Below are 50,655 nucleotides of genomic sequence, written 5' to 3' on the forward strand. Positions count from 1 at the left end.
GGAGCCGCTGAATCAGCGAATAGCGCCCAAAGTGGTTATCAAGTGAACAGTATTGCGCTTAAACCCGTGCCCCCGCCGATCATCGTGTCGATTTGCAAGCCGGTGAACGCGAGCCCGATGATTCACGCTGCCGCGAATGCGGCGCAGCTTGCGTGCTCGGCGTATTGCCAGACGCGGCGCAAGGATCTCGTCGAGGCGCTTTGACCGGGACAGCGTGGCAGATTGATTTCGTGTGGTGAAAAAGCGGTTCGTCTCGCGCCAACCCGGTTCGCTATGGGCGCGGCTCGGACGGGCCATCAGTAGGATGGATGGCTTTTTTCAACCGCGAGGGGGATTCGGAATGTTGCTGCCGCGTTCATTCAACCTGACCGCAGGCGTTGCCTGCGCACTGCTGCTCGCATCTGCGAATGCGTTTTCGCAACCTTGTGCAACGGCTGACGACCGCGCGAGCTTGCTGCAATTCAGCACCCACGACGACGATGTGCGCGCCGAACGTCACAGGGAGGAACAGCTGCGCTCAGAACGTTTGCGTGAAGAGCGCCTGCGCGAGGGGGAGTCATCGCGGCATTGCGGCGGTCCCGTTCAACGGGCCACCTCGACGCAGGGATGGTGAAGCGCATCTACCGCGCGGCACGCATTGATGACGCGGCTATGCTGCCGGCTCGGGCCGCTTGTCTGGTCGAGCAGCACCTCGATCGAATGTGCGTCGAGATTCGGCTGCAACCCGAGCAGCAACGCAATGGTGCCTGTCACGTTCGCCGCCGCGAACGACGAGCCCGACACGAAGTCGTAATGTCCGCCCGGCGTGAGCGTCAGGATGTCACGGCCCGGCGCATACAGCACGTTCGAGCCTGCATCGGCTGGCGCGCTGCCCGCAGCGTGAGCCGAATCGACGGCGATCACGCCCCTCACGCCGACCGGAAACGCCTTGAGGTCGCCGTCCGGCAGCACGGCCCCGACCACGATCACACCTTTTTTCACCGACAGTTCGATCAGTTGACTCAGCAGCGGGTCCGCCGGCCCGCCCAGACTCAGATTGATGATCTGTGCGTGCGCCTCGAGCGCCGACTGGATCGCTTCGGCGAGTGTGAACGAATTGCACCGCGAAGTCCCGCTGCGATTGTCCGCTTGCCAGCAGGCCTTGACCGCGATCACTTTCGCGTGCGGCGCGACGCCTTCGATGCCGGCGCTGCCGTCCGGGCCGCCGGCGCGATCCGCCGCGATGACGCCCGCGACCGCGGTGCCGTGCTGATCGCGATTGAATTGCTGCCAGTCCTCGTCGACGAAATTGCGGGTCCCGGCAATGCGGCCGTGCAGATCGGGGTGGGTGGTGTCGACGCCGGTGTCGATCACCGCGACGCGCACCGAATCGCCGCGTGTGACCTTTTGCGCGGCGTCCGCGCCGATCTCACGAAAACCCTGCTGCAAGTCGGTATAGCCGCTGCCATGCGGCGCCTCGCCGAGCAGATCGAAGGTCTGTAACGGCTGCGCGAGACGCACGCGAGGATCGGCAGCGAGCCGCGCGAGCACTTCATCGCGCCGCGCGCCGTCGGCGATTTCCAGCATCGCGCAATGCACCTTCAGCGACGGGATCGGCCACGCCGACACCTCGTGCAAGCCGTATTGCCGCGCGAGCGCGGCGACCTGAGCCCGCGCGCTGCCGCCCGGCGAATAGCCGCCAGCAGCGCCGTAGCCGGCGGCAGTCGAGCCGGCTCGCAGCATGAGCGTTTCCGGAGGATTGGCGACAGCCAGCACGATCATTCGCTCTGGACGCGCTTTCATCTGTTGCGTCGCGACAGCGGGGTCGGGCGTCGCGGGCACGAGCGCGCACGCGGACACCGCGAAGGCGGCGCACAGGGACAGCCAGCAAAGGCACGCGCGCCGCACCATGGCGGCCCATGTGCCACTGACGCCGCGGTTCACTGCCGAACCCGCGCCGAACGGAAAATGCGGGACATAGCGGTCCTTGGGCGTCATGGCAACTCGATTCATGATGTAAATAGCCGTAGGTGCGCGTTGCCGGGTGAAAAGTTACGCCGCCGCTCAGAAATGCCAGATGACATCGGCGATCCAGCGATTGCTCGCGCCCGGCCCAAGCTTCGTCTTGGCTTCATTGTTCGTCGCGATGTACGACACGTCAAATTGCCACGCGCGAAACTGATAAGTCAGCCCGACGTTGCCGTAGACGTACCCAAGGTCGATCACCGAGTGCAGATCGTAGTAGCCGATGCCGGCCGTCGCGGTCCACCCGTGCACGAGCGGCAGGCGACCCACCAGGTCATATGAAACAGCGCGCGAAATCGGCGTCGGCCCAAAGCCGGTGTCCGGCGAGAGCGCGACCGAGGCGAACACAGAGTCGCGCCAGCCGGCGGTTAGCACCAGTTCGTCGTAGTTGAGGCGCGAGGACTGCGATCCCTGTAGGAACTGGTAGTGCGAAAGCATGGCCTGGGCGCTCCAGTCGCCGGCCAATCGCCAACCGTATCCACCGTTGGCGACGACTTCCGCACCGTTGGTCGGGCTGCGAGCGGACCGGAGTGACGCCACGGACGCGCCCGCAAAGAAGCCGTTGCCCGGATACCAGTTGGCCCCCGCACTGACCGACGGCTGCCCGTTTCCGATGTCCATGCCGCGGGTGACCTTGTTGGTGGTGATGCCCGCCTCGAACTGCCAGTCGTCGCTTGTGGCAGTGGCGGGTGCGGATAAAACTGCAAGCGTGACGAGCGCAGTGCAGCATCGAAGCATGCCGGGCAAGCAGGCTGCCACGCGGCAACGCGGGGACGAAGGACGCTGCAACTCCATATTGTTCGTTCACGTTCCGGTAGATCGGGGACTGTGACCGTGGTCAAGCCATCTGAACGACCCGGCGCGGCGCCGCGCCGCTGCCAGGATCGTGCCAATCCTAACCGATAAACGTGACCGGACAAATTTGCTCGCGATCTGCCGGAGTGAAATTGGAAATATGCCCGTAAGTGACGTCGACCGTGAGCAAAGTTGCGAACGACCGAAGAAATTTGTCGGCAAGCCACGATGCGCGATACGAGCGCCGCAACCACGCCGACGCGAGCAATAGAAGCCTGGTCAGGATGCACGGATTCTCGTGTCAGTGCATCCTGACCGCTTTGTAAGGGTGTGCCGACGCGTGCGCCGCGATGCGCCGTGGCTGCGAGGGTTCAGCGATATGCGCATGCCCGCCACGCGACGGGGCGCGTGGGCAAGACGCCGGACCGCCGGCGCGGCAGCGCATCCGGTTTCGCTCCCGGAGGCACTTACCGGAACCGGGACCGAGAACGATCCAACCCGTCCGTATGAACGATTCATTGACATCAGGCCGACCAGGAGAAGACATGCGATTCGCTCTAGTGACCGAGGACCCCATATTGACCCGCGATCTGGCCGGCTGTCTTGCCGGTGATTCGATTGCCGTCGAATCGTTTGACGGCGAGTTGCCGCTCGTGCGTGCAATGCGCGCCTCCACGTACGACCTCGTGTTGATCGACGCGAAGAACGGATCATTGCTGCTCGATTCGTTGCTGTCGTGGCGCCATTGCAACGCGGCTGCGTGCACGCCCGCGATCGTTCTCACGCCGTTTCCGGACTGGACCGCCATGCTCGGGTGGATCAACGCGGGCGCCACGGACGTGGCGTATCGCTTCGATCTGGAACAGGTGCGTCTGCGCGCGCATGTTGTGCTTCAGCGTGAAAATCATCGGGCGGGTGCGGACACCGTCACGCTGGGCGGCTATGTGTTGAGAAGAGATCTCGGCGTGCTGACCCTCGACGGCGTCGAGATTCCGCTCACGCCGCGCGAATTCACGATGGCGTGGCTGTTCTTTTCGAATCCAGGCAAGTTCGTGACCCGCGCGCAGATCGCTGGCGGCGTGTGGGGCTCATGCGAGGACGTGGCCGCGCGCTCCATCGAGCAACACATCTACAAGCTGCGCAAGAAGCTGCGTTTGTCGCCCGGAAACGGCCTGAATCTGAAAACCGTTTATGCGCTCGGCTACAAGCTGGACAGCGTTGCGTCGATTGGCGAAGCAGGCAACGCGCTGGCGCGCGTTGAGCAATTCGCCTAGACCACTGCCTCGAGTTCCAGGGCCTTCTCGCGATCCAGCGCTTCGCCGTCGCGACGGAAAAACACCCATGAAGACGCGGGGATTCCAGTAAGCGACTCGAGCGCGGCCGCTTTCACTTTCAGTTGCTGCATATCGATCACCGGCGCACGCTTGAAGCAGATGAGAATGTTGTTGTCCTCGCACGGCAACCGCAGAACCGCATCGAATAGCTCGGACAGCCATTGCAGGTTCTGCCGCGTCACCGCCGCCAGGTCCGGGCCGAAGATGTTGATCGTCATCATGCCGTCCGTCGCGAGGCTGTCGAAACAGGCCCGGTAGAATGCGCTGCCTTGCCCCACCGGCCCATCGTGTTCGCTTAGATAAAGGTCCACCTGCAAGATGTCGATCGATGCCCGGTGCTCTTGCGCGCTGACATAGTCCATCGCGTCCGCTTCGATGAGACCGAGGCGCTCGCCCTCGGGCGGCATGCAGAACATCTCGCGGCACGCGTCGATGACCGCGGGGTTGATGTCGACGACTTCGACACGCGCGAGCGGAAAGCGGGCGTGACAGAAGCGGGTCAACGCTCCGGCGCCCAGTCCCAGTTGCACGATGAGGCGCGGCTTTTCATAGAAGCGTTCGGCGAAGAGCATCCACGACATCATCTTTTGCGCATACTCCATCCAGAGAAACGTTGGATGATCGAGCACCATACACCCGAACGTCGAATCCCACTCGTCGCCGTTGTGCATGTACAGCAGCCCGTCCCGCTTCGAAAAAGTGAGCGGCGGCCAGCGTCCTTCGTGACTGGCGTCAACATCTTGCAGGTTGTCGTGTTTGAGCATGTCGTTCGCGATAGAAATGTCAGGGGCGCACTGCTTGGGTGTTCATCATAAGCAGCACGATCGGGCGCGTTGACATGGCACCGAAACGAGGGGGCGTTAGGCGAACGTTTTCTACACCGGTTGCGCTGCCACGAGCTGGGGGGGGAACATACCTATTCGGTTCGTCGCCAGGCGGATCGATATCGCTTTCGTTTTCTAACACCACCTTGCGTTTTTCGGCTAGTCGCCCTGCGGCGCCGGCCGGTTCGGGGGAATCATTTTTGAGCGACATGCTCCGGCTGCCGCAGTTGATGCCAGCTCGCGAGGATCGCGGCGATGTGGCGCGCGTATAGGTCCCGCTCGGCAGGGGTCTCCGAATGGTAGGCCCCAATCGCGGCCCAGGTGTTGCCGTATTTGTCCATCTTGCCGCGCAAATGCCAGGCCGCGATATACACGTTCTTGCACGGCTGCATCAGCGCATCGCGATCGATGTGGTAGCGCGCCAGGTCGCGCAGGTGAATGGAGTTGATCTGCATGACGCCGTAGTCGAGCGAGCCGTTTGCGTTCAGATGCGTCGCGTTGGGCCGGTTATGCGACTCCTGCCATGCGATCGCCCGCAGCACCATTGGATTGACGCGCTGGTACGCCCCTGCGTCGTCGAAGCAGTCGGCCCATGCGGGCTGCGCGGCGAGCGCGAGCGCAAGGTCGACGGCGATTGCGACCAGCGCGCGGCGCGTAAGCGGCGGACGATGACGGAAGGCGTGGTGCATGACGGTCTCCTCGAATGCGTGCCGGTGCGTACCAGTGAACGGCGCGATTGTGATCGCCCTCCATCTGGATTTCGAAGCGACGGCGCGAAAACATGAGGTCGCGTGCGAACCATGTTGCGCGAGGACGCGCGGGCCCGACGTATGTCCCAGTATTTGCGCCGCCAGGAAGGACGTTGGCGAGGAGCGATGATGAAGGCCGCGCGTGACGTTCATTCGCGCAAGGGTTCAGCTTTTCGCAAGGCGCTTGCGACGCGGTGCCTTGCGAATCGTCCAATACGGCATCGAGCGCCTCCGCCGAACCGTCGCCGTCAGCGCGCGGCCACGCGGCGGGGCCGTACTACGCCGCTTAAACAGACGACGCTCCATTGCGAGGGCTTATGACGATCAACCGTCTTTCGCGTTTCTTCCCCGCAACTCGTTCCAGCGCGGACACGGCCACGCCGCCGACGGCAGGCGTCAGTCCGAGGCCGGTTGCGCGCAGCCTGACCGCGCCCGGTGCGCTATTGCTGCCGCAGCGTCCGGCAAATGCCGCGGCAGCAGGCGGGAAGACATCCATGCCGCCACGCGCCGCGAATCCGCAAGCACGTGCGGCAGGCGAGCCGGGCCGGCACAACATCGATTGGCTCACGCGGCGCCATTTGCTTGTGGACAGCGGCGTCTCCAGGACGGACTCGATTGGCAATCCAGAATAGTAAGCGTGTCCGCGCATCAGCAGCGGAATCCATCATTGCGCAGCCGTCATTGTGGATTCGTGGCTCGCGTGTCGTAAGGCAACTGTTGCAAACGCGACACGATGCTTCCAGTCGCTCTATAGGCCGTGATTTTTTCGCATGACGCCGCGCAAGCTGGTTCACGACTGTATGGCGTTGAATGGCGCGCAATTCACGAGAGTTGCCGGAAGATGCTTTGCCTCGCGAACTGGATTCTGGCTCGTCGCATGAAAATATCCACGCAATACGCATCCACCGCGCGCTCCCGATGCACTAACGGAGAGAGAGACCTCGCCCGATACGATCAATGCTGATGGCGCAATGCAATGGGTCTTGAATTACGCCGCTACAGCCATTGACTAAAACCACGACGACCAGACGGGCGAGGGGACAAAAAGTTGTGCTTGGGGAAACGCCGCCGTCTCCGCTGGACGGGTGACGGCAGGAATCGAGAAGCGTGGATGCCTTTTTGGGGATGCGAACCGCGGTGAACAATAACCTGTTATTTGCCATTGCAACCGACGACCGGCTGCTTCGACGGACTGTTTCTGAAACCTTTACCGGAGAAGGAGTCGTCATCGAGCCGTTCCCGAGTGAACTCGATTTGCTGCGCGCAATGCGTGCGAACCGTTATGACCTGGTGCTGATCGACGCCAGGACCGATCCGACGCCAACCAGTGCGTTGCTGTCGTGGCGCGACTGCAACGCCGACGTGTGCACGCCGGTGATCGTACTGACGCACCATTCGAGCTGGTCGGGACTGTTGCGCTGGATCGACGCGGGGGCGACCGACGTCGTGAATCGCTTCGACATCGAGCAGATCCGCTTTCGCGTCCATCTGGCGTTGCAGCGGCGCTTTTCCGATACCGTCACGCATCAGATCCAGATCGGCCGTTACGTGCTTCAGCGGGATCTCGGTCTCGCGACGATCGACGGCGTCGAGATTCCGCTGACAGCGCGCGAGTTCTCGATCGCCTGGATGTTCTTTTCGAACCCCGGAAAATTTCTTAGCCGCGCGCAAATCGCTGCTAGCGTTTGGGGTGCGACGGAGCAGATCGCCGCGCGCACGCTGGAGCAGCACATCTATAAGCTGCGCAAGAAACTGCAGCTATCGCGCACCGCCGAGCTGAATCTCAAGACCGTGTATGCGCTCGGCTACAAGCTCGATGTCGCTCAGGCGGCGCAGTCCTGCTTCGACGCCGACGCGCGAGCGGGATTCGATACGCTGCCGGTGAGTTTGGGGCAGGGCGCTACGCGGCGCGGTGGCGACGGTACGTTGTCCGATCGCGCTTGCGATTCATCGGCGCAGTTCGTCGTGACGGTGGCGTAGCAGCCCTCCGCTTGCGCGGCGACCCGCCCGTCGAGGCAGTCGGCGCTGGCGGGCCATCGCGTCACGACGCATGACGCGAACGGCCCGCGCTCACGCGCTCAGGCGGCGTCCTCGTCCTCCTCGCGTGCCTCAGCCCGGCGTTCCTGCTGATCCTGGAAGATCTGCATCATCACCTGCGTGCCGAAGGCCTGGATCGCCGCATCCAGATCGGCCGGGCTGCCTCCCTGGTCGTCTTTCTTGTCCTTGTTCTTCGTGTCCTTGTCGTCCGTCTTGTGGGTCGAGGGACTGCTGGTCGTGCTGTGACTATGGCTGACTTGCGTCATTTCATTCTCCATTGAAAAGAAGGTTCATGCGCGGATCCATACGTAGTCGCCACGGGCGAGGTTTTCGAACATGTCGTCGCGAGCGACGAAGATGTTGTCCCGCCAGTAGCGGCCGTGCTCGACATAGTGCTCGATCAGCTCGAGCATCCATTGCCCTGTGATTTCCTCGCTCAAGGCCACGCGCGCGATCAGGACGATCGCGCCGGTATCCGCCTCCAGGCCGAGTTGCGCCTGGTCCTGCGCATAGACGGCGAGATTCGCCTCCAGCAACAGGCGAAACACGCGCAACGTGCGCCCCGCCGTGACGATGCCGAACTGGAACGTCATGTACAGCGCGTCGGGGTCTTCCTCGAAATGGTCGATCGCCGCGTCGAAGCCGTCGATCTCCAGCACACCGCGCTCCAGCACGGCATCCGGCGCAGGCATGTCGCGCAGTTCGCAAATCTCGCGGATCAGTTCATCACGTCTTTCGATACTCATCGCTATCGCCGAATCGCTTCACGAACACAGGTCTGTAGGTGGATGGCCCACGCGGCAGAGCAAAAAAAAACCGGTTGGGAACCGCGGACGGTTCCCAACCGGCGCACCATGCGCGGCCGGATGGCGCGCCGGAGCGCTTAGCCTACGATATCCTTCGCGGCCTTCGGGCCCATCGTCGCAAGCTTCGCGGTCGTGTTGGCCTTGTTGATTTCGTTTTCTTCAGCCATTGCCTTGTAGATGTCGGCGATGGAGCTGCCAGTTGCGCCTGCGTCGGTCGGGATCTTGCTCGACATGTTGAATCTCCTAAAAGAATTGAACAGTGGTACTGCGCTAAAGTGTCCCGCTTCATGCGGAACGCTGGGAAAATGTGCGGCCCTTGCGGATTGCGCACGGTTTGCCTGCATCGCGGCACACCTCATGTGTGTGTCGCGGTGCAAGTGTTACTGCTCGATTGCGCCGCGGCACAACTGCGCCGCGGCGCGAAATCCATCGACAACCACACGTCCTGCCTGAGCTTCCGTGCTTGCCGCCTCCGTTGAACGCGAGGCGACGGTGTTGGCTATCGCGTCGAGTGCGTCTGCCACTTCCCGCACTTCACCGTGACGATGCGTCTGCGCCACTGCCTGCGGCAAGTCGTCGAGCACGTCGATCAGTTTGTCGGTCATCGCTTCGTACATGCTGGTCATCCTCAATGAAGGGTGGTATTGCTGGGCAGCTCGGCCACGAAGTTCTTCGTGCCGTCGCTCGATTCCACGTATTTCACGCCGTCCGCCGACAAGGCCGAATCGATGTCACCGGCTACATTCAGGTCGTCGGTGCTCGTCACTTCCACGTCGATGCGCGCGACGAGCGGCTGCATATCGCTGCGAAACCGTTCGACCACCTCGCGCACTTCGCCGGGATGGCGTGCGCTGCCGGTTACCTCGAGGCGGCCCGTACCGGCATAACTCACGTGCAGGTTGGCTTCATGCAGCGATTCCGCGAGCGACCCGGCGATCTCGTCACCGGACCGGACGCTCCAGTTCAGGCGATTACCTGCCAATGCCTGAAGCGCGGCGCGCGTTCTGCGGGCCTCGGCGGCGTTCGCTGCGATGCCCGTGACGAGAAACCCGTCCCCCTGCCGCGCGACGGCCAGATCCGGCTGATGCAGCTGCGCCAGCGCCTGTTGCACATCGGCGAGCGTGGCGCGCGCTTGCGGCCGGTCGGCGGCCAGCGTCGTCTTGCCGGCCGGCAACACCACCGCGGCTGCGCCCATCGAACCGATCAGCAAGGCGGCGACGCCGGCATGCACCCATGGCGAACGGCGCGAACGCATAACGATCGGTGTGGAGGGCGGGCCGGCCGGAAACACGCCGTCGCTCGTTTCGCCGTCGTATTTGCGCCCTTCGGGTTGCGCCGCCAGCATCGACTCCATCAGTTGCAAATCGGACGGCCAGCGCGTGTCGGCAGGGCCCGCGCACAGCACGACTTCACCGAAACGTCGCGGCATGAAGTCGTCCATCGCGATGCCGGCTTCGCCGGGCACAGCGATCGTCAAGTTGTCTTGCGCATCGATTGCCAACTGCATAGTGCACTCGCTCCAGTCGTTGATCAGGATGTCCGCATCAGGTTTGGCGCCGATCGACATCGTTGTTGTACTCAACTCTATTTGAGCGCCGGCATGGAAGCCGGTCAGTATGCGAATTTCTTTGGACATGAACGAAACCTCTTCGATTGTGATTGACGGGATGGCGCCCGCCGTCACCATCCGCGTCCGCGGCGGATCAGGGCAGCAAGCGCGGACATGCCCATCGCGCGGCCCGCGCGGGTGCGGCTGCGCCCGAGGTTGAGCAGCGCGATGGGCAACAGCAGATTCATCGATTCCTCCGCGGCGGAGAGCGGGCGTTGAGCGGCCCCGCTCACTCCGCTTTGTATGTTGCTTTGTGGGTTGTTTTGCATATCGCGTCCGGCGCGCGTGGATGCCGACACGAGCCGGTCGCGTATCTGGGCGAGCGTAGTGCGCGAGGTGCGCTCGCCATCCGGCATCTGCAGGAATTCGCGGACGATCGCAAGGACGGCATACGTTGGGCTGGCACGCGTGGGCGCTTTGCCCCCAACGGACGGTTCCTGCTTGCGCGCCGCGGTTTGCACGCCAATCAGCGCGGCCTCGGCCTGATCGCCAGGCGAGCGTGCTGGTCCTTGACTGACCGCGCGTGAGTGCTTCAACAGCGCCGTCTCGTCGCGCGCCGTGCGCTGCGCAAAACGCATCGGCAGCGCGCGCGCAGGCAGATCGTGCGTGTCGTCGGAATCTGTCCGTTTGCCGTTCGGCTCCGCGCCGGCGGAATGCTCGTCCTGACCGAAGCCATGCTGATTGCCGCGCGGCTCGCGCGCATCGACCCGCATCACGTCGGTCTGACTGCGTCGCAGATGCTGGTCGAGCATCATCAGCAGTTCCTCGCTCTCGGCCGCGGGGTCGTTCGCGTCCGGACTCTCGGCGCTGCGGCGCTTCCTCAGCGACGGGCGCTTGGCACGCGTCAGCGCATGCCCGTGACGGTGATGCGGCACGGCCAGCGCCGCCTGCTGCTGGGCGACAGATTCGGCATCCGAAGAAAGATCGGCGGGCGGCGTGTAGCCGCCGCCTATGCGTGGAATGCTCATGTGAACATCACCTGCACGAGGTTGCGCGCGAAGTTCTGGATCGCGGCCGCGCCCCATGGCGCGGCGATCACGATGACGACCGTGACGACCACCAGTTTCACGCTCTGCGAAATGCTGGAATCCTGCAGTGACGTGACGGCTTGCAGGAACGCGATGAGCAGGCCGGTCACGGCCGCCACCGCCACCGGCGGCAACGACACGAGCAGGCACAGGGTGAGCGCCTGCGTGGTGAAATGAGTGATCGCGTCGTATTCCACGGCGTTACCTGTAGGTGGAGATGAGACCGTGGATCAGCGTCGACCAGCCGTCCATCGAAACGAACAGCAGTAGCTTGAACGGAATGGCCACATTGGTCGGATTGACCTGCGACAGCCCGAGTGCCATCAGCACGTTGGCGATGACGAGGTCGATCACGATGAAGGCGAGATACAGCAGGAAGCCCATCTTGAAGGCCGCGGTCAGTTCGCTCAGCGTGAAGGCGGGCGCGAGCACGATGAGATCGTCCTGCTTGAGTTCGGCGGCGCGCTCGGGCGGCCAGATTTCGCGGGCCGAGCGCAGGAAGAAGGCCTTCTCGCGCTCCGACGCATGACGTTTCAGAAACACGCGAAACGGTTCGCGCGCGGCGTCGAGAAGCGGCATCACCTGCATGCCCGAGCCTGCATCGCTGGATATCTGCGCGCGATGCATGGCTTCCATGCCGACCGGGGCCATGATGAAGCACGAGACCATGATGGCGACGCCGTTGAGCACCGAGGTGGGCGGCACCTGCTGCAGACCCAGCGCGTTGCGCAGCAGCCCGAGCACGACCACGATCTTCGTGTAGGACGTGACCACCATCGCGGCGAATGGCAGGACGGCCAGCGCGAGTGCCGCGACGAGCAGCGAGGCGATTTCAGGTGTGCCGTTCATCGGAGTTCGCAATGTGCTGGATGAGGAGGCCGAGGTTGTCCCCGACCGCGACGAGTTCGCCGAGCGCGAGCGTCTGCCCGTGCGCGACGAGACGGATTTCCGCATCGGCGAGCTTGAGCGGCAGCGTCAGGATGTAGCCGGGCCGCAGCGCGGCGATTTGCCCGAGCGGCAGATTGACGGTTACCACCTCGATATGCACGGGAAGTTCGACCTCGTTCAGATCGACGGTGCGCTCCGCGGCGGCGGTCTCGCCGGTGGACCCGGCAGCACTCTCAAGGGAAAGATCGGGATCGTGGTTCATCGTCTCAGGGAACGTCTCAAGGATCATGTGGTGGCCGTCGATGCGGGCCTGCGCGCAGGCGGCGCGGCCATTCGCTGCGCCCCATAGCACGGTCGCGTGTTCGAGCGGTGCGCTTTGTGCATAGCCGCTTGCGCGCGGCCATCCGAGCAGGACGTCGCCCGCGCGCAGCGAGCCCAGCAGCGCCGTCGTGCAACGACGGGTACGCAAGCGGATGCGGGTTGGCACGGCGATGGCGGCAAGCGCGTCGGGCAGCGCGACCGAAGCCGCGCGCGTGCCGGTCATGCGGCGCTCCAGCGCGGCCGCGAGAGGCGCGGGGGCTTCGAGCAGCACCGCCGCGTGGGCGGGGTTGTCCGCCAGTCCGTATTCAAAGTGGAGCGCGCCGGCGGCGTTCTGGCTATCGGTCTGTTCGGCATCGAGCGAAATGTCCAGCACCGAGGGCTGCGCGACACCGTGACCGGCAAGCGTGTCGAGCGGCGCTGCGAGCCACAGATTGCCGAGCGCCGCGCGACGGTCCGGGTCCGGCTCCAGGGCAATCGCCTCGAGCGCGGCGTGACGGCTCACATCGACGCAAACGCACAGCTCGCCATGCGCGCTGCCGATGCGCAGGCGCGCCGTGCGGTGAGAGGACAAGGATTGCGCCGCTGCCGGTTTCACGCCGAGGCCACCGCGCGCATCGAACAGCGCGCGCGACACGCCGGCGAGCGCCGGTGTATAGCAGCGCAACCGATCGCCGATGCTGGTGCAGCCATGAGGCATTGACATGATCTCGAACCCTTCAGATAACTGTAACTTCCACTGCGACTCGACCGCCGAGACGTGCTTCGAGGCGGGTCCTGAGCTCGTTGCTGTTGTCACAGATTAGCTGCCGCGCCCGCGCGTCCCGGCTATCGAAACGAAGAGATAGACCCCAGCCCGAAAGACTCAAATGCAGCTCGGTGCGCGGCAGAATGGCCGGGTCAAGTTCGACGGCGACGTCCCACTGGCCTGCACGTTCGACGGCGGGGTTAGTGCAAAATCCGGCCACGCGCTCCGCGAGATGCTCGGCGAGAAGATCGCCCTCCGCCGCCCTCGCACAGCGGCGGATCATCTGCATGCCGAATGACGGTTCCGCCACGGCGTGCTGCGCGTCTTGCGTGGCTTCATGCACAGATTTGCCTTGCGCGCCGCGCACGCCAGCCTTGCGCGCCGGACCTTGTGCGTGCGCCGCGGAAGTGGACGCGCGGCGATTCTCGCGAAGGGCAAGTAATGCGCCGTTCAGCGCAAGCGACGGCGGCAGCGGAGGCACGGCGGGCAGCAGGGGCAAAGGCGCATCCGTGGCGCTGATGCCCTCGGCTGCTTCCTGGTGTTGAGCGTCGCCGCCGGAGTTGTCGTCGCCGCCCTGCGCATCGTCGTCAGGCGCGGGTTCGCCGGGCGATTCCTGCTCCTGCTTTTCATCGCGCCGGGCCTCGCCGGCCTGCTGCCGCGCGGTCTCGTATAAGGTTTCGAAGCGTTGCGCGCCGGCGCCGCTCTCGCTGGTTTTGCCGCTCGTGCCCGAGGTGTGCGGCGCAGTCGGCGGCGTGATGCTGACTTCGCGCGTGGAGCGGATGCGTGTCATCGCGTGGCCTCCGCTCAGAAGGCGACGCGGCCGACAGGCTGAAGATCGACTCCATCGCCCAGTTCCTGGAACGAATAGACCTGCAGCCACTTCATCCGCTGCTCGATCATGCGGCGGAAGTAACGGCGAATGTCCATCGACGTGACGATCGCGAGGTTGGGCTGCGGCTCTGTGCCGACCAGTTCCTCGAGCGCATCGAGCAACTGTTCGATCTGTTGCGGTTCGAGCGTGAGGAAGTTGCCGGCGGGCGTCTGCTTGATCGATTGACGGATGGTCTGCTCGACCTCCACGTCCAGCACGATCGCCGGCAACTGCCCGGTGCCGCCCGTCGCCCGATGCCCGATGAAGCGGCCGAGATCGCCGCGCACGTATTCGGTGAGCAGCAGCAGGTCTTTTTCCTTGGCGCCCCAGTTCACCAGGCTTTCGAGAATCGCCCGCAAGTTGCGGATCGGCACGTGTTCTTCGAGCAGCCGCTTGAGTACATCGGCGATGCGCAGCACCGGCACCACCTTCTGCACCTCGGCGACTAGCCCCGGATACTCGGTGCCGACGCGTTCGAGAATCCACTGCGTTTCCTGCAAGCCGAGAAACAGATGTGCGTGTTCGCGCACCGCGTCGCCCACCGCATCGGCAAGAGCCTGTTCGCGGCCGCTGCGTGCAGGCGCGAGTTCGACCGGCGGCTGCGGCACGTCGTGCAGCAGTAGCTGATAGGAGGCGTCCGGCACAGCGTCCGCCGTCCATACGGCGGTGCGCGGGAACGGCAGGCCCAGTTCATTGACGAGCGCGCGGCGCGCCGCATCGAATGCGCGATTCAGTTCCGCCGTGTCGAGCTTCGCCGCGAGTTGTGGCGCGAGGCGCACCGAGAGCGGCGCGGCGAACGAAGGCGGATGCGCGCCGATGGTCGGCGGGTGTCCCTTGTGGCCGTCGGTGCGTAGCGAGGGGAGCTCCGGGCCGGCGTGCGGCGCTTTGTCCTTCAATTGCTTGCGCAGCACGTGGCCGGCGCCGAACAGTGCGACCGCGAGCACGACGAACAGCGCTGAGGGAAAGCCCGGCACCAATGCGAAACCGCCCAGCAGCGCGGCGGCGCTATACAGCGCTCGCGAACTGGTGGAAAGCTGGCGCACGATCTCGGTGCCGAGCGAACTCGGCTTGCTGTGCTCGTCGGCGACGCGGGTGATGAGAATGCCCGCCGCCACCGAAATCAGCAGCGAGGGAATCTGCGAGACCATCGCGTCGCCGATCGACAGCACGGAGAAGCGGTTGGCCGCTTCGCCCGCTGTCATGCCGTGGTAGCTCACGCCGATCACGATGCCCGCGAGAATGTTGACGAGCGTGATGACGAGGCCCGCGATCGCGTCGCCCTTGACGAACTTCATCGCGCCGTCCATGCCGCCGTGCAACTGGCTTTCGATCGCCAGCATGCCGCGGCGCTTTTGCGCATCTTCGGCAGTCATGTTGCCGGCGCGCACGTCGGCGTCGATGCTCATCTGCTTGCCCGGCATCGCGTCGAGCGTGAAGCGCGCGCCGACTTCGGCAACTCGCTCCGAGCCCTTCGCAATCACGATGAATTGCACCGTCGCGATGATCAGGAACACTACCAGGCCGACCACGAGATTGCCGCCCACCACCAGCTCGCCGAAGCTTTCGATGATGTGCCCGGCCTCCGCATGCAGCAGGATCGACTTGGTCGACGCGATGTTCAGCGATAGCCGGAACAGCGTAGTGAACAGCAGCAGCGACGGAAACGAATACAGCGCCGTCGCGTACGGTATGTACATCGTCACCATCAGCAGCACGACGCTGATCGTAATGTTGAGCCCGAGCAGCGCGTCGATCAGAAACGGCGGTAGCGGCAGGATCATCAGCGAGATCACAGCGACGATCAGCGATGCGATCGCCACCTCGCCGCCGAACTCATTGAGGCGGAGCGTCTTCAACATGGTCTTCTCCATCGGATGTCAGGGGGTTGCCTCGGTGCCGCCGCGCCGTCCGCCGATGCCTTCCACCCAGGCGAGCACCGCGGCGACCGCGTCGAACAGCGGCTCGGGAACCGCGTCGTCGAGCGCCACGCGGTAAAGCGCCCGCGCCAGCGGCGGATTGCGTGCGATTGGTATGCCGTGGCGGGTCGCTGCCTCGCGGATCACGCGTGCTTCCGCGTCCACGCCCTTGGCGATCACGCGCGGCAAGCCGGATTCGGAGGGGTCATAGCGCAGCGCGACTGCGTAGTGGGTCGGGTTCACCACGACCACATTTGCGTTCTTGATCGGCTGCTGCCGATCGGAGGAAGCGGCCTCGCGTGCGATCTTGCGGCGCTCGTTCTTGATGTGCGGATCGCCTTCTGAATTCTTGTGCTCGCGTTTGACTTCGTCCTTGCTCATGCGGTGATCGCGAATGAACAGCCAATGCTGCACGCCATAGTCCGCGGCACCGATCACGAGATAGAGCGCGCCCGAGATGCCGAACACCCGGCACAGCGTGCCCCAGGCAATGCTGTCGATGCTTCCGATCGGCTCGTACACCACGCCGACCATTAGCGGGACGAGCAGCACGAGCGTTTTCCACAACACCGCCGTGATCACGACCGCCTTGATGACAGTCTTGGTGAGATCGATCAGCGAGCGCACCGAGAAAATGCGCTTCAGGCCGGACGCGGGATTGATCGCGTCGAACTTCGGTTCGAGCGGCTTGAGCGAAATCTGCAATCCGACTTGCGCCGCGATCGCGGCGATGCCGACGAGAGCCGCGCCGAGCGCAATCGGAAAGATCAGCATCAACGCGTGCAGGCCGGCTTCGACGAGCAGGTCGTGCAGCGGCGCATCGGGCGTCTGCAAGTGGGCCACGTCGAGGCCACTGCGCAATACGAGGCGCAGTTGCTCCGCCATGCGCGGCCCGCCGACGCCGAAGCCGACCGCAGCGGCGAGCAGGATCGCCGCGAACGGGAGGTCCGTGCTCTTCACTGTCTCGCCGTCGCGGCGCGCGTCGCGCAGCTTTTTGTCGGTGGGCTGTTCGGTCTTCTCGTCAGACATCGCGAAGCCTTCTGTGGTTTGCGGCTAATTGCGGTTGATTGCGGCGGATTGTCATGGGCACGCGCCGCCCTGGCCCTCGCGCGCGGCGAAGCAATGTGTCCGGCGCCGAACCGGGCGCCGGCGGGTCGATGTGCGGCCCGCTGGCGAAGCACGCTTTTCGTTCGGCGCGCTCGCAGTTCGTCGTTACTCGCGTTCACGGGAGCCGCCTCGCGTTACGGTTCGCACACCGCCGGCCACAGCGTTGTCATCCGCCATCTCGGCAGACGCGCAGACATACGGCGTTTTGATCACCAAAGGAGTGCTCCATGTCCCTGACGAAATGCAGTAACCGGCTCGTGTCGGCATTGATCGAGGCGCTGATGTTCGGCGCGAAACATGGCCATATCGAGCAGTCGGAGCGGCTGCTCGCCGCGCTCCACGTGCTGCGTCCGAACTTCGTCGAACTGCATGCCTACGACGCGTGGATGATGATTCGCCGGCGCGACTTCGCCGAGGCCGTGCGCCTCTTGCGCCCGCTCGAGCAGCAGGCGCTGCGCGGCTCGTTCGGTCCTTACGTGGCGGCGCTGCTCGCGGTGTCGCTGTGCGGGCTCGACGATCCAGCGTGGCGCGTCTACGCCAACGAGGTTGCGAGCCGCAATGAAGACCCCGATTCCGTCGAGCTCGTGATGACGCTGATGGGCAAGCAGAGTGCAGCCGCGGCGCCGGGCGCCGAGGTGCAGATCGACCGCGGCGAGTTTCAGAAACTGATGCAGCATCGTCATCTGCGCGCCTAGTGCAAGGAGCATCGCGATGAACGTAACGATCCCACCCATCCCGCCGCTCGACGCCGCGTCCGCAGTGCGGCCCGACGAAGCCATCGGCCGTGCCGGGACCGGCGGCGCGTCGGGCTCCGGCGCGCTGCCCGAGCCTGCCTCGAGCCTCGTCGACCTGTTTCGCAGCAAGCTCGACGCCGCGCGTCTCGCACCGCCGAGCGCCTCGCACACGCATGGCCCGTCGGCGTTGTCCGAAGTCGTGACGCAGCAAGACCAGGCGGTTGCGAACTTGCGTGGCGAAGTGGACCGCTTTGCCGGCGAGGTGCCGACGATGACCATGCAGGAAGTGGCGGCACAGTCGATCAGGATGCAGCTTCAGGTGTCCGAGATGGTCGGCAAGATGTACGTCGGTGAGGCGGTCGCGCAGGGCACCAAGGGCTCCGTACAGACGCTGATGAAGAACCAGTAGTTGGCGTACGAACGACAGGACGGACTAAATGGCTTCCTATTTGAAACTGGCGCGCACGGTCGTGCTGCTGTGCTGCGTGACGGCGTTGATGACCGGCTGCAGCAAGCAGCTGTTCGCGCAACTGTCGGAGAGCGACGCGAACGACATGCTGGCCGTGCTGCTCGACGCGCGAGTGGACGTCTCCAAGCACAGCGACGACGGCGGCAAGACCTGGAGCGTGGCGGTCGAAAGCGACCAGTTCGCCCGCGCGATGGACGTGCTGCGCGCGCATGGCTTGCCTCATCAGCGCTTCCAGAATCTGGGAGACATGTTCAAGAAGGACGGACTGATCTCCACGCCGACGGAGGAGCGTGTGCGCTTTATCTACGGCGTGTCGCAGCAACTCTCCGAGGTGCTGTCGCGAATCGACGGGGTGGCGTATGCGAACGTTCAGATCGTGCTGCCGAATAACGATCCCCTCGCCGCGACGGTCAAGCCGTCGTCGGCCGCGGTGTTCATCAAATACCTGCCGGGCACCGATGTGTCGACGCTCACACCGAATCTGAAGAACCTGGTCGTGCATGCAGTCGAAGGGCTGACCTACGACAACGTTAGCGTGACGATGGTGCCGGGCACGGCGGCGCCCGAGCCGCCGCCGCCGGTTGCACCGAGTGTGCCGCAGGAGTGGTTGTGGGCCGGTGGAATCGCCGGGGCCGCCGCGCTGGTCGCCGCGCTCGCGTATCTCGCACGCCGGTTTGGCGCGAGGCTGAAGGGCGTGGGCACGCGCTTGCGTGGGCGCGCGGGTGGGGCGGCGACATGAGCGTGGGTCACGCACAGGCATCGGCGGCGGTAATGGCGAGCGGCGCCGACGTGCCGGACCCGCAGCGCCAGCTCCGGTGGCTGAATTCGTACGAAGCGCGCATTGCCGACGCTACGGCCAGGTTCAGCGAGCGGCAATGCCGGCGTTGGGGCGTGCCGTTCACCGGCAGCGCGCGCGACGCCTGGTATGCGGCGCGCGACTTATGGCTCGGCACGCCGATGCCGGTCAGCGCCTATGCGTCGCGCGCGAACCGGCTTGCGTTGCTCGACGCCGCGTCGCTGCGTCCGGTGCTGGCTGCGCGCGCGATCTATCCGTCACGCGGAACGCTGCGCCGGATCGTGTCGGGCGCGCGGCGGCGCGCGCTCGCCGATGCGCTTGGGGACCATGCGCTGGCCGCGCTCATGCAGTTTGGCGTGAACGCATCGATGGCTAATGCGCCGCTTCCCGCCGATCTGTCCGTCGATGCGCTGGTGTGCGCCGGACGCACGCTGTTCGAACGCGCCGACGCCTGGCCGCTCGCGCCGGCGCGCAGACTGATCGGCTTGACGCTGGACGATGACGCCGGGGAGACCGATCCCGCCGCTCGTGCTCGTCCACCCGAAGCGGCGACGTCCGATGCCGGGCCCGAAGCAGAGGACGAATCCGAAGCGTTTCTGTACGCAGCCTGCACGTTGTTTCCGGAGCTGACATGGTTATTTGGCTAAGAGCCCAGCAGGGCGGCATCGGCATTGAGAGCGATGTCTTGCGAGCAGCGGAACTGGCGCAGTTGATCGAACTGGATCGCGCGTCCGGCCACTTCGAACGGCGTGCCGAAGAACTGCTCGCGAGCGCGCGGCGAGAGGCTGAAAAGATACAGCGCACGGCCGATGCAGAGGCCGAACGCACGCTGCGTGCCGCCCAGACGAAATATGACAACGCCGCGCGCCTGGGTTACGAGGCCGGACGCCGTCGCGCGATTCGGGAAGCGCATGAAGCGATGCTGCACGGCGCGGCGTCCGAGCGCGACCTGCTGGTGGCGTTGCGCGAGCGGATTGCCGACATCGTCATGCGCACCGTCACGCGGGTGCTTGGCGAAGCCGATCGCGACGCGTTGTTTGCGCAGATCGCGGTGGGGCTGTCGCGCAGCCTCGAGGGCACATCCTTTCTCACCGTACGCGTCGCCGAATGCGACATCGATGAAGCGGCGCGCGCGTTTCGGCGCGTGTGCGACGAGCATCGCTGGCCGGTGAATCCCGAGGTGGTGAGCGACGCCGCGGCGGAGCCCGGCAGTTGCGTGTGCGAATGGGACCACGGCCTGATCGAAGCCGGACTGCCGATGCAGTTGCGCGCGATCGCGAGCGCCATTCGCCGTGTGACGCGCACCGACACGGAGCAGCAGACTGCTGCCGCCGTGAACATCGCCGCCGCCGAACTGCTCGACGATGCTCCGCCGCTTGACGGTCAGCATTTCGATGCCCCGCAGTTCGACAACCAGGCCATCGGAGCGCCGCAATGAACGAAGTCACCGCTTTCATCGACGCGCTGACCCAGGAGCTCGCCATGTCCGACGGGACGACGCGTCATGGCAAAGTGGTCGAGGCCGTCGGCACGTTGCTGAAAGTTGGCGGGCTCGACGCCACGCTCGGCGAGCAATGCGAGTTGCGCGACGCGCGCGGCGTGCTGCTGCAACGCGCGGAAGTGGTCGGTTTCACGCGTCAGTTCGCGCTGCTCGCGCCGTTCGGCAGCGTCGCCGGCTTGTCGCGCACGACGCGCGTTACCGGGCTCGGGCGTCCGTTGTCGGTGCCGGTCGGCGAGATGCTGCTCGGACGCGTGCTGGATGGCCTTGGCGAACCGATCGACGGCCTTGGGCCGTTGCACTGCGACGCGCCGCGCCCCGTGATGGCCGCCGCGCCCGACCCGCTGAAGCGACGCATGGTCGACACGCCGCTGCATACCGGCGTGCGGGTCATCGATGGGCTCATGACGGTGGGCGAAGGCCAGCGCGTCGGCATCTTCGCGCCGGCGGGTGTCGGCAAGAGCACGTTGCTCGGCATGCTTGCGCGCGGCGCGGCGTGCGACGTCAACGTGATCGTGCTGATCGGCGAGCGCGGCCGCGAGGTGCGTGAGTTCATCGAACTGATTCTGGGGGAGGCAGGCATGGCCCGCAGCGTGGTAGTGTGCGCGACGTCCGACCGCTCGTCGATCGAGCGCGCCAAGGCGGCCTATGTGGGCACCGCGATCGCCGAGTACTTCCGCGATTGCGGCTTGCGCGTGCTACTGATGATGGACTCGCTGACGCGCTTCGCGCGCGCCCAGCGGGAGATCGGTCTGTCGGCGGGCGAGCCGCCGACGCGGCGCGGTTTTCCGCCATCGATTTTCGCCGAACTGCCGCGGCTGCTGGAGCGCGCCGGCATGGGGGAGGAAGGCTCGATTACCGCTTTCTACACCGTGCTCGCCGAGGACGAGGAGGGCAACGATCCGATCAGCGAGGAAGTGCGCGGCATTCTCGACGGACACCTCGTGCTGTCGCGTGCGATCGCGGCGCGCAACCGCTATCCGGCCATCGACGTATTGCACAGCCTGAGCCGCGTGATGACGCTGGTCGCAAGCCCCGGGCATTGCAGCGGCGCGGGGCACGTGCGCAAGCTGCTCGCCCGTTACGATGAGGTCGAACTGCTGCTGCAGATGGGCGAATATCAGCAGGGCGCCGATCCGCTCTCCGACGAAGCGATCTCCCAGCACGAGGCCATCGAATCGTTCCTCGGCCAGAGCACCGAGGAACTGACCGAAGGTGAGGACAGCCACGCGTTCGTCTCCGGCTTCGCACAGTCATGAGGGCGATTGTGATTCGCAAGTGGCGCACCATCGTCGCCGCCAAGGTCCGGCGCTGCGAGCGCATCGAGGCCGATCTGGCACGGGAACACGAGGCGCTCGCCGAGCGCGAGGCCCAGTTCGACGACGCCGCGCACGCACATGTCGAGGCGCAGCAAAAGCGCGCGGAGCACGAAGCGCGCATCGTCGCCTTGCTCGACGGCGACGCGCGCGTCGCGACGTCCGACTATCTGTGTCACGACGCGTGGCGCGCGCCGCTGAAGGAAGCGCTGGAAGCCGCGCGCGCGGCGGAGCAAAAGCGCCGCACGGCTCTGGATCGTCAGCGGCAGAAGGTGGCCGAGGTGCAGGCGGCGCTCGCACGCGCGCAAGCCGCGGTGGACGAATGTCGCCGCAAGCTCGATACCTTGCTGCGGGCCGCCGCCACGGCCGTCGAACTCGCCGCCGACGAGGAAGCCGCGGAAAACCTGCTGGCGCGCCGTTACGCGAGGTAGCCGATGACACATGATTTTCACGCGTGGGCCGAGGCCCTGCTCGGCTTCTTCGAGGCGTATCACAACTTCATCGTCATGCTGATGCTCACGGGCATTCGCATCATGGTGACGTTCATCCTGCTGCCCGCCACCAGCGACACCGTGTTGCCCGGCACCGCGCGCAACGGCGTGGTGTACGTGCTGACGATGTTCGTCGCGGCGGGCCAGGTTCCGCAGGCGTTCGACTCGCTCAACAGCGCGGCGCTGCTGGTGCTGGCCTGCAAGGAAGCGTTTCTCGGTTTCGCGTTCGGCTATTGTGCGGCGCCGGTGTTCTGGATCGCGCAGTCCCTCGGCACCCTGATCGACGACCTCGCGGGTTTCAACAATGTGCAGATGACCAACCCGCTGCGGGGTGATCAGAGCACGCCGGTTTCGACGCTGCTGCTGCAACTCGTCGTGACGCTCTTCTATATCGGCGGCGGCATGCTGTTCGTGCTGGGCGCGCTCTTCGAGTCCTTCAAATGGTGGCCGCCGTATGTGCTGTATCCGTCGCTCTCCAATACGGCGGAGACGTTTCTGATCCAGCGCACCGACACTATCTGGACGGCGCTGGCCAAGCTCGGCACGCCGGTGATGCTGGTGCTGATACTGGTCGATCTCGGCCTCGGCATTGTCGCGCGCGCGGCTGACAAGCTCGAACCCAGCTCGCTCAGTCAACCGCTGCGCGGCGTGATCGGCGTGCTGATGCTGATCGCGCTCGTCGCGGTGTTCGCTTCACAGGTTGTCGGCGATGTGCAGCTTGGTGGTCTGTCGGCGGCATTGGCGAACGGCATGCTGTCGAAGCCGGCGCACTGAACATTGTTGTGAAGTCTCCTGCGAATTGTTGAGTTTTGTTGAGCACGATGTCTCTACCATGGTTTCCGTGCCCGGCGAATTGTCGGGACCACAGGTTCTCAGGGCGGATCGAATGGTCCGCCACATCGGTCACTCCTGGGGTGGAACCATTATGTTTTCGACAATCTATTTCGCGCTGTCGTCGGGGCTCGCGCAGAAGAACCGTTTGCCGGCGTATGCGGCCGCCATGCTCGACGGCGCATCGGAACGCGGCTATTGCCTCGTCGACGACGTGCTCGAACGCCCGTCGCACAAGCTGGATGACGCGGACGTCGCGCGTCTGGTCGCGGTAGCCGATGCATCGCTTCTACTCGGCTACGATCAGGATGCCGAAGAGATGTACCGGCGCGCTCAGAAGACGATCGTTGGCGACGATGATCGCCTGCGCATCATGTCGTGCCGCAACACCGGCTGGCAATTGATGATGCGTGACCGCTACGCGGCCACCGCCAAGTGTTTTGCGCGGATCGTCCAGGACGAGGCGGCGAGTCCCGCCGAAGTACTCGAAGCATTGATCGCCTCGGCCATGGTGCAACATCAGGTGGGACGTCAACGCGATGCGGACGACGCGCTCCTGCAAGCCGCCGAACTGGCCGACATGCATGAGGAACCCGGCTGGCGGCTCGTGATCGCGCTGCTCGCCCGCGAATTCGACGTCCAGTTGCGCATTCGCACGGCGACTACGCTGAGCGACCACGCGTTCTGGAGCTCTGCGCACGTGACGCGCGCGCAGAGTGCGAGCGACCGCGCCGACGTGACGCGCAAGCTCACCGAGACAACGGTCCTGATGTCGCCGATGCCGGCGCTTCTCGCGCAGCGCCACGAGTATCTGGAACAGCTCGCGGCGCTGGCGCGCGGCGAGCGTATTGCCGCCGCGCCGCTCTTCGACGCGGTCAGCCGGCCGCAGCATTTTCGCGGCGCCGGCCAGGCGTTCCTCGCGAAGCTGGACATCGTGCTCGCCGGACTCGCTGGCGGCCTCGACGATGTCGCCGATTCGGTGCTTGCCAAGATCAGCCGCTCCGAAGCGGATATCGGCACGCGTCGCTGCAATTTCGACTACCTGTATTGCGTATCCAAGATCGCGGTATGGCGCGGCAACCCAACCGAGGCGCTCAAGCTTTACGCCAGCTATGCGTCCGAAGCGTTGCGCTGCCTGCGCAGCGAGACGCCTGGCCTCGGCGCGATTCAATCGCCGGCGAGCCGCGCGCTGCCCGCGGACGACGTTTCGGCGCGCCTGCCCGCGAAGTATCGCCGCGCATATCGCTACATCATCGAGAATCTCGATCGCGCCGATCTGAATACCCGCGAAATCGCCTCGCAGATCGACGTCACCGAGCGCGCGCTTCAAATAGCCTTCAAGCGTTCGATCGGAATGTCGCCGGGCGGGCTGATCCGCAAGCTGCGGCTCGAAGGCATTCGTAACGACCTGTTGAACGACGAGCGCATGCAAGGCTCGATCTTCGATACGGCAAGCCGCTGGGGCGTGAAGAGCCGTTCCGCGCTCGCGAAGGGTTATCGCCGCGAGTTCAAGGAATCGCCGTCAGAGACGATGCATCGTTAAGCGGAGCCGCCATGAAAGCTATCGTTCCCGTCCGCCGCGGCGCGGCTGTCCGTGTGCGCACGCTGTGCGCGGCCCTCGTCGCAGCCGGCGCGCTGGCGTCGCCGTTGCCGGCTCATGCAGAACGTGTCGCGTGGCAGGGCACGCGCTTCGAATACGTCGCCGATCATAAAGACCTCAAGGACGTGCTGCGCGACTTCGGCGCGAGCCAGCACGTGATGACGTGGATCTCGCCGCATGTCGAAGGCACCGTGTCCGGTCGCTTCAACGCGGCGCCGCAGCGCTTTCTGGATCAGATGGCGGAGTCGTTCGGCGTGCTGTGGTACTACGACGGCTCCGTGTTGCGCATCTACGGCGCCAACGAAGCCCGCAGCGCGACGCTAGGTCTGTCCAACGCCGGCACCGAAGACTTGCGGCGCGCGCTCGCACGCCTGGAGATCGACGATCCGCGTTTCCCGGTGCGCTACGACAGCGTGTCCGGCACGGCGGTGGTATCCGGACCGCCGCGCTTCGTCGAACTGGTGACCGACGTGGCGCATCTGATCGATCACAAATCCGTGTCCGGCGCGAAGGTCGTCGTGCAACGCTTTCCGCTGCATTACGCATGGGCGACCGATCGGACCATCACGATCAACGGCCGCGGCGTGACCGTGCGAGGCGTTGCGTCATTGCTACGCACACTGTACGGCCAGGGTGTTCCCGGCGGCGACGCCAGCGGCGACGCACCGCCGGCAAGGCGCGATGCATACCGGGTGCCGAGCGTGCGCGAGATGCAGGACGACGGCATGACGACGGGTGCGATCCGAACGCAAGGCGGCTCGCGCCCGCCGCCGTTACCGACGCTGCCTGGCCTCGGTGGGAGCAAGTCGTATGCGGGCTCGGGCGATAGCGCGGTGGCGCCGCCCGTCGGGAATATCGCGGATGCCGGCATGGGGCCTGGCTCCGAGCGCGATGGCACGGGTTCGGTGTCGTCCACGGCGGGCCGCGCCAGAGAGAGTGCCGCCGCGAGCGGTGCGCCGACCATCGAGGCGGATTCGCGCAGCAATTCGATTCTGGTGCGCGACCGTGCCGAGAACATGGCCGCGTTCGGCACGCTCATCGAATCGCTCGACACGCAGCCGGGCATTCTCGAAATCGACGCGAGTATCATCGAGATCACGGATAACGCGTTGCAGGAGCTGGGAGTGGATTGGCGGCTGCATTCCGGTCACGTCGATTTCGAAACCGGCAACGGCCAGCAATCGCAGACGGGCAACCCCGGTTCGCTCAATCCGCAGGGATTCGGCAACCCGCTCGACGCGACCACCGCCGGCGTGCTGGCGACGCCGGCTGGCGGTGTGCTGACCGCGGTGATTGGCGGCGCAGGACGCTATCTGCTGACCCGCATCAGCGCGATGCAGCAGACCGACCAGGCGCGCATCACGGCGAGTCCGAAGGTCGAGACGCTCGACAATGTCGAGGCGCTCATGGACAACAAGCAGACGTTTTATGTGCAGGTGTCGGGTTACCAGTCGGCGGATCTGTATAGCGTGTCAGCCGGGGTGTCGCTGCGCGTGCTGCCCTCGATCGTGAGCGCAGGAAATGGCGAACAGATCCGCATGGACGTGCATATCGAGGACGGCAGGCTGACCGATCAGCAAGTCGGACAGTTGCCGGTGGTCAGCAACAGCACGATCGACACGCAGGCGCTCATCAAGGAAGGCGACAGTCTGCTGATCGCTGGCTATTCGGTGGATCAGGACGATCACACTGAAACGGCGGTGCCGCTGCTTTCGAAGATACCGGTGATCGGCAACCTGTTCCGCTATCGCAAACATCAGGGGCAGCGGTTCCAGCGGCTGTTTCTGCTGACGCCGCGCGTGTTGTCGGCGGCTGCAGGTGGGAGTCCGGGCGGGGCGCCGGGTGGTGCCGATGCGGTGCCTGGCGGTAACGGAGATGGTGCGGGCTTTGTACCGCCGCCGCCCTCGGGCGCGATGAATCTTCCGCGGCAGCAGGGTGTAGCCCGTATCGCGCAACTCGTTGGTTTGCCGCCGCCGCAAACGGGCGGCGCGGGCGGCGTTGGCGGCAACGTCAGCACGGTTTCGGGCGACAAGCCTTGAGACGGTGCGTTTGGCGTCTGTAATCGTGTACGACAGCGCAGTCGCTTTTTTTTTTGCGGAAAAGACCGCACACGCCAAAACGATCGTCGCCACTGACCGCTTTCGTTCCGAACAGATCGTGCAAAAATCACGATCCGGCGCGGACCAACGGCAGCCTCGGCAAGAGCCGCTAACCGAAGCCTTGGGGAGCACCACATAACCAGTAGTAACGCCGCCAGTCGTGCATGGCGCCGCCAAACGTGTCTTTCGGTTCCCCCAAATGAATACAGCCCGCACACGTGCGGGCTGTATTCCGATTACTGCTGCAAGGTTACCGCTAGAGCAAGAAAGCCAGAGTCTGAAGCCTCGCTGTCCTCAGGCAACGCGTCGCTGGTTGTCCGCAAGATAGCTGAGCAGCAGCGTATCGAGTACGCCCGGAGGCGGTCCCGCCTGCTGGGTCTTTTCATCCTTGTCCTTGTCCTTGGCGTTATCCTGCTTCTCCTTGGAGTCGGATCTGGTTTCGGTTTTCTCGTCCTGCTTGTGCCCTTCGGCGCTGCCGTTCTTCGGTGTTTCACCTTCCGCTGAACGGGTTTCATGCGAGCCTTCCACGCCGCGATGCCCGCCGCGCCGGCCGGAGCCGCCAGAGGCGGAGGCCATCGCCATGAGCGCCATCGCGTCGCCGCCCGTCGTGGTTGCGGTCTCGGCACTGCCGCCACCCAGCAGCTTGTCGCCCACTTTCTGCGCGCCCTGGCCGACTTCCATCTCGCTGACCGACTTGATGACCTTGCCTACGCCGCCGTGCATCGCGGCTGCGATCGTGTTGTCGAGCTTTTCGCTGCCGATATGCGCCGCGGCGAGCGTCGAGGCTGCGACGGTCGTCCCCAGGCCCTCGGGCGTGAGGTCGGCGGCGGCTTCGAGCGCATCCTCCCCGACCTGTGCCAGGTCGTTCATCATGCCCTTGAAATTGCCGTGCGCGAGATCCTTCACCGCGTTGACGGAACCGGATACGACGCCCTCGACGGAGGACACGAGGTCTTGGGCAGCGGCGTCGACGCCCTCGTTGACGTCTTTCTTGACCGTCTCGACTCCCTTTTCGACGCTATTCAATACCTTGTCGAAACCCTTGCCGAGATGCAATCCCTGCAAACCTTCGAGCGTGGCTTCCGCGCTTGCGGTGGCCGCGTCCGTCGCAGCCTTGCCGACGTCATCGGCCGTCTTCAGCAGGTCTTGCATGGCAAGCTTCATATTGCCCTGCATGAGTGCCTCGGTCATTGCCAGTGTGTCCTGCAGCACCTTCTTGAGATCCTTTTCCAGCACATGGGCCACATGCTCGACGCCGTGCGCGACCGATTTCGCGGCCTTCTCGATGTCGTGGCCAATATGCTGGAACGCATGCTTGATTTTCGAAAATATACTCATGGTGTGCTCCTCAATGCGCGCGGCCCACGCAAGGCGGGGCCGATCGGATGGCCTGCCAGCGGGGCCGCGCGACGATGTGGGTGGAATTGCCTCAATTCGTCGACGTTTTCTCGTTCATCGCCTTGTTGAGCATCGGCAGCAATTGCGAAAGCAGCTTGAGCAGTTCGTTGGTGAGCGTGCTCGGATCGGCCGCGCCGTTCGTGCCGTTGTTCGACCCGTCCGTGCCGTCTGTGCCGTTCGTGCTGGTGTCGCTCGGGTCGCTCGTGCTGTTCGGATCGGTGTCGCCGTTGTTCGAACCGTCGGTTTGCGACGACCCCTGGAGCTGTTGCAGCATTTGGATCACTTCGGAAAGCAAATCCTGAATCTGCGAGGCCTGATCGCCACCCTTGTTCGCACCGCCGCCGCCGGCCTGGCCGCCGCCTTGGGCGCCCTGGATCTGTTGCAGCAGCTTGAGAATATCGTCGACCATGCTCGCAGTCTGCTTGTCGAGCCCCTGGCCGCTTTGCGACGACTGCTGCAGCATTTGCAGGATCTGCTGCAACAGCGACATGATCTGGCTTTGCACGTCGGTCGAGTCGTTGCCCGGATCGACGTTGTTGTCGGTCGACGGACCTTGCGTCGAGTTCGCACCTTGCGTCGAGTTATCGCCGCCACCGCCACCGCCACCGCCGCCGGCAGACGGGTTGCCGCCTTGCGAGCTGCCGTTCACCTTCTGTTCGATGATCGCGAGGATCATTTCGAGCAGCTTCTCGATATCGTTGTTGCCGAGCTTGCCGCCGCCTTGCAGGTCCGATTCCAGTTGCTGCAGATCGGCCTGGATGGCGCTGCTGCCGGAGTCATTGGTAATCTTGCTCATGAATAGCCTCTTACAGTAAACGATGAGAGAAGCGCAGCGGCTTTTGAACACGCTGCGCATTTGAAATCCGATTGGCCGCGCGACGGTCGCAGCATGGCGATCGTCCCGTAACAAAGCGTAAGAGACTGGCTTGATTGTGTTGTTTCGTAAAACGAAACATCAGGCGTGACGGCGAATCGGCGGGAAATGGGGCGGGGAGAGAGCAGACGAAGCAGGAAGACGATGCGGCGCCGCGCGAAACGCGCGGCGCCGCCCTTACCGGCGAACCGGAAAAACCGGCAAACAACTAACGATCAGGAACGATCGGGCTCCGGCGGCGTGACCGGCCGCTCCGCGCGCAGCACGCTCAGCTGACGCGGATGGGACACCTCGGTGACGCGCTGCAGCGTTGCAAGGAAGCTCGGTCCAAGCGTGCGCGACGCGCCGTTTGTTTCCAGCGAGTACAGGAAGCGGTTATCCCAACTGTCGTCTGCCTCGAGCAGGGTGGCGATCTGCGCATTGCGCTCGTTGATCTGCGCGAGGTCGCCCTTGCCTGGCTTCGCGCCAGGTGGTACCACCGCGTCGCGCAGCTCGCGCAGAATGTTGATCTTGCTCGCCGCTTCAGGCTTCAGCCAGACACGTTCCGCAAAGAGCTGGTTGCCGCGTAGCGCGTCCTGATCCACTCGCGCGAGGTAGTCGTCGATCGGCTCGGGTTGCGCGGCGCCCGCGGGCTGCTTGTTGTAAGTGTCGTCCCACGTTGCGCGGCGGCTGTCGACGTAACGCTTGAACTTCTTCACGCTCGTGAAGGTGGTGTCGCGATAGCTGAGCGATGCGTCGATGTGGCCATCTTCCTCGGCGATGCGCCATGTGGAACCCGTCTCCGATTGAAGCACCGTGGTGCCGAAGCCGACAATCGAGACATTGGGCAGCACGACCGATTTCACGTGGCCCGTCTCGTCGGCGAAATTGCCTTGCGGCGCGAGGCCGGCGACGAGCGTAGCCGATGCTCCCGCCATGTGCGCGCTACTGCTGCCCGCGAACTCGGCTTTCAACGGACCGGTTTCCTGACGGCGCGTGCGCGTGAACCAGGTCTTCGTGCCGCCCGCCTGCACCGACGGGCCGATCTTGTATCCATCGTGTTCGTAGCGGACACCGGTCGATGCGTTGACCGTCGTCGAAAGCGATTGCGCCTTGGAGTCGAGCCAGTTCACCGACACGTCCGGATCCTTGTAGAACGAGTGAGCAATGGCGTCCCACATCGACCCCGCGTCGTGCGGCAGACCGCGGTTCGGCCCGCTCGCGGTTGCCTCGTCGATCACGCCGAGCATCTTCGCTCGCCACGGGTCGGGCTCGCCCGCGGGCTGCTGCCCGGCCGGCAGCGTGCCGGTCGGCTGAAGCCGCGCGCGCACCATCACGCCCTTCGGCTGCGACGCGTCGAAAACGGCCGGCAAGACTTGCGCCGAGCCGATCGCCTGGAAGCTCTTGTGGAACAGATTGACGCCGCCTGCCGCGCTCGCGCCCGCATGCGACGCCCAGCGTCGATCGCTGCCAATGAACAGTTGCCCGTGATTCGCCGACGAACCGCCGTTGATCATCGCGTGGCGGCCGTGGATTAACTTGATGTCGGGTCCGGCGAGCACGAACGGCAGCTTGCTCGCGCCCGGCAAGTTGAGCAGTTCGGCCACGCCGGTGTTGATGCCGAACTGTCCGCCGTCTGACAGGCGCACGTCGTAGGTCATGCGCGGTTCGGTGATGACACGCCTGAAGTTTTCAAGCACGGTCTGCGGCGTGGAGCGGTCGGGCGTTGCCTCGCCGTTGCGCTCGAGCGTCGTCAGGTTTTTCAGCGCGGCTTTGAATTGCGCAGCTTGCGACGCGGCGGGCGCGGTCTGCGTTTCTACTGCCGTGATTTCATCGGTTTCGTCCAGCTGTTCGGATGCCTGTTGCGTCGTCGGCTGAGGCGTTGCGTCGCGCGGCTCACTGGCTTCGAGGCGGTCGATCCAGCTTTCCAGCGTCGCGGTCGTGAGCCGCGAGCCGGTGCGCGATTTCAGCGCGGCATATTCCGGACTGAGCTTGACTTCCGTTTCGCTGACGCCGGTCAGTGCCGCGGCGCGTGCGGCGATCGCATGCCGCATGTGCTTCGGCACGCTGGTCTTGTCACGCCAGCCCTTGTGTGCCACGCGCTGATACCACGCTTCGAGCGTCGCGGCTTGCACGGCGTCGGCAATGCGCGAATCGGGCGGCCCGTCGCCGTGCGTTTGCGCGCGCTCCGCGAGCGCGCCGCCCAGTTGCCAGATCACATCCGCCTTGAGCAAATCGTCCTCGGGGTGGCGCAGGCTCGCGCCGCCGGTGCCAAGCGCAAGCGCGGACATCGGCGACTTGTTGAAGCCGAACATACGCCGCAGGTTCGCGAGCGTGCCCGGTTGGCTGGCACGCCGTGCGTAGCGCGACAGCTTGAAGAGTCGGTTCTGCGCATGCGCGAGCAGCGTACCGGGCCCTTCATGCGTGAAGCCGCAGCGCCACGTGAAATACGCGGACTTCAGGTGCCGCTCGGGTTCAGCCGTCGGATCATCGGCAAGCTGCACCGCGGCCAGCAGTGCCTTGGCCGGCACGCTGATATCGCCGTTCATGAGCTGCGACGGCGGCACGTTCGTGATGCCGGTCGGACGTTGATGTTCGGGGAGCGCGGCCAACGCGAGGCCGACGACTTCATCCATGCTCTGCGGCGGCGGGTGGCCTACGGGCAGCGCGGCAATCAACGTGTTGGCCGCGCGCAACGCGAGCTTCGTGGCGTCTTCGCGCATGGCGTGCTTGACCGGGTCCGCGTCGGCGCCGACGTCACCGCTCAACGTACGCAGCGTGCCGTAACCCAGCGACGATACCGCGAGCCGGTGCGCCAGTTCGAACGCGCCGCCTTTCACTTCGAGCAGCGGACCCGTGCCGCGCAAGTCCTGAAGCGCTTTGCTTGCGCGGTCGACATCGGCACCGAACGCCTGGTTCATGCGGCGCAGCACGATTTCCTGACGGGCCGCTGCCTTCAACTGGGTGTCCATGTCCCTGCCTTCGGGGGCGCCGAGACAGGTTTCCAGTTCGCTCGCGAGATCCGTCGTGGGTTTCTGCGGACCGAGCCCCGACCGATTGAAGAGCAGCGCCGCGACCGCCGCCGCACCGCCTTCGCTGACGACCCGCTCGGCGGGCGCGGTCTTATCGGTTCCCGCGAGCGTCAGTGCGACGTTGTGCTTGTGCCTCGCGACGGCCGCGGGCGGCGTCGCATTTTTATCGGGCTTGTGACGCTGATCTTCTGTCACGCCGATCTTCGCGCGTGCGGTCGTGGGACGCGCGGTCGTGACGGAGCCCAACAGCGAGTTCGAGACCGTCACCGGTCGGGGCGCGAGCGTGCGCTTAAGGTTCGACCAGAAACCGTCGCGACGGCGGCTTGCCGTGGGCCGCGTCGTTTGCGGCCCCGTTGCAGCAGAAGACGACGTGCCGGCGGTGACGTCGCCAGTCGTCACGGGCTCGTGCGTGTAGCCCGCACTGGATACTTTAGGAGGAGTCATGGGCGTTGAGATGAAGTGGACCATGGGAAGCAGGCCGCTGCGGCTTGCGCGGAGCCCAAGTGGCGCGCGAAAGCGGGCGTGCCGGGGTATCGACAGGGTAGCCGCGAGAGGCGGCGCCCCGGCTGCCGTTGCAGCGAAACACGGTGCGCGCCGGCGAACTCACTGGACTATCGCGGGGAAGATCGAAGGTTTCGTTCCGGTCGATAAGGTTTCGCCGGTTGGCCGCTCATGTCATGCGCAGTCCCGATAATCAACGGCATCGGAGGAGGAAAAATGCGGCTTACCAACATGTTGCGGAATGCGACGTCGATGCTGCGGGGAGCGCCACGCTCGTCGACGACAGTTGCCCCGGCCGCGAGTCCCATCGGGTCGACGGGGGCGGGCGTGCAACCGTCGTCGCCGGGCGCGCGGGCGGGCGCCAAGGCGAGCTTCGCGGCTACACGGGAGCGCTTCAAAAGCCTACTTGGATTGAGCCGTCCGCCGTACGCGACACCCAAGGTGCCGACGGATCGCCGGGCGCTCGTGGAAACCGAGTGGCGCATACCGTTCGTGCGCGCGAACAGGTTCGGCCGCTCTTTTCCTGCACACGCCGTGCGGATTGCGCCGCAGAAACCGGCTCGCCCACTCGATCCGTCTGGCGACTGGGGCGACGCGAGCAAGGCGGGCCCGGCGCCGGGTACGAGCGCCTCCGCCCAGCGGCGCGCGGTGAAGGCGCAGCGCATGCTGGCCAAGACGATCGGCAAGTTCACGGCGAAGCGCGCGGACCAGTCGGCGAATGCCGACGCGGCGCACGCAAATCGACCCCCGCGCGATGCGGCCGAACTCGAGCATTGGCTGGATCATCGCGAAGGGCTGGATAGCTGGGTGCGGGAGTACTTCGGCGCCCCTGGGCTTGCCGATCCAGTCACCACCCTATCCGCATTGCTGGCCCAGGCGGTGCAGTCAACCGAGTCCGTCCACGCCGCGACGGGCGACGCCATAGAGCAAGCCGGTCCGTCCGCAACGGACAGCACCCACCGATTCGCGCCTTCGCTGATGCTCGGCTACGCCGTGCTCTCCGCGCTCGGCTCGAACGAACCGGCGCGCGCGGCGGCAGCATTGCAGGCGTTACCGGAAGTGGTGAGCATTGAAGGCATCGCGCTGCGGGCAGCGGCGTTCGACCCGACCGCCGCGCGCCCCCCCGTCGCGACGACGGAACAGCAGCCACCGCTGAATCACGACCCTGTCCGGGTGAGCCATGCGGGCGGAACGTCCGCAGAGGAAATCACGTCGGAAGACGCAGGCGGAACTACACACGACCACGGCAACGTGCGCACGACCGATGCGGAAGATCACACTTCGTCTCACGCGCCGGTCAATCGGGCGCACGAAGACGCGTGGCGCATTGCCCGCTCGCTCGCGAATACTCCCCTAGGGTTCGACGTACTGAAGAGGCTCATCCATAGCGGCGCATCGGGCACCGACAATGCGGCCGCGTTCGCGGTGCTGCAAGCGTGGCATGCGTTGCCAGAGCCGCCAGCCGATCTCGATACGGCGCTTGCCGCCGCGCACGCCACGGTTGACGACAAAGGCAACCTCGCTCCACGCGTGCTGCGTGCGCTGTCGGGTTCGAGCACGCCGCGCGATGCCGCGGCGCTGTTCGCGTGGCGCCAGGAGTTCCGCAGCGATGCGCCTGGCAGCCCGTTGAAGCAGGCGCAAACCCGGCTGAATCGTTTCGTGACGCGGGGGATGTTGCGGCTCGACAAGGCCAACTGGTTTTTTCAGCGCATGTTCGGCATGAAGAAGTCCGCGTTGCGCAGCATGATGCTCGGCACGTCAAGCGCGGCGCTCGCGTCGTACACGAAAGAGGCAACCCGTTACGCCGACGCGCTCAAGGCTGCCAGCGCGACGTTGGCCGCCTCGCTGCGCAACCCGCGTCTCGCGCTCGGCGCGCCGGACGGTCCCGAGGCGCGAGCGCGCGAAGCCGCGGCAGCGGCGCTGGAGGCGATTGCCGCGCGACCTGCGGCACACATCGGCGATCTCAAATTGGACGAGGCAACCAGGGCCGCGCTGGAAAATCGCGAGCCGGTTCCGAACGTCGCGCAACGCGACGACGCCCCTCCACTGCTCGACCTCGGCGCGTTGCGCGACTGCGCGAAGCGCTTTCAGGTGCATCGCTGGCAAGACGTGAAAGCCGCGCTCGCTCACGCCGAGAAAGTCGGCGAGGCCAAGCCGCTCAAGCCCGAGCGATTGGGCCGCGAAGAAGTCAGAACCGTGCTACGTCAGTTGATCACCGATCTGCAGCAATCGACCCAGGTCGCCTTCGCGGACGGTGCGCGCTACGGCTTCAGCACGCGCGGTCTTTCGGTGTCGGCCACCAAGGGCCTGCATCACCACTTGCCGTTCGGAGGCGAACTCACGCTTGGGCATTACCGCGGCCGCCGGGCCCTCGTGACCCTGCAGCGCAATAACGTCGGCTTCGATATCTTCATCGGCACGGAACATATCAAGCGCTCGCAGCTCAAGGTGGGCGCCCGCATCGGCTACGCCAGACGTCTCGACTGGCTCTGCGGCTTGCGCCTGGGCGGCTCGCTGCGCATCGCGCCGGTCGATCGCGAGTTGCGCGAGCCGCGCGGCGTGATGATCCGCGTCGCCCGCGAGCGTCTGACCGACGAGAACCTCGACTGGGTCGCGATGAAGTACGACGATCCGCGCACCACCGAAACCGTGCTCGACATGGTCGACTTTCTGTTCGAGGAAGCGCGCGAACCGGTGCGCGAAAAGGGCGCCGAAACCTCGCTGTTCGAGCGTCTTGCCGCGCGCATCGGCGAGCGCACCGATATTTCGATCGGCTGGCAGGACGGTAAGACAAAGGCATCGCGCCAGGGCATTCAGGCAACGGGGGGCGCGTCGGTGTCCGGTCCTCAGTCGAAGGCACGCGGCGCCTTCGGGCTTGACGGCACGGTGACCGTGGACCTGAACAGCCGTAACGACGCGGCCGTCAACGAGGCAACCGGTTCGCTCCGCTACGACCGCCGCACCGTGACCTCGAGCGTGCGCGTGTCCACGCAGGGCACGGTCGGTGTCGGCCCCGCCTGGCACAAGGGCGACCTGACGGGCGGGCTGCCGGGCGCGTCGCCGCTCGGGATCGGCGGCGCGTTGCCGGAGCGGCTCGTTGCCGCGCGCGTGATGCTGCCGGAGCGCGAAGGGCGGCTCCTCAATCGCGGCTGCTACGCGGACCAGCAGTTCGCGTCGTTCAACGCCTTCGCCGCAGCGGTCAACAGCTCGCGCGAAGAATGGATCGAGATGTACCGGAACAATCACAACTGCGACTATCCGTCGGCGGTCGTCAAGCTGAACGCCGACCTCGCGATGCTGCAGAGCCATCAGCGCTCCAATCACACGTTCCTCGTGCGGCGCCGCCTGAAGCCGGAACACGCGCGGCGTGGCGACGTCTATCGCGCGCTCGAACGCATGCATGATGCCGCCGCGCAAACCGCGGGCGGCAAGGGCGAGGACTGGTCGCGACCGCTCGACGCCATGTTGCGCGAGCGCGCGTCGTGGCTGCCGGAGCGGATCGCGGTCAACGAAGTGGCGGGACGTGTGCACAGCACACCCGGCGTGATTACGCCGATCGGCGGCGTCGCTTCCGCAAGCGTGCTCGCGCAGCGTGAACTGCTGCGCTCGAAAGGGTGAAGTGTAGAAGGGCCGGATATCGATGAGTCTGCACCGGTTTCGTCGAGGTTGCGCCGGCGTTTCATCGGGTTTCGTTAGGGGATGCCATGTTTCGCTGCAACCGCGGAGGAGGGCGCCGGGTGGCGCCTAGCATGCTTTCGCGCACCACCCTGAAACTCTCTTGGAGAAAGACATGACTCGCATCAATTCGGCTCACACGTCAGCGACCGATCACAACTCGGAGGCCAGCTCGTCCGGCACCGGCGAATCCGCCGCGCGCCGCGGCGGCACATCACGCAAGCGCGGCGCAACGTCGCTAGGCGGCACGGGGAGCCCGCAGCCGTCGGCGCCCAAGCGCGCCGCAACCGGCGGTGGCGAGAGCGCCAATCCGCCGGTGCGGGCCGGTGCGGACAAGCTGCTGCGCGCTCACACCCGCTTTTTCGACGACAACAGCGTGTCGGTGCGAGGTTTCGACGTGTCTCCCGCAAGGCCTGGCGCAGCGGGGCAGAAGCGCGCGGTTTCGCAGGCTCTGCGCAGCACGCCTGAACTGTCCGCCATGCTGACCGCCACCGTCGACACCATGGCACAGCACCCGCTGGAGAATGCGCACGCGAGCCGCAACGCCACCGGCGACTGGATGTCTGATTCGCACTTCCACCCGACGAACTACGTGCAGCAGGGTATGGTGCCGCGCGAGATGTTGAAGATGATGGACGAGGTCGGCATCCACCGCAGCGTGATGTCGCCGATTCCGACCGACGTGATGCCGTGCGGCAGCCATGACGAGCACACTCACGCGCCGAACCACAACAACATTCCCGCCGAGTCGTACTACGTGCAGCAGAAGTACACCAACATCCAGCCGCATGAGTTGACGCAGGATGTAGAGAAGGAAATCACGCAGGGCGCGCACTTGATGCTGAACCAGCAGGTGGATGCCGACACCGCGTTGTTCATGCAGATCGCGCAGCTCTCTCATGCCGAGCGCGATCGCCTGGATCCGATGGTGACCGGCCTGCACCTGGGTTCACCGCTGAGTCCGCAAGCGCTGCTCCTGAAGCTCGCGACGCACCCGGGCATGTTTACCGGCGTGGGCGAAGTGACGATCCACAAGGAACTGGTGCAGCAGCAATACGAGGGATCGCGCCAGGCGAATCTCACCAACAACGTGCAGTCATTCAAGCATCTGGTGGCGACGGCCGGCGTGATCGGCATGCCGGTGGTGTTGCATTGCGACGTCGATTCGACGGCGAACCAGCGAGCCAATGGCATCGGCCAGCCGCAGTACCTGGACGACCTCAAGAAGCTGTTTGCGTCGCCGGAGACCAGCAAGACCACGCTGATCTGGGCGCATTGCGGAGGTATCGGACGCTTCGTGCGCAAGCCGATCGACCACGCGAACAATCTGCGCACGATTCTCTCCGACCCGAAGATGAGCCACATCCACATCGACATTTCGTGGTCGCGCGTGGCGCGTCAGATCGTCATGAAGACGCAGCCCGACGGCACCGAAGTGCCGGATCACGAATCCGTGCATGCGTGGGCGGCGCTCATCAACGAGTTTCCAGACCGTTTCCTGTTCGGCTCGGACGCGCTCAATCCGCAGGTCAAGGACACGTGGGCGGAAACCGGCAACATGTATAAGCCGCTGCTCGACAAACTGACGCCGGAAGCGCGCGTCGCGGTGAAGACAGGCAACTACGATCGCGTGATCACGGAGGCGCGTCCGAAGGTGCGTGCTTTCGAACAGCACGTGCTGACCCGCGATTTCGTGGAAAAGGGCTTGCGTTCGTCGGGCGACGGTCGGGTCAATGACGGTCCGCACATCAACCCGGATGCCTTGCGCGCCGCGCGTGACGAGGCGTATGCGAACGCGGGTGTCGATCTCACCGGGCGCCCGCTGGACGCCGAGGTGCACTGAGCGTTGTCTGGCTGCCGGCGCTCGCGCCGGCCAACGTGTGTGGAAAAAGCGCCCCGCGAGGCGCTTTTTCTCGTCTTGAGGTCTGCAACGATGAATGAAGCGGCGAGATTCAGCCTGCAGTCGTGTGCAGCGGCGCTTGCTCCGGCTCGCGAGCGGCGAGCGCTTCCAGTGCGCTTCGGTAGGCCGCCTGCAGTTCGAGGAGCGCGACCTTGCCGTGGGCAGTTGTCGGGTTCAGCAGTCGTTTCTTGAGGTTGTAGCGTTGCATCACGAGCTCAAGCGTCGCGTGCTCCTGCGGCACACCAAGCACCGTGTGCCACGGGCGCGCCGCGCTTGCATTGCCGGTGTGATCGGAGAGCTGCGTCGGTTGGCCCTGAGCCGCAGCTCCGCTTGCGGCGTAAGCCGCATGATAGGCATGCTCGGCGGGCCCGTAGTGATACGCGGGGGGCGTGTGCCAAGGGGCCGACGACGGCCAGACAGGCGGCGGCATCGCGTTCATGCGGCCGCTGTGCGTCGACACGAAGAACGGCCGCGACGCGCTCGGATAGAGGCCGAAGCTTAGCGTGCGAAAGCGTCCGTTGAAATGAAAACCGATGTGCATCTGTTTGCCGACGGGACCGTCGCCGGAGCCGTATGTGAAGCCGAACCGGTTGTTCGCGCCGACTACCCGGCTGTGATAGGACGGCATGCTCCAGCTTGGCTGCGGTTGCCAGTGCTGCGGTTGCGTGTAGGCGGCGTATCCGTGAGGCGAAAACGCGGATGCCGTTGCGGGATGCGTATGCTGGGCCGTCCAGTTCCAGTTCGAATAATAGGGCGCGTGGTAGGGTGCCGCCCATGGTTGCATGTGGGGTGCGTACGCATGGGACGCGTAAGACGCATAGCTCGGTCCCGGATTCGGAACGAAATACGGGACCGCATACGGATGGGCGGGGGCGCCGTGGCCGTTCTGCGGCTCATGTGAGCCGGCGCTGGTTTGCTCGGGCGCGGCATGCGTGGTCGCCGCGGTCTCCGGTCTTGTCGCGCTCGTCTCGCTTGCGATGCCGGTCTCGTTCGGCGGATTGCTTGCGCTGCCGGCCGCCGACGCCGTTGCCGGGGTCTCCACCGCAGTGTCCCCCTGCGGTGGAACCGCCGGCCGCTCCTGCACATCACGCGCGTACGTGACGCTGAAGCGCGCGGCGGGCGGTGTTTCCTGGTCCTCCTGAAAGCGGCGCGAAAAGGCGGCGACGCGATCGGTGATGTCGCTGTGCGACAGCGTGCGCCGCAACGTGCGCGGCGCGGGCGCACCCGGGGTTCTCCTCTGCAACGAAGACGCGCTTCCCGGCCCTTCCTGCAAGCCGGCGCTCAAGGCGCGCGAAGGCCGATTGCCTCGCCCGGCGGCGTGGTCCCGTGCCGGCTGGGCGTCCGGTCTATCGACGGTGGAAATGCTGGGCGAGGAAGTGATTCGATCGGGCATCGGATGCTCCTTGTGCCGCGAATGCGCACATTCGTGATGTGATGAGCGGCCGGTCTGCGGCTCGCGCGGATATCGGAGCGTAGACCCGCGCGGCCCGCGCGCCAGGCGCGCGCGGCGACACCATGGCGCCGCAAACGAAGCGCCGCGCTGACTTCGCTGCCGGCGCACCGGTTTCGCCTTCGTCCCGCACGAGCGAGGGCGGTCCTGGCTAACGTCGCGCTATCCATAGACATGCAATTCCAGCCGGATACGGCAAAGTGAGGCCCGATGACTGTAACGATCCAACCACGCGCGCAAGCGCTTGTCGACACGATTCGCGAGCGCATTGCGGAGGCGCGGCGCATGCCGGGACTGGCGGCGCGGCACGAAGCCATCTTCGATATCGTGCCCGCGATGAAGGCGCAAATCGACGAGTTGCTGGCCGACGACGCGCTCGTCGCGGACCAGGCCATGCAGTCGCTGCGCGAAGCCTTCGAAGCGTTCAAACACGATCACGCGATTCCGCGTCTGCCGTACTCGCCGCAAATAGACGCCCGCTATCCGTATCGCGACGAGTTGTCGAATCCCGTTTACATCGTCGCGTTGCGCTCGAAGCAGGGGCCGAATGCGACAGCAGACTCGCATCTCGCCGCGGTGCAGCGCTATATCGATCCGGGTCTGCATGACCGCGCGCGCGCCGATGCCTATGCAAGCGCCATGTACTGCCGCACGATCGGCCCCGCTGACCTGCGCGATGCGCGCGAGCACACGCTCATTGGCGAGCGCGGCGCGTTCGCGGCGCGGGCGATCCGCGCGGGCGAATGTCTCGGCGTCTATGGCGGCCGGCTCATGAGCGCGGCGATGTTTTTTTCCTGCGTGGAGGAATCGTTCGTGCTGAGCGCGAATTCGGACAATGCCGTCGCTTTTATCGATGGCGAGAACATTCTGGCGATGGCGAACACGTCCCTCGCGTACGACGCCGAAGGCGCGCCGGTTGCCCAGGCCGATGACGACGGCTACAACATGGAGGCGCTGACGTTCGATGCGTCGTCACGCTGCGGCCGGCACTTCTCGATCCGCGCGTTCTTTGCCCGACGCGAGATCGAACCGGGCGCCGAACTGAGGTGGAACTATCGCTATTCGCCGGAAATCGTCGAGCACGTGTTTGGTGGTGCACGCCGGCAAGCGCAGCAGGCACGCGCGAACGAGTTCTGTTCGGGCTGAGCGGCGCGGGCATGCGCGTTCGTCAATGGACGTGTTGCTGTTGCTCGCAGCGCCCCATTCCGGCGCCTGGGACGATATGAGCGCACGCGCCGAAGTCTGCGTGTGGGAAATGATGCGTCAATTGCAACAGTCGCGCTTCGCCGACTGATCAGCGATTGCGTCCTTGATGGCGACGCACAGGCGGAAGGCGACGATTTGCGCGTTGCCGGCGGCCCGCTCGATGGCGTCGGTCGGCTCGAGTTCGAGCGCGTGTTCGTATTCGCGCAACGCGGCGATGTCGTCGCCCGATGTTCCGAGGCATTGCGCCGTGCCGGTCAGCCGGCGAGCGATCGTCAGCGCGTCCGCATAGCGGCGTTCGGACAGACACAGGTCGAGTTGCGCGCAGTAGTCGCGAATCTGCCCGAAGTGCTTTTCGAGCAGCGCGACAAACTGTTCCGGCGGACAAGTGAGTGCGAGCCGGGGCACATCGCCGTCGACGTCGCGCGGGTCGCCTGCACGGGTCGAGCGCTTCAGAGATTTCATGTATCGAAGGGTATTCAGCAATTCATCATAGTTGACAGGCTGCGGATCGCAGTCGGTGAGACCCGCGGCAATCGACGTAACGATACATCGATTGGCGGAGCCGCGCAGCACGCGTGAAGCATGAACGTTCGCATCGAGGGCCAGGTTTTCGGCCTCTTGCGCTCTTTCGACGGCGTTGGCGACCTAGCATCACGGCACCGTACGTGACAGGCGAGGAATTGATGAACCCGCCAGCCCAACACGCGCCGCACCGGTCGACGCAATCACCGCAGAATGCCGCGGCTCATCGCCGCGGCGATATTGCGGCCGCCATCAAGCGCATGCGTGGTGGCGAAGCGACCAGCAAACCGTCACCCGTGCACCTGAGCAGTACCACCGGCTGCAGGCAGGTGCCAGCCGGTCAGGTCGCAACGCCGTCGCATTCCTGATCGGGGCGCCGGCTGGGCGAGTTGTTGCACGAAGAACGGCCATAAGGCCATGAGGCGTCCAATTCGAAACCTCGACAAAGATTTTGTGCATATTGAGAAGGATTGTTCACAGTGGTTAAGACGACAAGAGCAGTGTTATTGGGGTTGATTCTTTCCGTGACGGCGCTTTCCGCGCAAGCCGGCGAGACGAAAAAGGTCGATGTCCTGCTGGTGGGCGGCGGCATCATGAGTTCGACGTTGGGCGTATGGCTGCATGAGCTCCAGCCCGACTGGTCGATGATGATGATCGAGCGCCTCGACGGCGTGGCCAAGGAAAGCTCGAATGGCTGGAACAATGCGGGCACGGGACATTCCGCGTTGGCCGAACTCAACTACACGCCCGAGAAGCCGGACGGCACGATCGACATTTCGAAGGCCGTCGAAATCAACGAGGCCTTTCAGGTGTCGCGCCAGTTCTGGGCCTGGCAGGTCAGGAACGACGTGCTCAGGAATCCGCGATCGTTCATTAATTCGACTCCGCACATGAGCTTCGTCTGGAGAGACGACAACGTCCGTTTCCTCAAGAAACGCTACGATGCGCTGCAGGCGAGCCCGTTGTTCCGCGGTATGAAGTACTCGGACGATTTCGACCAGATCAGGCAGTGGGTTCCGCTGATGATGGAGGGGCGCGACCCCGCGCAGAAGGTCGCGGCGACCTGGTCCCCCGTGGGCACCGACGTGAACTTCGGCGAGATTACGCGCCAGTTCGTCGGATACCTGCAGAGCCAGCCCAATTTCACGCTTTCGCTCTCCAGTGAAGTACGAAGCATCAAACGCAATGCCGATGGTACGTGGCGAGTGTCCTACGTGAAGACCCAGACCGGTGATTCCGGGCAGGACGTGGACGCGAAGTTTGTGTTCATCGGTGCAGGCGGTGGTGCGCTGCACCTGCTGCAGGCATCGGGTATCCCGGAAGCCAAAGACTACGGTGCGTTTCCCGTCGGTGGTTCGTTCCTGGTGACGGACAAGCCGGAGATCGTGAGCCGGCACCTGGCCAAGGCTTACGGCAAGGCTTCCGTCGGTTCGCCGCCGATGTCGGTGCCGCACCTGGACACGCGCATCATCGACGGCAAGAAAATCATTCTGTTCGGACCGTTCGCGACATTCTCGACCAAATTCCTGAAGACCGGGTCGTACCTCGATCTCCTGAGCAGCACCAATGTGCATAACGTCGTGCCGATGGTGCATGTGGGCATCGACGAGTTTCCGTTGGTCGAATACCTGGCCGATCAGCTGATGTTGTCGGATGACGATCGCTTCAATGCCCTGAAGGAATACTTCCCGCAGGCGAAGAAGGAAGACTGGCGCCTGTGGCAAGCCGGTCAGCGCGTTCAGATCATCAAGCGCGACGGTGCGAAGGGCGGCGTCCTCAAGCTCGGTACGGAAATCGTGAGTTCGCAGGATGGCAGTATCGCCGGTCTGCTGGGCGCGTCGCCGGGTGCCTCGACCGCTGCGCCGATCATGCTAAGCCTGCTCGAGAAGGTGTTCAAGGACAAGGTCGCGACTCCGGCATGGCAAGAAAAGATCCGGCAGATCGTGCCGAGTTACGGAACGAGGCTCAACGACAGCCCGGCCATGGTCTACCAGGAATGGACTTATACCAGCGACGTGCTGCGGCTGACGCCGCCGCCGCAGATCGATCCCTCCGTCGCGCCGCGTTCGACCGCGGGAGCGGGTGCGTCCCGGCCGAACGAGGCTGCGGCTGACATGGCGCTATAAGCGCCATGGGCGCTCTCAAGCGTCCTGCCGCAGTACGGACGGTGAGGCGTTTGCGATAGCTGAACCGATCGGGATAGGTATGTCCCGATCCGCATTGGAACGAAGGAACACGAAGGGAACGGCGCGCGAGCCGCAGCATCCCTGTCGTGTTTCATCGCGAGTATCACAGCCAGAGAGGAACATCATGAAACGGTTAATGAAGGCGAGCGCAATGAACCTACCGAAAGGCAGGCGCGGTCTGCTTCGCGCCTTGGGTGTCGGGGCTGTCGCCGTGACTGCGGGCGCGAGCATTTCGGGGGCTCGTAGTGCTGTCGCTGCGACCACGGGAGCAAGCACTTCGGTGGATGCTGGGGTACGGGCGTTCAAGCTTTACACTGGGTCCGATAATGCATCGCATGTGCTTGAAGGCACGATAGACCAAATGGATCGCACTGATGTAGTCGCCATCCATTTTAAGGAAACGCCCGCGCACGCCTCGTACGGTTGGCACACTGCCCCGGAGTCGCAATACGTGATTACGCTGTCGGGAACGCTTGAATTCACTACCCGTGAGGGGGAGACATTCGTGGTGCGACCCGGAGATGTCCTGCTCGCCGAGGACAATATCGGCATCGGCCACAAATGGCGCCTGATCGACGATCAGCCGTGGAGGCGTGCATATGTAGTGCTGAAGCCGGGCGCCAGGGATTCCTTCGTGGCGAAGAAGGGCGGTTGAGAACTTTTCCATGAAGAACCTGGCAATTGCTTTAGTGGACCGTCCTGGTACCCTCGCGGAAATGACCGACGCTCTTGACAGAGCAGGTGTGCGCATTGAAGGTGGCGGCGTGTTTGTTGTTGACGGATGTGGCGTGGGACATTTCCTTGTTAAGGACGTATCCAGTGCCCGTCGTGCGCTTCTCGCCGCAAACATACAAGTATTGTCCGAACGAGATGTGCTCATCCCGAGACTCAATCAATCCATAGGAGGACAGTTCAGCCACTTTATGCGCAGAATGGCCGAAGCTGGTATCAATATCGAAGTCCTGTACACCGATCGACACAGCCAGGTCGTCATCGTAGTTGACGATATCGAGGCATCACTTGCAGTCAACAGGGCATGGGATATCGAACAGGACATGCTGTGGAGTCTGTTCAATGACGGACTCCACTAGACGGGCTGGATCTGGGCAACATAGTGAAGACGAGTCGATAAATCAAGCGGGGCCAATGATCATGCATTCGCGGCGCCTTACCGCCTGTGCGCGCCCAGAGGCCGATCATTGACTCGCGACCGTAGCCGTCGCGAGCGGCATCGGCATCGTGTTGTCCTCGAACGCGACCTTGGCCGCACGGATGGCATCCGCGAAGCGCTGCAACGGCCACGGCGAACCGCATACGCGCTGGCATGTCTCGCGGCCGACTCTGCATATCCGATGCGCGTCACGCGCTTTAATACGGCGATATCCACGGATGCAAATGGCTGATACGCGCGCCCTGGCCGCGTATCCATTCGAGCGCGTACTGGCTCGTGCCAGTACGCGATTCCTCGACACCGCGCGCACTGTTGCGCACGCCGTGGCCTATGGTCCGGCCATGATGGCAGAGCGCGTCGATGCGCCCGCGCGGATAGCCTTGCGCAATGCGCTCGAATGCATCGCGGTCTTGCGCAACGAGCGCCGACTGAGGCTGTTCGATCTCATGACGCGCGACTTCGGCAATCACGCGCAGCACACCGGCACGCGAAACGAAGGTGCCCGTGCGCATCACCTTGCTCATTCGCGTGCGCATCTGTTCCGGGGTCTGCCCGACGTGCACCTTGACCACACGTTCCAGCGCGCCGCGCGAGATCACTAGCGATAGCGCGGGCTCGCGCGTGACTTTGTCCCACAGTTGGCGAAGGCGGTCTTCGAGTTGTTCGCCCTGGTCGCCGCGCGCCGCGCGCTCGCGCATCTGCGTTTTGCTTCCTTCGCGCAGATGCTTCAGTGTCTGGCGATGCACCGATAGTTGCTGCCCGACATCCTCGACTTCGTCGGATACGGTCATGTGACGCGTGCTGAGCTTCGCGTAGTGCTCGAACTCCTTCTTGTGCTGTTCCGCGTATTGAAGTATCTCGCCTTGCAGACGTCCAATGCGAATTTCCAGTTGATCGATATCGCCATGGCTTGCGCCTGTTCCGACCGAAAGAGACTCACCTGTTTTCGCTTTCGGCATGCCCTCGCGCGTGAGCCTGGTGCGCTCGGCGTTCACTTCTGCAATCCTGTCCTTGTAGTAGGCGTCGAGTTTCGGCGCCACATGTTGACCCAGTGCTTCGATGTCGTCGATGTCGATGAGCTTCGCGAACTGTTTCTCCACCGCCTCGATCATGGCCTGAAACGCCGCGCGATTCGCGGTGAGCGCGGTGGTCACGGTCTCGACCTGCCCGGCCGCGCGCGCGATGTTAGGACCTATCAGGCGCACCTCGCCGAAGGTCACGCCGGACGATTGACGTTGCACGGCGGCCTGCAGATTATGCTGCGCGTTCTTGAACACCCGCAGCACCTCGCGCGTGGCGATTTGCGCGGGCGTCACACCGAGCCAGCGGCGAAACCCATTCATGTGGTCCATTGTTTTACCTTGCCGCCGCGCAACCGTCGACACGCGCAAGCTGCGGGCGAAATCCTCCACCAGCAAGCGCTCGACGACGGGGTACAACGGTTTGAGCCGGGGATGCAACACGAGCGCCATGAACGCCTGCAACGCGTCTTCCGGCTTGACTTGCGGTTCTGCGGCACCGCTTTGCACAATGTGATCGAGCGCAGTGTCGAAAGATTCCTGAAACTGACGCTCGGGATCCGGCGGACGGCGCGACAGCCGGCCTTGCACGGGCTGCAGGCCGTGCAGCCATTCGGTGACCTTGTCCGCGAGTTCGGGACTCACGTGGTCGATCATTTCGAAGGTGCTGACGTCTCCCAAAGCGCGCAGCGTATCGCGGCTCGCCACGGCTTGCACTTCGCGCGCCGCGTTGCTGCGGCTGCTCTTTAGCAGATGGACTTTCTGCCCCAATGCGGCGATACGTTGTTCGTGCGCGGCGCGCAGTTCGGCGCGGCTCGTGCCGGCTTGCGGCGGCCGTGCCGCGATGCTTGCGACCGGCGCGTCGGCGGTACGGGCTTCATGCAATTGTTCGAGGCGGCTCGACTTTTCTTCGAGCGACGCATTCAGCTTTTCGACAACCGCGCGCGCGCGTTCGCACTGTTTGCCGAGCGTATCGACGCTGCGCTGCGCGATGTCATTGCGCGCTTCGAGCCGCGCAATGACCTGCTGCACTTCGGCCTGCGACATTGGCGGGGCATCGGGCGCGTCGGATTGTGCGGGGGCCTTCAGCGCGAGTAACTGGGTCTCGATCTCACGGATTTCATCGGCGAATGCGAGTATCGCATCGATATCGCGTTGCCTTGCCCCGAGCGCGATGGCACGGTTCGCGGGTTCGGACCGTTGCTGCGGGGGGGGGGGGGGGGGGGGGGGGGGGGGGGGGGGGGGGGGGGGGGGGGGGGGTAGCTGGCGATGAGCGGGTTCGCCCCGGCGCGCAAGCTGCGTTCCCGTTGCGCGCCGGTTGGTGCTCCAGTTGCTCCGGTCGTTGCGGCTTCGTGCTCCGGCACGTCGTGAGGTCGTTGCGAGGATCGAATCGGCTGAACCATATGTTTCCTTTGGTCGGGCGGTGGCTCACCGATGCCGCCGCGCGAAACCAGAAAAATCCGCGACGTATGAGCCTATGACGAGTCGATTGTGGCCGCCGACAATACGCAAGCAACGAAGATGCGGCGAATAGGCGGCGACGAAGGCGAAACAGCGCTGTGTGTTGCCGAACAGCCGCTCGCTGCGAAACAAGCCTGCCGTTCGGGCTTCATTGAACCGGTTCGCTGAAGGAATACGGATTTCGCCGACTCTCGATCGTGTGCCGCGCGGCGCTTGCGATACTTGGCGCGTATTCAGGAGACGTCGCTTTCGTGATCCGCCTGCAAGTCCATGCGCGCGCAGCGTCACTCGCGTTGCGCGTTTGTGCCGTGGTGCGTTGTCGACCGGTTGCATCGCTGACCGGTACGCCAAACCGATCTCAGGACAGCCATGAAACGTGTCGATAGCCCCTCCGCGCCCTTCACGAGTGCCGCAGCCGATGCTGCGGAGTACGATCAATCGGGATCGACGTCGTCTGGCGCGCCGTCACGTAGACGTTCACCGCTGCGCAGCCGCGCTGCGGGACTGTTTGCGGCGCTGACGCCGTCGTCCATGCGCGCACAGCGGCATCAGCAGCAACCCCGGCAGCGTCCCCAGTTGCACGGCAACCTGCCGGCTTCGCTGCATCGACCGGGTGGCGCAGGCACAGATGCCCGCATAGCCGCCACATCAACGGGTGCACCAAGGCCCGCGACGGCAGCGGGCAGTTCGACGGCTCCCACCATGCCGGAACCAGTGGACCTCGCGGCCGAGTACGGCCTGTCGCGCCCGCCGATACCTGGAATCATCTTCGCCGTGAGCGATGCCCGACCGGACTATCCCGCACCGGTTCCGGGACGCCCATTGACATCCGATGAACGGAACGTGATGTCGAATTGGGCGAGCCGGATCGACAGAACCTTGCCTCGTAGCGCCAAGGCCGCATTCCACCACGACGTGGCGGCGCTCGGCCAGGAGATGTCCGGCGATGGCGCGCTCCTCAAGACCTGCATCGACCACATGCGCGAAGGTCTGACCGAATGCGCGGATCGCGCGCTGCTGATGTGGCAGCAGGTGCAGACCGCCCGTCAGGCGCATCATGCGAGCCGTGGCGCATTCGATGCAGGCCAATTGTTTTTGCTTGGCCGCGGCATGTACCGGCTCGGCCAGGTGGACGCCTACGCGCTCACGTCCGCAAGCGGGCGAGGGTATGGAAACGACGAAGGCGTCGAGGTCGTCTTGCGCGCTCGCGAAACGTTACGCGAAACCCTCGAGCTGCCGATTCCGCACACGGACGGCGCATCGACGCACGACGCCGGTGTCGTGATCGAAGGACTCTCGGACGACGCGTTGAAAGCAGCGTGCTCGCGGATCATCAGAGGTGAATTGCGCGACGGCGGCAAGGCGCTAGCCGAGTTCCTCGCTAGCTGGACGCCGCTCGTCACGCATCTCACGGCGACCACGCCCGAACTGGCCGATTTGCATAAGTCGATCAATCAATACCGCGATGGATTGATCGATAGCATTGAGGCGCACTGTCACGATCCAGCGTCGCAGGCGGCCGCCGGCAAGGCGCCGCTGACGAGCGCGCAATACGGCGCGCGGCTCACGCAGGGCGGTGCGCAGGTCGGCGAGTTGCGCGATGCCGCGAATCTTGCCGCCGTGCGTGGCGCATATTTCCCGGTTGAGCCAGGAGCGCTCGAATCGCAATGGCAGGGCGTCACCGCGATGCGCACGCGAACAGCGGCGAGACCTTTCGTTCAAGGCTTGCGCGATGCGGCGAGCCAAGGCACGTTCAAGGCCGGCTGGGTGCATCCGACATATCGCTGGAATCATCTGCATATCGCGGCGGCCGCGGGCGATGCGCAATTGACTCGCGCGCTGATCGAACACGGCGTGCCAGCGGATCAGGCGGACACCTCCGGGCTCGCGCCACTGCACGTCGCGGCCGCGAGTGCGAGCGCCGGTTCCGTTGCGGCCTTGATCGCTGTGCGGGCCGATGCGAATGCGCCCGACCGCGCGGGGTATCGTCCGTTGCATTGGGCCGCGCGCTCGGGCGACCGGCGCACTGTGGAAGCAATGCTGCCATCGGTGACGGAAATCGACGCCGTGCATTCCGACACGGGCACGACGGCGTTGCATCTTGCCGCGACGCTCGGCAAGCTCGACGTGGTTCGTGCGTTGCTCGCGGGCGGGGCGAATCCGTTGCTGAAAACAGCGGACGGATCGACCGTGCGCGATGCGCTGAAGCACTCGCAAGCCGCCCGTCGCGCGCCGGAATACAAGCTCACTTACGAAGCATTGAAGGCGGCTGAACGCGTGACGCTCGCCGCTGTGTCCAGCCACGCGCGGTAGGTGTCGATTTCAGGAAGCGGTCGTGCCGGACAGCATATCCGCCGCGGTGCACGACTCACGTTGCGCTGAACGCGCGCCGTATCATAGCGGCTTGCGCGCGACCACAGTCGGGAACATGCGCGCGCGGTCGTCGATGAACTCGATATCCACGAAACCGGCTTCGCGAAGTTGGCTATCGGTTTGCGCATGAGTGCGGAACGCGCTCCATTGCGCTTCGATGATGCGCACGAAGAGCAGATGCTGAAGCGCAAGCACTTCACGGTCGATCTGCGCCATGTCCCACGGCGACTCCGGCGACAGCGTGGGCGGTGGCGTCAGGAAACTCGTGACGAGCTTTCCGTCCGGCTTGAGCGCATCGAAAAACGAGCGATACAGCGCGACGACACGGCCGTCGTCGGGCTCGTAGATGTTCAGGCCGTTGCTCGTCAATACGTCGAAGCCGCGATGGACGCCCAACGACCATGCGTCCTTGCGATGCAGCGATACGCGCACGGAGAGGTCTCGTTCACCGGCGAGCGCGGCCGCGTGATCCAGCGCGGCCTGATCCAGATCTACGCCGACGAGTTCGATGTCTTCCAGCCCCGTGTAGTCGAGCAGTAGCAATTCGCCCATCACGCCGCACGGAACCGATGCGAGCACCATCCCCGGCGCCAGCAGTGCCTGCAGCGTACGACGGAAAATGCCGAAGCGTTCGCGTGTCGCGAGCACCGCCGGCAGCGTGTCGAAAATCCGCGATTCCAGCGCGGTCATTGCGACGGGCGCAGCCGCGCCGGCTTGATACGTGACCAGCCGATGCGTCCAGTCAGCATTCAAGCCGCGATGCTCGAGCAGAAACCTGCCGAGTTCGAAGCCGGACAACTCGTTCGCGAGCGCGATCTGTTGCTCGACGGTGGCGCCGGGTATGTCTCCCGCGCCGCGCAATCTCTCGACGATGGTCCGCAGCCGGTCTTCATACCCGGTCTTCGCGTTGCCGCCGTGAGAAATCAATCGGTCATCGGCGTTGGCTTCAATTGCGGCTTGATCTGTTTTCGTCATTACCGGTCCTCTAGGGAAACGCTGATTAATGAAGCTCGGCGGTCATCGCGAACGTAGCCGAGGAC

Annotated in this window: 44 protein-coding genes and 1 pseudogene; 22 read left to right on the forward strand and 23 right to left on the reverse strand. The window is 64.7% G+C overall.

What is annotated here, in order from left to right; all coding sequences use genetic code 11:
* Together M0D67_RS37465 and M0D67_RS37470 are read left to right on the forward strand one after the other, a co-directional pair.
* Positions 1-204: pseudogene (locus M0D67_RS37465) on the forward strand (hypothetical protein); the annotation flags it as partial.
* A gap of 136 nt (positions 205-340) precedes the next feature.
* Entirely contained in the window at positions 341-613 is a 273-nt protein-coding gene (locus M0D67_RS37470) for a hypothetical protein (protein ID WP_266242301.1), read from the forward strand.
* Here the strand turns inward: M0D67_RS37470 and M0D67_RS37475 are convergent.
* Entirely contained in the window at positions 583-1,977 is a 1,395-nt protein-coding gene (locus M0D67_RS37475; protein WP_266242304.1) for a S8 family serine peptidase, read from the reverse strand. The two genes, M0D67_RS37470 and M0D67_RS37475, sit on opposite strands and share 31 nt — an antisense overlap.
* A gap of 66 nt (positions 1,978-2,043) precedes the next feature.
* Positions 2,044-2,763 (reverse strand): TorF family putative porin, encoded by a 720-nt coding sequence (locus M0D67_RS37480; protein WP_266242307.1) that lies wholly within the window; start codon positions 2,761-2,763, stop codon positions 2,044-2,046.
* 581 nt (positions 2,764-3,344) lie between these two features.
* On the opposite strand from M0D67_RS37480, the gene M0D67_RS37485 reads away from it, so the two are divergent.
* Positions 3,345-4,073 carry a response regulator transcription factor gene (locus M0D67_RS37485; protein ID WP_266242310.1) on the forward strand — a complete coding sequence of 243 codons (729 nt, stop codon included), beginning with the start codon at positions 3,345-3,347 and terminating at the stop codon, positions 4,071-4,073.
* Here the strand turns inward: M0D67_RS37485 and M0D67_RS37490 are convergent.
* Together M0D67_RS37490 and M0D67_RS37495 are read right to left on the reverse strand one after the other, a co-directional pair.
* Complete coding sequence (locus M0D67_RS37490) at positions 4,070-4,897, reverse strand: spermidine synthase (protein ID WP_266242313.1); 828 nt, start codon at positions 4,895-4,897, stop codon at positions 4,070-4,072. The genes M0D67_RS37485 and M0D67_RS37490 overlap by 4 nt on opposite strands.
* Before the next feature lie 254 nt (positions 4,898-5,151).
* On the reverse strand, positions 5,152-5,646 hold the full coding sequence (locus tag M0D67_RS37495; RefSeq protein ID WP_266242316.1) for a lytic transglycosylase domain-containing protein: 495 nt from the start codon (positions 5,644-5,646) through the stop codon (positions 5,152-5,154).
* A 377-nt stretch (positions 5,647-6,023) separates the two neighbouring features.
* On the opposite strand from M0D67_RS37495, the gene M0D67_RS37500 reads away from it, so the two are divergent.
* Together M0D67_RS37500 and M0D67_RS37505 are read left to right on the forward strand one after the other, a co-directional pair.
* Positions 6,024-6,338 (forward strand): hypothetical protein, encoded by a 315-nt coding sequence (locus tag M0D67_RS37500; RefSeq protein ID WP_266242319.1) that lies wholly within the window; start codon positions 6,024-6,026, stop codon positions 6,336-6,338.
* A 475-nt stretch (positions 6,339-6,813) separates the two neighbouring features.
* On the forward strand, positions 6,814-7,686 hold the full coding sequence (locus M0D67_RS37505) for a response regulator transcription factor (protein WP_266242321.1): 873 nt from the start codon (positions 6,814-6,816) through the stop codon (positions 7,684-7,686).
* 98 nt (positions 7,687-7,784) lie between these two features.
* Here M0D67_RS37505 and M0D67_RS37510 read toward each other — a convergent pair whose 3' ends face one another.
* The 12 genes from M0D67_RS37510 to sctU form a co-directional block, all read right to left on the reverse strand.
* Positions 7,785-8,009 (reverse strand): hypothetical protein, encoded by a 225-nt coding sequence (locus tag M0D67_RS37510; protein ID WP_115776277.1) that lies wholly within the window; start codon positions 8,007-8,009, stop codon positions 7,785-7,787.
* Positions 8,010-8,033: 24 nt separating this feature from the next.
* Positions 8,034-8,489: a CesT family type III secretion system chaperone gene (locus M0D67_RS37515; protein WP_115776278.1), complete on the reverse strand. Its 456-nt coding sequence runs from the start codon at positions 8,487-8,489 to the stop codon at positions 8,034-8,036.
* Between the two features lie 137 nt (positions 8,490-8,626).
* Positions 8,627-8,782 carry a hypothetical protein gene (locus M0D67_RS37520; RefSeq protein ID WP_165848098.1) on the reverse strand — a complete coding sequence of 52 codons (156 nt, stop codon included), beginning with the start codon at positions 8,780-8,782 and terminating at the stop codon, positions 8,627-8,629.
* 147 nt (positions 8,783-8,929) lie between these two features.
* Positions 8,930-9,166 (reverse strand): hypothetical protein, encoded by a 237-nt coding sequence (locus tag M0D67_RS37525; RefSeq protein ID WP_266242332.1) that lies wholly within the window; start codon positions 9,164-9,166, stop codon positions 8,930-8,932.
* Positions 9,167-9,177: 11 nt separating this feature from the next.
* Positions 9,178-10,185, reverse strand: a complete 1,008-nt coding sequence (gene hrpD5, locus M0D67_RS37530; RefSeq protein ID WP_266242334.1) for an HrpD5 family protein — start codon at positions 10,183-10,185, stop codon at positions 9,178-9,180.
* A gap of 44 nt (positions 10,186-10,229) precedes the next feature.
* Positions 10,230-11,126 (reverse strand): hypothetical protein, encoded by an 897-nt coding sequence (locus tag M0D67_RS37535; RefSeq protein WP_266242335.1) that lies wholly within the window; start codon positions 11,124-11,126, stop codon positions 10,230-10,232.
* The gene (sctS, locus tag M0D67_RS37540) at positions 11,123-11,383 is read right to left on the reverse strand and encodes a type III secretion system export apparatus subunit SctS (protein ID WP_073431576.1); all 261 of its coding nucleotides are present in this window, start codon (positions 11,381-11,383) and stop codon (positions 11,123-11,125) included. The genes M0D67_RS37535 and sctS overlap by 4 nt, the downstream gene beginning before the upstream one ends.
* A 4-nt stretch (positions 11,384-11,387) precedes the next feature.
* On the reverse strand, positions 11,388-12,035 hold the full coding sequence (sctR, locus tag M0D67_RS37545) for a type III secretion system export apparatus subunit SctR (RefSeq protein WP_266242338.1): 648 nt from the start codon (positions 12,033-12,035) through the stop codon (positions 11,388-11,390).
* Positions 12,019-13,098 carry a type III secretion system cytoplasmic ring protein SctQ gene (gene sctQ / locus M0D67_RS37550; protein ID WP_115776281.1) on the reverse strand — a complete coding sequence of 360 codons (1,080 nt, stop codon included), beginning with the start codon at positions 13,096-13,098 and terminating at the stop codon, positions 12,019-12,021. Before sctQ ends, sctR begins: the two co-directional genes overlap by 17 nt.
* Before the next feature lie 13 nt (positions 13,099-13,111).
* Positions 13,112-13,930, reverse strand: a complete 819-nt coding sequence (sctP, locus tag M0D67_RS37555) for a type III secretion system protein SctP (RefSeq protein WP_266242340.1) — start codon at positions 13,928-13,930, stop codon at positions 13,112-13,114.
* 14 nt (positions 13,931-13,944) lie between these two features.
* Positions 13,945-15,870, reverse strand: a complete 1,926-nt coding sequence (locus M0D67_RS37560; RefSeq protein WP_208645724.1) for an FHIPEP family type III secretion protein — start codon at positions 15,868-15,870, stop codon at positions 13,945-13,947.
* A gap of 18 nt (positions 15,871-15,888) precedes the next feature.
* Positions 15,889-16,956, reverse strand: a complete 1,068-nt coding sequence (sctU, locus tag M0D67_RS37565; RefSeq protein WP_266242344.1) for a type III secretion system export apparatus subunit SctU — start codon at positions 16,954-16,956, stop codon at positions 15,889-15,891.
* 305 nt (positions 16,957-17,261) lie between these two features.
* Here sctU and M0D67_RS37570 point away from each other — a divergent pair, with 305 nt between their 5' ends.
* From M0D67_RS37570 to sctC, 10 genes are all read left to right on the forward strand, one after another.
* Complete coding sequence (locus tag M0D67_RS37570) at positions 17,262-17,729, forward strand: HrpB1 family type III secretion system apparatus protein (protein ID WP_266242345.1); 468 nt, start codon at positions 17,262-17,264, stop codon at positions 17,727-17,729.
* Between the two features lie 16 nt (positions 17,730-17,745).
* Positions 17,746-18,177: a hypothetical protein gene (locus tag M0D67_RS37575; RefSeq protein ID WP_054036868.1), complete on the forward strand. Its 432-nt coding sequence runs from the start codon at positions 17,746-17,748 to the stop codon at positions 18,175-18,177.
* 28 nt (positions 18,178-18,205) lie between these two features.
* Entirely contained in the window at positions 18,206-18,976 is a 771-nt protein-coding gene (sctJ, locus tag M0D67_RS37580) for a type III secretion system inner membrane ring lipoprotein SctJ (RefSeq protein ID WP_200565769.1), read from the forward strand.
* The gene (locus tag M0D67_RS37585; protein ID WP_266242346.1) at positions 18,973-19,680 is read left to right on the forward strand and encodes a type III secretion protein HrpB4; all 708 of its coding nucleotides are present in this window, start codon (positions 18,973-18,975) and stop codon (positions 19,678-19,680) included. The genes sctJ and M0D67_RS37585 overlap by 4 nt, the downstream gene beginning before the upstream one ends.
* Positions 19,665-20,471, forward strand: coding sequence for a type III secretion system stator protein SctL (gene sctL, locus M0D67_RS37590; protein WP_266242347.1), 807 nt, complete (start codon positions 19,665-19,667; stop codon positions 20,469-20,471). Before M0D67_RS37585 ends, sctL begins: the two co-directional genes overlap by 16 nt.
* Positions 20,468-21,790, forward strand: coding sequence for a type III secretion system ATPase SctN (gene sctN / locus M0D67_RS37595; protein ID WP_266242348.1), 1,323 nt, complete (start codon positions 20,468-20,470; stop codon positions 21,788-21,790). The genes sctL and sctN overlap by 4 nt, the downstream gene beginning before the upstream one ends.
* Positions 21,791-21,798: 8 nt before the next feature.
* Positions 21,799-22,278, forward strand: coding sequence for a hypothetical protein (locus M0D67_RS37600; RefSeq protein WP_200660374.1), 480 nt, complete (start codon positions 21,799-21,801; stop codon positions 22,276-22,278).
* 3 nt (positions 22,279-22,281) lie between these two features.
* On the forward strand, positions 22,282-23,112 hold the full coding sequence (sctT, locus tag M0D67_RS37605) for a type III secretion system export apparatus subunit SctT (protein ID WP_054036854.1): 831 nt from the start codon (positions 22,282-22,284) through the stop codon (positions 23,110-23,112).
* A 151-nt stretch (positions 23,113-23,263) separates the two neighbouring features.
* A complete protein-coding gene (locus tag M0D67_RS37610) occupies positions 23,264-24,712 on the forward strand; it encodes a helix-turn-helix transcriptional regulator (RefSeq protein ID WP_054036852.1) in 1,449 nt (482 codons plus the stop codon).
* 11 nt (positions 24,713-24,723) lie between these two features.
* Positions 24,724-26,808 (forward strand): type III secretion system outer membrane ring subunit SctC, encoded by a 2,085-nt coding sequence (gene sctC, locus M0D67_RS37615; RefSeq protein ID WP_266242351.1) that lies wholly within the window; start codon positions 24,724-24,726, stop codon positions 26,806-26,808.
* Between the two features lie 354 nt (positions 26,809-27,162).
* On the opposite strand, the gene M0D67_RS37620 is transcribed toward sctC, so the two are convergent.
* The 3 genes from M0D67_RS37620 to M0D67_RS37630 form a co-directional block, all read right to left on the reverse strand.
* Positions 27,163-28,206: a hypothetical protein gene (locus M0D67_RS37620; RefSeq protein ID WP_266242352.1), complete on the reverse strand. Its 1,044-nt coding sequence runs from the start codon at positions 28,204-28,206 to the stop codon at positions 27,163-27,165.
* 91 nt (positions 28,207-28,297) lie between these two features.
* A complete protein-coding gene (locus M0D67_RS37625) occupies positions 28,298-29,062 on the reverse strand; it encodes a hypothetical protein (protein WP_266242354.1) in 765 nt (254 codons plus the stop codon).
* 293 nt (positions 29,063-29,355) lie between these two features.
* Positions 29,356-32,595 carry a hypothetical protein gene (locus M0D67_RS37630; RefSeq protein WP_266242355.1) on the reverse strand — a complete coding sequence of 1,080 codons (3,240 nt, stop codon included), beginning with the start codon at positions 32,593-32,595 and terminating at the stop codon, positions 29,356-29,358.
* Positions 32,596-32,868: 273 nt separating this feature from the next.
* Here M0D67_RS37630 and M0D67_RS37635 point away from each other — a divergent pair, with 273 nt between their 5' ends.
* Together M0D67_RS37635 and M0D67_RS37640 are read left to right on the forward strand one after the other, a co-directional pair.
* The gene (locus M0D67_RS37635) at positions 32,869-36,270 is read left to right on the forward strand and encodes a hypothetical protein (RefSeq protein ID WP_266242356.1); all 3,402 of its coding nucleotides are present in this window, start codon (positions 32,869-32,871) and stop codon (positions 36,268-36,270) included.
* 172 nt (positions 36,271-36,442) lie between these two features.
* Positions 36,443-38,170, forward strand: a complete 1,728-nt coding sequence (locus M0D67_RS37640) for a hypothetical protein (RefSeq protein ID WP_266242358.1) — start codon at positions 36,443-36,445, stop codon at positions 38,168-38,170.
* Between the two features lie 109 nt (positions 38,171-38,279).
* Here M0D67_RS37640 and M0D67_RS37645 read toward each other — a convergent pair whose 3' ends face one another.
* The gene (locus tag M0D67_RS37645) at positions 38,280-39,620 is read right to left on the reverse strand and encodes a hypothetical protein (protein WP_266242359.1); all 1,341 of its coding nucleotides are present in this window, start codon (positions 39,618-39,620) and stop codon (positions 38,280-38,282) included.
* Between the two features lie 267 nt (positions 39,621-39,887).
* On the opposite strand from M0D67_RS37645, the gene M0D67_RS37650 reads away from it, so the two are divergent.
* On the forward strand, positions 39,888-40,823 hold the full coding sequence (locus M0D67_RS37650) for a type III effector protein (protein WP_266242360.1): 936 nt from the start codon (positions 39,888-39,890) through the stop codon (positions 40,821-40,823).
* A 117-nt stretch (positions 40,824-40,940) separates the two neighbouring features.
* On the opposite strand, the gene M0D67_RS37655 is transcribed toward M0D67_RS37650, so the two are convergent.
* Positions 40,941-41,345, reverse strand: a complete 405-nt coding sequence (locus M0D67_RS37655) for a hypothetical protein (protein ID WP_266242361.1) — start codon at positions 41,343-41,345, stop codon at positions 40,941-40,943.
* A 539-nt stretch (positions 41,346-41,884) separates the two neighbouring features.
* On the opposite strand from M0D67_RS37655, the gene mqo reads away from it, so the two are divergent.
* From mqo to M0D67_RS37670, 3 genes are all read left to right on the forward strand, one after another.
* On the forward strand, positions 41,885-43,531 hold the full coding sequence (gene mqo, locus M0D67_RS37660; RefSeq protein ID WP_266242362.1) for a malate dehydrogenase (quinone): 1,647 nt from the start codon (positions 41,885-41,887) through the stop codon (positions 43,529-43,531).
* A gap of 421 nt (positions 43,532-43,952) precedes the next feature.
* Positions 43,953-44,246 (forward strand): cupin domain-containing protein, encoded by a 294-nt coding sequence (locus M0D67_RS37665; RefSeq protein ID WP_244306448.1) that lies wholly within the window; start codon positions 43,953-43,955, stop codon positions 44,244-44,246.
* A 10-nt stretch (positions 44,247-44,256) separates the two neighbouring features.
* A complete protein-coding gene (locus M0D67_RS37670) occupies positions 44,257-44,682 on the forward strand; it encodes a hypothetical protein (RefSeq protein ID WP_266242367.1) in 426 nt (141 codons plus the stop codon).
* Positions 44,683-44,959: 277 nt separating this feature from the next.
* Here M0D67_RS37670 and M0D67_RS37675 read toward each other — a convergent pair whose 3' ends face one another.
* Positions 44,960-46,828 (reverse strand): hypothetical protein, encoded by a 1,869-nt coding sequence (locus M0D67_RS37675; RefSeq protein WP_266242370.1) that lies wholly within the window; start codon positions 46,826-46,828, stop codon positions 44,960-44,962.
* Positions 46,829-47,611: 783 nt separating this feature from the next.
* Between M0D67_RS37675 and M0D67_RS37680 the strand changes: the two genes are divergently transcribed.
* Positions 47,612-49,555 (forward strand): ankyrin repeat domain-containing protein, encoded by a 1,944-nt coding sequence (locus tag M0D67_RS37680; RefSeq protein ID WP_266242372.1) that lies wholly within the window; start codon positions 47,612-47,614, stop codon positions 49,553-49,555.
* Between the two features lie 81 nt (positions 49,556-49,636).
* Here the strand turns inward: M0D67_RS37680 and M0D67_RS37685 are convergent, their stop codons facing one another.
* A complete protein-coding gene (locus tag M0D67_RS37685; RefSeq protein WP_266242374.1) occupies positions 49,637-50,590 on the reverse strand; it encodes a methyltransferase domain-containing protein in 954 nt (317 codons plus the stop codon).
* Between the last annotated feature and the right edge of the window lie 65 nt (positions 50,591-50,655).

The organism is Paraburkholderia sp. SECH4 (genome assembly GCF_030511745.1).
Lineage (GTDB): Bacteria > Pseudomonadota > Gammaproteobacteria > Burkholderiales > Burkholderiaceae > Paraburkholderia > Paraburkholderia madseniana.

Excerpts from the sequence above, each read along its gene's own strand:
- M0D67_RS37630 (WP_266242355.1), bottom strand. The coding sequence starts at position 32,595 with ATGACTCCTCCTAAAGTATCCAGTGCGGGCTACACGCACGAGCCCGTG.
- sctN (WP_266242348.1), top strand. The coding sequence starts at position 20,468 with ATGAACGAAGTCACCGCTTTCATCGACGCGCTGACCCAGGAGCTCGCC.
- sctL (WP_266242347.1), top strand. The coding sequence starts at position 19,665 with ATGGTTATTTGGCTAAGAGCCCAGCAGGGCGGCATCGGCATTGAGAGC.
- M0D67_RS37675 (WP_266242370.1), bottom strand. The coding sequence starts at position 46,828 with ATGTCGCAGGCCGAAGTGCAGCAGGTCATTGCGCGGCTCGAAGCGCGC.
- M0D67_RS37575 (WP_054036868.1), top strand. The coding sequence starts at position 17,746 with ATGAACGTAACGATCCCACCCATCCCGCCGCTCGACGCCGCGTCCGCA.
- M0D67_RS37645 (WP_266242359.1), bottom strand. The coding sequence starts at position 39,620 with ATGCCCGATCGAATCACTTCCTCGCCCAGCATTTCCACCGTCGATAGA.
- M0D67_RS37490 (WP_266242313.1), bottom strand. The coding sequence starts at position 4,897 with ATGCTCAAACACGACAACCTGCAAGATGTTGACGCCAGTCACGAAGGA.
- sctR (WP_266242338.1), bottom strand. The coding sequence starts at position 12,035 with ATGAACGGCACACCTGAAATCGCCTCGCTGCTCGTCGCGGCACTCGCG.
- M0D67_RS37670 (WP_266242367.1), top strand. The coding sequence starts at position 44,257 with ATGAAGAACCTGGCAATTGCTTTAGTGGACCGTCCTGGTACCCTCGCG.
- M0D67_RS37485 (WP_266242310.1), top strand. The coding sequence starts at position 3,345 with ATGCGATTCGCTCTAGTGACCGAGGACCCCATATTGACCCGCGATCTG.
- M0D67_RS37535 (WP_266242335.1), bottom strand. The coding sequence starts at position 11,126 with ATGAGCATTCCACGCATAGGCGGCGGCTACACGCCGCCCGCCGATCTT.
- sctP (WP_266242340.1), bottom strand. The coding sequence starts at position 13,930 with ATGACACGCATCCGCTCCACGCGCGAAGTCAGCATCACGCCGCCGACT.
- M0D67_RS37610 (WP_054036852.1), top strand. The coding sequence starts at position 23,264 with ATGTTTTCGACAATCTATTTCGCGCTGTCGTCGGGGCTCGCGCAGAAG.
- sctJ (WP_200565769.1), top strand. The coding sequence starts at position 18,206 with ATGGCTTCCTATTTGAAACTGGCGCGCACGGTCGTGCTGCTGTGCTGC.
- sctQ (WP_115776281.1), bottom strand. The coding sequence starts at position 13,098 with ATGTCAATGCCTCATGGCTGCACCAGCATCGGCGATCGGTTGCGCTGC.
- hrpD5 (WP_266242334.1), bottom strand. The coding sequence starts at position 10,185 with ATGTCCAAAGAAATTCGCATACTGACCGGCTTCCATGCCGGCGCTCAA.
- M0D67_RS37640 (WP_266242358.1), top strand. The coding sequence starts at position 36,443 with ATGACTCGCATCAATTCGGCTCACACGTCAGCGACCGATCACAACTCG.
- M0D67_RS37665 (WP_244306448.1), top strand. The coding sequence starts at position 43,953 with ATGGATCGCACTGATGTAGTCGCCATCCATTTTAAGGAAACGCCCGCG.
- M0D67_RS37685 (WP_266242374.1), bottom strand. The coding sequence starts at position 50,590 with ATGACGAAAACAGATCAAGCCGCAATTGAAGCCAACGCCGATGACCGA.
- M0D67_RS37585 (WP_266242346.1), top strand. The coding sequence starts at position 18,973 with ATGAGCGTGGGTCACGCACAGGCATCGGCGGCGGTAATGGCGAGCGGC.
- M0D67_RS37495 (WP_266242316.1), bottom strand. The coding sequence starts at position 5,646 with ATGCACCACGCCTTCCGTCATCGTCCGCCGCTTACGCGCCGCGCGCTG.
- M0D67_RS37655 (WP_266242361.1), bottom strand. The coding sequence starts at position 41,345 with ATGAAATCTCTGAAGCGCTCGACCCGTGCAGGCGACCCGCGCGACGTC.
- M0D67_RS37510 (WP_115776277.1), bottom strand. The coding sequence starts at position 8,009 with ATGACGCAAGTCAGCCATAGTCACAGCACGACCAGCAGTCCCTCGACC.
- M0D67_RS37635 (WP_266242356.1), top strand. The coding sequence starts at position 32,869 with ATGCGGCTTACCAACATGTTGCGGAATGCGACGTCGATGCTGCGGGGA.
- sctT (WP_054036854.1), top strand. The coding sequence starts at position 22,282 with ATGACACATGATTTTCACGCGTGGGCCGAGGCCCTGCTCGGCTTCTTC.
- M0D67_RS37680 (WP_266242372.1), top strand. The coding sequence starts at position 47,612 with ATGAAACGTGTCGATAGCCCCTCCGCGCCCTTCACGAGTGCCGCAGCC.
- M0D67_RS37475 (WP_266242304.1), bottom strand. The coding sequence starts at position 1,977 with ATGACGCCCAAGGACCGCTATGTCCCGCATTTTCCGTTCGGCGCGGGT.
- sctC (WP_266242351.1), top strand. The coding sequence starts at position 24,724 with ATGAAAGCTATCGTTCCCGTCCGCCGCGGCGCGGCTGTCCGTGTGCGC.
- M0D67_RS37650 (WP_266242360.1), top strand. The coding sequence starts at position 39,888 with ATGACTGTAACGATCCAACCACGCGCGCAAGCGCTTGTCGACACGATT.
- M0D67_RS37560 (WP_208645724.1), bottom strand. The coding sequence starts at position 15,870 with ATGTTGAAGACGCTCCGCCTCAATGAGTTCGGCGGCGAGGTGGCGATC.
- M0D67_RS37570 (WP_266242345.1), top strand. The coding sequence starts at position 17,262 with ATGTCCCTGACGAAATGCAGTAACCGGCTCGTGTCGGCATTGATCGAG.
- M0D67_RS37515 (WP_115776278.1), bottom strand. The coding sequence starts at position 8,489 with ATGAGTATCGAAAGACGTGATGAACTGATCCGCGAGATTTGCGAACTG.
- M0D67_RS37625 (WP_266242354.1), bottom strand. The coding sequence starts at position 29,062 with ATGAGCAAGATTACCAATGACTCCGGCAGCAGCGCCATCCAGGCCGAT.
- M0D67_RS37620 (WP_266242352.1), bottom strand. The coding sequence starts at position 28,206 with ATGAGTATATTTTCGAAAATCAAGCATGCGTTCCAGCATATTGGCCAC.
- M0D67_RS37525 (WP_266242332.1), bottom strand. The coding sequence starts at position 9,166 with ATGTACGAAGCGATGACCGACAAACTGATCGACGTGCTCGACGACTTG.
- M0D67_RS37520 (WP_165848098.1), bottom strand. The coding sequence starts at position 8,782 with ATGTCGAGCAAGATCCCGACCGACGCAGGCGCAACTGGCAGCTCCATC.
- M0D67_RS37470 (WP_266242301.1), top strand. The coding sequence starts at position 341 with ATGTTGCTGCCGCGTTCATTCAACCTGACCGCAGGCGTTGCCTGCGCA.
- M0D67_RS37500 (WP_266242319.1), top strand. The coding sequence starts at position 6,024 with ATGACGATCAACCGTCTTTCGCGTTTCTTCCCCGCAACTCGTTCCAGC.
- sctU (WP_266242344.1), bottom strand. The coding sequence starts at position 16,956 with ATGTCTGACGAGAAGACCGAACAGCCCACCGACAAAAAGCTGCGCGAC.